The sequence below is a fragment of the Mesorhizobium sp. genome, from assembly GCF_024509055.1.
Classification (GTDB): Bacteria; Pseudomonadota; Alphaproteobacteria; order Rhizobiales; family Rhizobiaceae; genus Mesorhizobium.
In genome coordinates, this window is sequence record NZ_JANINM010000075.1 from 1 (window position 1) to 54828 (window position 54828).

Genomic DNA, 54828 nt, shown 5'->3' on the forward strand with positions numbered 1-54828 from the left:
CATGATCATCGACAGGATGTCGCGGCCGAAATGGTCGGTGCCGAACCAGTGCGCCAGCGAAGGCGGTTGCGTCTTGTCGGCGATCACCAGTTTGGTGACGTCGTATGGCGTCCAGGCATAGGAGGCGAGTGCGATCGCCGCCACCAGAACGGTGATGACGAAACCGATCAGGAACGAGCGGTTGCGGAAGGCCTTCCGAAGAATGCTCGCCAGGGTCTCGTCGGGCAGGTCGAGGCGCATCGTCATTGCCGGCCTCTCAGCCTCGGATCGACGATGGCATAGGAGAGATCGACGGCGAGGTTGACGACGATCACGGCGGCGACAAGCAGCATGACCACGCTCTCGACGACGATGAGGTCGCGCTGGGTGATGGCCTGGAACACAAGGCGGCCGAGACCTGGCAGGTAGAAGACGTTTTCGATGATGATGGTGCCGGCGAGCAGGAAGGCGAACTGCAGGCCGAGGATGGTCAGCACCGGGATCAGGGCGTTGCGCAAGGCATGGCGCCACAGCACCGCGCGATAGGGCAGGCCCTTGGCACGCGCCGTGCGGATGTAATCCTCGTTGAGCACTTCGATCAGTGCCGAGCGGGCGACGCGCGCCAGGATCGCCGCCTGCGGCAGCGCCAGCGCGACCGCCGGAAGTATGAGCGACTTCAGAGCCGGCCAGACGCCGGCGGCCCAGCCCGGAAAGCCGCCCGCCGGCACCAGCCGTAGCCAGACGCCGAACATGTAAATCAGCATCAGGGCGAACCAGAAATTCGGCACGGCGACGCCGAGCTGGGCCGCGCCCATCGCGACCGCGTCGCCGGCACGACCCTGCCGGCTGGCGGAAAACAGCCCGACGGGAATGGCGATCGCCGTGGAAAGCGCCAGTGCGATCAGCGCCAGCGGCAGCGAGACGACGATGCGCTCGCGCACCAGATCGATGACGGGCACCGAATAGGTATAGGAGCGGCCGAAATCGAGGCTGAGCAGGCCACCGGCCCAGTGCAGATAGCGCGCCACAATCGGCGCATTCAGCCCCATTTGCTCGCGCAGCAGCTCGACCTGGTCGGCGCTGGCATTGAAGCCGAGCATCAGGCGCGCGGGATCTCCGGGCAGGATTTCCATGACCGCAAACACCACCATCGAGGCCAACACCAGAGTGAGGGCGGCGATGATGAGGCGCTTGAGCAGATAGGTGGTCATGCGAGGGCCGCGGGTGTCGTCTGAGCGACAGCGGGATAAAGGTCGAGTTCGCGCCCACCCCCCTCTGTCCTGCCGGACATCTCCCCCTCAAGGGGGGAGATTGGCAGTTTCCACGTTGTCGACAGTGACCCAGCGTTGGTGATTGGCGAGAGCGTAAATGAGAGCGCAATCTCCCCCCTTGAGGGGGAGATGCCCGGCAGGGCAGAGGGGGGTGCGACGGGACGCAAACTTTGCCTCCGATCAGCAGCCCTTAGTCTGTCCACTTCACCTTGGTCAGATCGTTGGCCGGGATCGGGGCGTTTTCCCACAGGCCCTGGAGCTTGGCGTCCCAGACGCCGACCTTCGGCAGTTCGTAGAGGAAGCCGACCACGGCGTCGTCGGCGAGGATCTTCTGCGCCTCGGCGTACAGTTCCTTGCGCTTGGCTTCGTCCGTGGTCAGCTCCAGATCGGCGATGACCTTGTTGAAGGTCGGGTTGTAGTAATTGAAGTAGTAGTCCTTGCGCGAATAGATATCGATATCGTTCGGCTCGGTGTGGGAGACGATGGTCAGGTCATAGTCCTTCTTGGTGAAAACCTGGTCTAGCCACTGCGCCCATTCGACAGGGATGATCTGCAGGTCGATGCCGACATCACGCAATTGCGATGCGATGATCTCGCCGCCGAGCCGCGCATAGGAAGGCGGCGGCAGCTTCAGCGTGGCCTTAAAGCCGTTCTCGAGTCCTGCCTCCTTGAGCAGTTGCTTGGCCTTGGCAACGTCGTGCGGATAGCGGCCGGTGAGGTCGACATAATATTTGTTGGTCGGCGCCATATGCGAGCCGATCGGCAGGCCGAGCCCGGCCGAAGCGCCGTCGATGATGGCCTTGCGGTCGAGCGCGTAGGAGATCGCTTGCCGGACCTGCAACTTGTCGAAGGGCGGCTTCTTGTTGTTGATCGATAGGATGGTCTCGCCTTCGGTCGCGCCGACCACGACCTTGAAGCGAGGATCGTCCTTGACCTGGGAGACACTGTCCGGGTCGAAGAAGGGGAAGGCCTGGATATCGCCCGAGAGCAGCGCGGGCACCGCGGCGGCGGCGTCGGGAACGATGCGGAACTCGACCTTGTCGAGGAACACGGGGGCACCCCAATAGTGGTCGGACTTCACCAGTTTGATCGACGAGCCCTTGGCCCAGCTCTCGAACTTGAAGGGGCCGGTGCCGATCGGCTTTTCCTTGTTGGTGTCGGCTGATTTCGGTGACACGATCACCGCGTCGCCCCAGCCCATATTGTAGAGGAACGAGCCCTGCGGGTGGCTAAGAGTGATCCTTACGGTCGCCGGGTCGACGACCTCGACCTTGTCGATGGCCGCAAACAGTTGCTTCTGCGCGTTGAGGGAGTTCGCCGCGCGGGCGCGGTCCAGCGAGAACTTCACGTCGTCGGCGCTGAAATCCGCACCGTCGTGGAATTTCACGCCGGTGTGCAGCTTGAACGTATAGACCTTGCCGTCATCCGAGACGGTCCAGCTTTCTGCAAGGTCAGGCAGGACCTCGCTCTTCGGACCGATACGGGTCAGGCCCTCGAATACGTTAGCGTAGGTCACCTCCCTGATTGCCGCGGCAGCGCCGGCCGTCGGATCGAGATGCGGAGGTTCGAGCGGAATGCCGATGACGAGGTCGGTGCGCGCGGCGAGCGCCGACGTGGCGGTCACGAACGCCAGCACGGCAGCGGCCAGAATGGTCTTCCACAGTTTCATCGCCGAACTCCCATCTGCTCGAGCTCCTCCATCCCGATAGAAATCGGGATGGAGCTCGATTTCTGATTGCGCATGATCTTCCCGAAAACCGGTTCCCACTTTTCGGGATCATGCTGCGTGCGCAAACCGGCCGGGATAGAAGCGTGATTTTGCGAACTAGTAAATTGCGTTTCGTGCTGCCGTGCCGCTCGAAGGGAAATGTTTTTGCGCTTCGGCGCGATCATGCGGTCGTGCCGCGCAGCAGCACATTGAGGCCGATCGCCATGACCTTAGCCGACTCCACCATGTCGGCGATGCCCACCCATTCGTCTGGCCGGTGGGCGAGGTCGAGGATGCCCGGACCATAGGCAATGCAGTCAAAGAGATGGCCGATGCGTGCGACATGCTTCTGGTCATAGGTACCCGGCGAGATCACGTAGTCCGGCTCGCGATCGAAAATCGCCATGATGCCTTCGGCGACAGCTTTGACCACCGGCGCATCGCGCTCCGTCATCAGCGGCAGCACCTCCATCAGGTCGCGGATCTCATAGTCGAACTTGCTCCGCTCGCGCTTCAACCGTTCGAGGATGCCGGTGACCTCACCTTTGACCGTATCGAGATCCTCCTCCAGCAGGAAACGTCGATCGATGGTCAACCGGCACCAGTCGGGGACGTTGGGCGAGGGCAGGCCAGGGCGGAAATCCTCGGTTTGGCCGCCATGGATGGAGTTGATGTTCATGGTCGAGCGCCTGGCGCCCTCGGGCACCACGGGCATGCGCGTCACCTTGCGGTCGAGCGCCGGAAACAAGTCATCTTCGAAGGCCTGGAGAACGGCGCCCATATGGCGCACCGCATTGTCGCCCAGGAAGGGCATCGAGCCGTGCGCGATCTCGCCCTTGGTCTCGATCTCGGCCCACCAGACGCCGCGATGGCCGAGGCAGATGCGGTCCTTGTTCAGCGGCTCCGGAATGATGACGTGGTCGACCTTGGGCTTGGAAAAGTATCCGAGCCTGGCCAGATGCGCGACGCCGCCAAAGCCGCCGGACTCTTCGTCGACCGTGCCCGATATTTCAATTGCGCCCGGAAAATCGGGATAGACCTGCATGAAGGCTTCAACCGCAATGATCGAGGCGGCAAGGCCACCTTTCATATCACAGGCGCCGCGGCCATAGACCCTACCGTCCTTCACCACGCCGGCAAACGGGTCGACCGTCCAACCGTCGCCGGCCTCGACCACGTCGATATGCGAATTGAAATGCACGCAAGGGCCTGGCGAGCGGCCTTCGAAGCGGGCAACGACGTTGACGCGCGGATAGCGGTCCGTGTCGCCAGGCGTTCCTTCGGCGCGGATGAATTCGGTTTCGAAACCAAGCTTTCTAAGACGCGCGCCAAGATATTCGGCGCATGGCCGATAAGCTTCGCCGGGCGGATTGACGGTCGGGAAGCGGATCAGATCGGCGGTCAGCGCGACCAGGTCTTCGACCCGGTCATCGACTGCTTCCAGGAGTCGTTCATTCATACGCGGGATTGAAAGAGGAACGCAGCATTTTTGCAAGCAGCCTTGTCGCCATTGTCATCGGGCAACGCGCGCATGGCCCAACGCCATTCTAAACTATCGCGGGTGCGTGTTGCACTGGCAACCATGGCGGGAAATCATTCAAATTAGCCGTATCGGATTGGCGGATTCGTCAAGGAGTGTGTGGTATTTAACGCTCCTGCCGGCAAAATGATGGAAAAAACCACGTGATGGCAGGGGCAATCAAAGGGGTTTGATCGCATGAAAAAGTTCGTTCTCATGGCAGCCGTGCTGGCAACGGCGCTCTTTGGCGCTACGCTGGCGAGTTCCGCGGCGACGCTGGTCGCCAACATTGATGTCTCGACGCAGACGATGACCGTCAGCAAATACGGTCAGGTGCTGTACCGATGGAGCGTCTCCACCGCGCGCAAGGGTTACTTCACGCCGCGCGGCAACTATCGACCGCTGCGGACTGCCCGGATGTGGTATTCGCGCAAATACGATAACTCACCGATGCCATATTCGGTGTTCTTTCACGGCGGCTACGCCATCCATGGCACCGGCGCGGTGAAGTATCTCGGCCGCCCGGCTTCGCATGGCTGCGTGCGTCTCCACACGGCCAATGCCGCGACCTTCTATGCGATGGTGCGCGAAGCCGGTTTCGGCAACACGCGGATCGTCGTGACGAACTGAAATAAGGCAGAGCGATTATCCGTGCGCCGGCGACAGCGATTGCCGCCGGTTAACGATTCCTTACCCCGGGAACGTTGCAGCAAAGCCGCACATGCGCGGGAAACAATGGCTTATCCTGCGGCCGGTATCGCGGAAGCTGGTTTGCATTGCCGTCGCAATGCTAGGGTTCGGGCGTTAATTCTGAAGGCTTGGGGACAACAATGCATCGACTTCTACTTGGCGCCGCAATCGCTGCAACCGCGACTTCGGCTTATGCCGCCGACGCGCCGGTCGTCCTGGATCAGGAACTCGCTCAGCCGCATATCTCCGGCTACGGGGAACTTTATCTAGGCGGTCTCTATGTCTCGGTGCCCGGCGACCACGCGACCGCCACCACAGCGGGCGGAACGGCCCGTGTCAATTTTCCCATCGATGCCCGCTGGAACATCCAGACCGACGCGGTCATCGATTCGGCTTGGGCGCAGGGGCAAAATCTCTACAGCTATGGCGGCGCGATCCATGGCTACTGGCGTGATCCGAGTTCCTATGCACTTGGCGGGTTTGCCACGATCAACGGATTTGGCGGCCAGGACTTCAGCGGTGCTCACTTCTATACCTTCTCGGTCGGCCCTGAAGCCCAGGCCTATTTCGGCAACGTGACGCTTTACGGTCAGGCTTATTATGGCCAGTTGCGCGCGACTGGTGAATCCGACCATCTGGACAATTGGGGCGGTCGGGCCGTGGTTCGCTATTTCGCCCAGGACAATCTCCGCTTTGACGGCGAACTCGGTTTCTCCAGATACTCATTCAGTGGAGACCACCTCGACACCGTCACGGTGGCGCTGCAGGCCATGTATAGGTTTTCGGGAACGCCTTTGTCGGTGTTCGGGCGTTACCAACTGGACCACGAGACCTTCTCCTTCGTTTCGGGTAGCGAGAACGTCCACAAATACGTCATCGGTCTGAGGGCAAGCTTCGGCTCGGATACGTTGCTTGCGGAAGATCGCAATGGAGCGACCATGGACACCTACAGGCCGAATGTCCCGACGCCGGCCATCTTCTAGGGGCGCTCGCTGGCCTAGGCTACCTGGATAACAACGAAGCCGCGAAGGCATGCCTTCGCGGCTTTTGATTTTGGGCCGTCAATCGGTCGATCAGCGGAGCGGCGCCGGCCCTCGGATGCATTTGGGCAAGTATCAACTTTGGGCGATTTTGCTCTCTTTGGCCGGTGCGCGCTTGCGGCGCTGTCCGCCCAGGTCCCAGCGCTTATGGAACCACATCCACTGTCCCGGATCCTCGCGCACCCAGCGCTCGACCACGTCGGCCAGAAGCTGGGTGGTGGCGCGAACGTCGATGCTGCCGTTTCCCGCGCGCGGCAGGTCGAGTTTGTCCTCGATCTCCAGACGGAAGCGGTTGCCCGGCAGCCGAATGCAGCGGGCAGGGTAGACGTCGCAATCGTAGTGGCGGGCAAGCATGCCGAGCACCGGGTTGCTGTGGCACGGCCTTCCGAAGAAGGTCGTCTCGACGCCGCCGGTGAATTTCTGATCAACGAGCACGCCGATGTTGCCGCCCTTTTCGAGGATGGCGGCAAGGGCGAAGGACGCGCCGGTCGAAGAGGGCAGCAGGCCCCCCATGGATGAGCGACGCGTCGAGTGGATGTAGTCGGCTAAATAAGGGTTGTTTGGCGGCCGAAACAGCGCGGTTATGTTCATGCCAAAAGTGGCGGCCGCTACCGGCAGCAGTTCAAAATTGCCGAGATGCCCGGTGAACAGGATATGCGGCTTCTTCTCGCCGGCGATTTCGATGAAATGGTCGATGCCGCGAACCTCGATCCGGCCCCGCTTCGTCGCGTTCGGATCGAAATCGAAGAGGGCATCGAGGAAGATATACTCGGCCGCCAGCCGGGCCATGTTGCCCCACATGTCGGACGCGATTGCCTCGATCTCGGCGTCGCTCTTTTCCGGATAGGCAAGGCGCAGGTTATTCAACGCAACCTTGTGGCGTCCGACCAGCGGGCCGATGCGGCGCGCCACGCGATCGGCGAAATTGAGAGCGGCGTCTGGCGGCAACAGGCGCAGCAGCGAGATCATTGCCATGGCGAGCCGCGCGACAAGCCAATGCTCCATCTGGCGCAGTCGCCGGCCGTAGCGGAACATGAAGTCCCGGCGCGCTTTCTTGAGCACCTTGCCGACCATCCGCCTTAGGAAACGCGCAGGATGATCTTGCCGAACACGTCGCGGCCTTCCATGCGCTTCAGCGCGGTATCGATGTCGTTGAAACCGACTTCGGTATCGATCACCGGAGCGACGAGGCCGGCGGCCATCTTCTGCATGGCATTGGTCATGTTCTCCATGCGGCAGCCGAAAGAGCCGAGCAGCTTCAGCTGCTGTTGGAAGAGCTGCATCAGATTGATCTGCGTCGACACGCCCGAGGTCGAGCCGCAGGTGACGAGGCGGCCGCCGCGCTTCAGGCACAGCATCGAGCCGGCAAAGGTGTCGGCGCCGACATGCTCGAACACGACGTCGACGCCCTTCTTCCTGGTAAGCTTGCGCACGACGCCCTCAAAACGATCCTCGCGGTAGTTGATGACATGGTCGGCACCGAGCGCCTTGGCCTTGTCGATCTTGTCGTTGGAGCCGACCGTGGTGATCACCGCGCAGCCCATGCGCTTGGCCAACTGGATCGCCGCAGTGCCGATGCCCGAGCCGCCGGCATGGACGAGAATGGTCTCACCCGGTTCCAGCTTCGCATTGTCGAACAGCATGTGCTCGACCGTACCGAAGGTGACGGGCGCTACCGCTGCGCCGATTTCGGAGACGCCGGGTGGTGCTGGCACCAGGAGGCGGGCCGGCAGGTTGATCTTCTCCTGCGCGAAGCCGTCGAGGTGGAAACCATGGACACCGGAGACATGCTCGCAGAGATTGTCACGGCCTTCACGGCAGGCGCGGCAAAGGCCGCACGTGCGGGCTCCATAGATCGACACCAACTGACCCGGCAACAGGTTGGAAACGCCGGGGCCAACCGCCTCGACTTCGCCGGAGGCTTCCGCCCCGACGACCAAAGGCAGCTTGCGCTTGGCGAAGGCCATGCCGCGCCAGCCCCAGACATCGATGTGGTTGAGCGCCACGGCCCTGATGCGAAGCGTCACTTCGCCAAGCGAGGGCGGCGGGGGAGGCGGCAGGTCCACCGTTTCAAGACGGCGGTCCTCTATAAGTTGCAAAGCGCGCATTGGGCCTGTCGGATTTGTCTAAGCGGAAAAACGTCCGCTTAGACCGGTTCCCGCGCCATGACAAGGCAGGTGTTCTGGCCGCCGAAGCCGAAGGAGTTCGACAGAACCGTGCCGACTTCGGCGTTGCGCTTCTTGTTCGGCACGACGTCGAGGACGATAGCCGGATCGGGATTGTCGTAATTGATGGTCGGCGGAATGACGCTTTCGCGCATCGTCAGCAGCGAGAACGCGGCTTCAACCGCGCCGGCGGCCGACAGCGTGTGGCCGATCATGGACTTGTTGGACGAGATCGGCATCGAGCCGATGCGCTCGCCGAACACGGTCGACAGCGACAGGTGCTCCATCTTGTCGTTTTCTGGCGTCGAGGTGCCATGCGCGTTGACGTAGTCGATCTCGTCTTCACCTAAGCCCGCGTCGGCGAGAGCGGCGCGCACGGCTGCGATCGCCGGCGAGCCGTCAGGCTTGGAGCGGGTGCGGTGGAAATCGTCGGCCTTTTCCCCGCAGCCTCGCATGATACCGAGGATCGTCGCGCCACGGGCGAGGGCGGCTTCCAGCGATTCCAGCACCAGCGCGCCTGAACCTTCGGCCAGAACGAAGCCATCGCGATCCTTGGAGAAGGGTTTTGAGGCTTTCTCGGGGATGTCGTTGTGGGTGGAAAGCGCGGAAAGCAGTGAGAAGCGGATCAAAGCTTCGGCGGTGGCCGAGCCGTCGGCGCCGATCGACAGCGCTTTGTCGCATTCGCCGCGCCGGATCGCCTCGACGCCAAGCTGGATGGCGGTGGCGCCGGAGGCGCAGGCGGTCGACAGCGTGATCGGCAGGCCGCGGGTGCCGAACCGGTCGGCCAAACGATCGGCGATGCTGCCGAACTGGGTGGTGTCGAAAATGTCGAGTTCCTTCAGACCGCGCGCGACCCTGAGCAGCCTTTCGGCGCCGGCGTCCTGCTTGTCGGAATTGTAGAGCGAGAAGCGGTCGGCCCAGTCGAGCTCGACCGGCGGCGAGGCTAGGAACAGCGGTCCGCCGAAATCGCCGGAATCGAGACCAGCTTCCGAGACGGCTTCCTGCGCCGCCGTTTCGGCAAGCTCATAGGTGAGGGGACTCGCACCCTTGGTGCTCGATGGCAGGAAGTCGACCATACCCGAAATACGGGTGTTGAGTTGGTCGACGGGAAAGCGGGTGATCGGATGGATGCCTGATTTGCCAGAAGTCAGCGCGGCCCAGTTGTCCGCCTTGCCGACGCCGAGCGAGGTGACGACGCCTATGCCGGTGACGGCTACGATCGGCCTGCCCATGTGATCGCGGAGATTGGCCATGCTTACGTCTCTTTCTAAGCGGCTTTAACCAGCCCAAGGCCCTCGAATTGGTGATAGCCGACCGCCGTTGCAAGGACCGAAGTCGGGGCGCCTGCGAATGGGCGCTCCATTGCGGCATCGAAGACAGGGTATGCTGCCTTGCGGTCGACGGCGAGCGCGGCCAGCGCCACGGCAAAGGGGAACTGCGCCTCTTTCATATGGCCCGTCAGCGTGGAGAAGGCACGCGCGGCGAGCGCCGGGTTGGCGTCCAGCGCCTCCTTCTCAGCCGCTGTGGCGGCATGCGCGCCCGACGCGCCGGAAATCGCCAGCAAATCACCATTTGGCAATGCCGCCTGTTTCAGCAGCGCACCGATCTCGGCATTCAACTCACCGCGCCGGCGCCGGGCGCGGACGGAAACCACCGACCCTAACTCGGCGTAGATCCTGCGGCCACGGCTTATCGCGTGCTCACGCTGCTCCAGCACCAGGAAGGCGCCGCCCGAGCCCGTCACCACGCCACCGCCTTCCGCGCCTTGGCGCTGCCAGACCGGTTTCCACGGTCCACGATGCAGGTAGCCTGCGAGCTCATAGCCCAAAAGCATGTCGGAATGCTCAGTCTGGAAGGCGCCGCCGACCAGGACATGCGTCGACTGACCCGAGCGAATGCGCGCGGCGGCCGTCTCGACGGCCGAGACGCCTGCGCCTTCCTCGCCCATGAAGGTGCGGGAGGAGCCGGTGACCTTGTGCACAATCGAGATGTTGCCGGCGAGCAGGTTGGAAAGCTGGGCAAGGAACAGCGTCGGCCGCAGCTCCGTCGTAAGCTTTTCGTTCAGCAGTACGTCACGGTCGTTGCGGCTCTCGGAAGCGGCGAGGATCGCGGCATCGACCGCCTCATCGCGCTCGCCGCCGCCGGCGGCCACCACCATGTCCATGGTGGCGCAAAGCTCGTCATTGCCCTTGATGCCGGCATCGTCCAGCGCAAGCCCGGCGACATAGGTGCCTAGCCGCTGCCACGTCTCCATCTGGCGCTGGTCGCCGCGCTTGGCGATTTGCAGGTTCCAGTCGATCTCGGGCAGAGGGTGAATGGTGTAAGGGGCAAAGCGCGCGGCGTCGAGCACAGGCTCGAGGCCCGGCTGGCTGAGTTTTTGCCAATGCGCATCAGGACCTTCTCCCAGAGAGGAGACAAGGCCGATGCCGGTGATGACGACGTCGTGCGGGCTGCTCATGAGCGGCTTTGTGGGTCAGGTGGGAGAGCGCGTCAAGCTCACGCCCCCAACGTCAGGCCGTCTTGGCCGCGACCAGCGCATCAATCTTCGCGCAGAGGTTCTTCATGACGAAGTAGTCGTCGGTCGAGGCCTTGCCGTCATTGACCTCCTGCGTCCACTTCTCCAGCGGCACCTTGATGCCGAATTCCTTGTCGATGGCGAAGACGATGTCGAGGAAATCGAGGCTGTCGATGCCAAGATCGTCGATGGTGTGGCTTTCAGGCGTGATCGTGTCGATATCGATCTCGCTGGTGTCGGCAATGATCTTGGCGACTTTCTCGAACGTGGTGGACAAGGGCTCTTCCTTCGGTTGCGGGCGGAATCTGTCCGCATCTTGTTTGGGCGCTGTCTAATCGGTTTTTCCGGGCAGGAAAAGGCCGAATGCGCCGGCCGCAGATGGGATGCCGGCTTTGGAACAGCAAGAAGGGCCGCCGGTTGACCCCGGCGGCCCTTCCCGTTGACGCTATCCGCTCAGCCTTCGCGGAGCTTGACCAGGTCGTTGAGCAGCCCGACCGTTCCGTTGTGAACGGTGAGCCGCTCGACCTTGCCGGCGATGGCCTCAAGAGCCTCGAGCTCCTTCAGCCGCAGCATCACCGGGTTCTCGGCCATCACCTTGGCCGTGTTGAGCAGTGAACGCGTGGCGTTCGTCTCCTCGCGGCGCCGGATGACGTTGGCCTCGGCCTGCTTCTCGGCCGAAACCACCTGGTTGAGGATTTCGCGCATCTCGCCCGGCAGGATGACATCCTTGAGGGCGATATCGCTGACCTCGAGACCGATCGCGGCCATGTCGTCACGCACCTTGGCAGCCGCCTCCTCGTCGACCGTCACCTTCTTCTCGAGGATCTGGTCCAGCGTGAGCGCGCCAAGCGTCTTGCGGAAGGCGTACTGCAGGGCGCGGTAGAGGGCTTCCGAGAAGTCTTCACCGTGCTCACCGCCTTGACCGGATCGACGACCCGGTATTCGGCGGCGATGTTGACGCGGATCGTCACGCGATCCTTGGTCAGCACCTCCTGCCCGGCGACATCGAGCGACTGGCGCTTGAGGTCGACGACCTTCACCTGCACCAGGCGCCCGACGTTCCAGAAGGCGTGCACGCCCGCTGCGAGCGTGCGAGCGAAGACGCCATCAATGAACAGCAGGCCGACCTGGCCGTCCACGACCGGATGCAGGAACATGTGTTCCGTCTTCCGGGCCTGGCCGAGCCGGCGCATGACAGCCGCGTCGATCGCGAGATCGGCCGAGGTGTCGATCACCGTCACCTTCCACGGGCCGGCATCCGTCCACAGCACGAGCTTACGATCCGGCGCCAGCACAGCGTGCAGGCCACCGTCCCGCTCGACAACGGCAATGTCGGCGCGCCCGGTGCGGACGACGGTGAAGTGACGCGCGGCCACGTCCGGGAGCTTATCGAACAATGCCTTCTCGTAAGCCGAAACGAATTCCGGGTTCTTCAGGTCGTGCCTGGAGATCTCCAGGTTTCCGCGCCGGTTGGCGAGCCAATGTTCGCCCGGCATTAGGACAGCCTGGATCTCGCCCTTGTAGAGGGCGACGGCACGCTCATTTTCCTTCACGAGGACGCGCTGGCGTCCAAGAACATTTTCGAGAATGGTCTTCATTGTCTTCACTCCTGTCGGGCATGGCCCCATGCGAGGCGTCACGTCATGCGTCGATCGTCCTTTCGTTTCTCGTTTCACGTCGTCTTCCGGGCACGAATGATCCGGAGACCGGTGGCATCCGCGCGAAGCGGGCCTTCGGGAGCGGATCGCGGGGCGGCGAAGCGGGCGCCGGAAGCCGAAGCTTCCCTTGCCGGCCGCGCGGCGCCTTGATCGTCACCGCGGGACGGCCGCAAGCCGATGGCGCAAGACATCGCGACCGGCGAAGCCGAAGCCGTGCCGTCCTCGAAGTCCTCGCATTCCGGTCCCCGGACCGTTTTTCAGATGGCTTAACAGGCCAGTGGAGAAGGAATCGAACCTTCGACAATCAGATTCGTGGTCTGACGCTCTACCAAACTGAGCTATCCGTGGTGCAGAAGGCAGGACTCGAACCTGCGACCTCCGGACCGAAATCCGGCGCTCTACCCCTGAGCTAGATCCGCGTTCCCAACACCCGAAACGGCGCCGTACACAGCGCGGCAAAGCCGTCTGCGCGGGCGGAGACGAAAGCTCCAACCGTTGTGCTCGCTTCGGTTTTCGTGACCGGGAGCGCGCCTATAGACCCTGCGACGGGTTGTCGCAAGCGGCATTGTTGCGGCAAATCCGCGGCTTCTTCCGGTTGTGGTATTTCGGCAACAATAACGTGGGTGCTCAGGCCGAGTTAGAAAGTGACTCGGCCGAGCACCTTGAGGCCGTCGCCCTGAGGCTCGACGACCACCGCTTCGCCTTCGCGCGGCGAGATGCCGGTGAGGGCCACGATGTTCTCCAGATGCGTGACCATGACCAGATTGTCGGAGCCGGAATAGTCACGGATCTCCTTCATCACCGCTGCGATTTGCGCGGCCTTCTCCTGCGGATCGGTCTTGAGCAGGTCGAGCGGTGCGAAGAGTTGCGGCTCGGCCTCGAAGGCGATGCGGGCGGTGTCGAGGCAACGGCAATAGCGGCTGGAGAGCACGCGATCGACGGGCGCCGCACGCGCCGCGAACAAGGCGCCGATCCGGCTCGCCTGCTGCTTGCCGCGCGCCGACAGATTGACCTGGCTGGAGCAGTTGTCGATGTCGAAATTCGCCGGGTCGGTCGTCCCCGTGACGAAGGCGTGGCGCAGCAGCACGACATGGCCGCCCCCGCGCAACAGCGCCCAGCCCGCATCGGTTGCGTGGGCCAGGTTCGGAGCGACAAGAAGGAAAAGGGCCAGGGCAAGTCGTAGCATCACATGTCCTTTGACGGCCCCGGAAAGCCCTGGGTCGTGTTCGGCATATAGGGACCGCAAAGCTGCCTGGAAAACAAGCGGAGCGTCACCGGTGGGCTCGGCGGGCAGATTGCGCGGCAACAAGGGCTCGCCTATCACGAAAAAATGTCGCCGCTTGTCGAAACCGTCCTCTTCGTCTTCAGCCTCGTCGCCCTCGGCTATCTCGCCGGGTTCTCGGGCTATCTGAAGCCGGCGAGCGGCGAGGGCATATCGGAGTTCGCCGTCAACGTGGCGATGCCGCTGCTTCTGTTCCAGACCATGGTGAAGTCGGACTTTCATGGCGTGGCGCCATGGTCCTTGTGGGGGGCCTATTTCACGGCCGTCGCCATCACCTGGGCGGCGGGCCACCTGGTCACGACGCGTATTTTCGGCAGGGACGCCCGAGCAGGGATCGTTGGTGGCGTATCCTCCGCCTATTCCAACGTGGTGTTGCTTGGCGCGCCCTTCATCCTCGGCATATTTGGCCCGAGCGGCTTCGAGGTTTTGTCGCTGCTCGTCTCGGTCCATCTGCCGATCATGATGATGGCCTCGATCGTGCTCTTCGAGATGTTCGGGCGGGGCAGCGGGCAAGCGGTGCATCCGTTGCGCGTGATCAGGAGCTTCCTCAAGCGGTTGCTCGTCAATCCGCTGATCATCGGCATCCTGGCCGGGCTCGCTTGGCGCCTCGCCGGCACGCCGTTGCCTGGGCTTATCGAGCGCCTGGTCGACGCCCTGGCCGATACCGCCGGACCTGTGGCGCTGTTCGCCATGGGGCTCAGCCTGCGTCGCTTCGGCATCTCCGGCAATGTCCGGCCAGCGCTGGCGCTGTCGGCATTGAAACTGTTCCTGATGCCGGCGCTGGTGCTGGTTTTCGTCTGGCTGCTTGGCCTGCCGCCGCTGACGGCAAAGGTCGCGGTGGTCGTCGCCGCGCTGCCGTCCGGCATCAATTCCTATCTGATCGCCGTGCAGTTCAACACCGGGCAAGCGCTGGCGTCGAACCAGATGACCATCGCCACCGCGAGCGCGGTGCTGACGACCTCGTTCTGGCTGACCGTGGTCGTCCACATCTTTGGCTAGACGCGCGGCCGGCAGGCGCTCGCTTTTTCTGGCCCAACCCCTATATGCCATCTTGTGATTGCCTGCCCGCATTTCCCTAGGTAAGAGCAATGCGCCAGCGTGTGGCCACCTGCACGCTCCCACGGACATCCAGAGAAACGGCCGATCAACGCGCCGAACGGAGGCCAGACCATGCTTCAGAAAACCAGTCATTTCATGCGCCAGGCCAATCTCATCAATGGCGAGTGGGTGCAGGCCGACAGCGGCCAGACCGTCGACGTCAATAACCCGGCCACCGGCCTCAAGATCGGCACCGTGCCGAAGGCCGGCAAGGCGGAAACCCGCCGCGCCATCGAGGCCGCCGACGAGGCCTTCAAGAGCTGGCGCAAGACCTCCGCCCTCGAGCGCTCGAAGCTCTTGCGCAAGCTGCACGACGCGATCATGGACAATCAGGACGTGCTGGCCGAACTGCTCACCATCGAGCAGGGCAAGTCGCTGTTCGAATCCAAGGGCGAGATCGGCTCGGCCGCGGCCTACATCCTGTGGTTCGCCGAAGAGGGTCGTCGCACCTATGGCGACATCGTGCCATCGCCCTGGGCCGACCGACGCATCCTGGTGACCAAGGAGCCCGTGGGCGTCATCGCCGCCATCACGCCGTGGAACTTCCCGTCCTCTATGCTGGCCCGCAAGCTTGGACCGGCGCTGGCGGCGGGCTGCACCGCGGTGGTCAAGCCTGCCTCGCAGACGCCTTATTCCGGGCTCGCCTGGGGCGCGCTTGCCGAGGAAGTCGGGTTCCCCAAGGGCGTCGTCAACATCCTGACCGGCTCGGCCGGCGAGATCGGCGACGAGATCTGCGCCAATCCGCTGGTCAAGAAGATCACCTTCACCGGCTCGACCGAGGTCGGCAAGATCCTGATCCAGAAGTCGTCGACGACGGTCAAGAAGGTGTCGATGGAGCTCGGCGGCAACGCGCCGTTCCTGGTCTTCGACGACGCCGACATCGATCGCGCGGTCACCGGAGCCATCACCGCCAAGTACCGCAATTCCGGCCAGACCTGCGTGTGCACCAACCGCTTCCTCGTCCAGGCGGGCGTCTATGACAAGTTCGTCGAGAAGCTCGCTGCCGCCAGCAACAGCCTGAAGGTCGGCTCGGGCCTCGAAGAGGGCGTGCAGCAGGGACCGCTGATCGACGAGAAGGCGGTCGAGAAGGTCGAGGAATTCATCGCCGACGCGACGTCGAAGGGCGGCAAGGTCGTCGCCGGCGGCAAGCGCCATGCGCTCGGCGGTTCGTTCTTCCAGCCGACGGTCATCGCCGACGCGACGCCGAAGATGCGCTTCATGAAGGAAGAGATCTTCGGACCGATCGCGCCCGTCTTCAAGTTCGAGACCGAGGAAGAGGCGGTCGCCTTGGCCAACGATACCGAGTTCGGGCTTGCATGTTATTTCTACACGGGCGACCTCGGCCGTGCCTTCCGCGTGATGGAAGCGCTGAAATACGGCATGGTCGGCGTCAACGAGGGCCTGATCACCACACCAGAGGCGCCGTTCGGCGGCGTCAAGGAATCGGGCCTCGGCAAAGAAGGCGGCCATCAGGGCATCGAGGATTATCTCGACACCAAATATGTCTGCATCGGCGGCCTCGGCCTCTGACAGCCATCCACGGAACAGGGGCAGGCGCCGCGCCTGCCCTTGCCGGACGATAGCAAGCCGGCCTAAATCCATGGATCGATGAACTGTTTTCGGGCAAGGCGATGAAGGACGGCGAGGTCTTCGGCACAACGCAGGCTGGCGAGGCCGTGCGCCGTTTCACCATCCGCGGCGGAGGCTTGACCGCCAATATCATCGGCCTCGGCGCCATCGTCCAGGATCTCAGGCTGACCGGCCACGACGCGCCGCTGGTGCTGGGCTACGACCGCTTCGATCCCTACGAAACCGACCGCGCCTATTTCGGCGCCGTGGTCGGCCGCTTCGCCAATCGCATTCGTGACGGGCGCTTCACCATCGCCGGCAACCGCTACCAGACCGAACGCAATTTCCTGGGCAAGCATACGCTGCATGGCGGCTCGGAAGGCTACTTCCACCGACCGTGGGCCGTTTCACTGCATGGCCGCGATTTCGTGACGCTGACCCTGCACGATCCGGACGGCACGATGGGCTTTCCCGGCGCGCTGGAGGTGACCTGTACCTACAGGCTGAAGATCCCGGGCACGCTCAGCATGGAACTGACCGCCACCTGCGAGGAGCCGACGGTCTGCAACCTGGCGCAGCATTCCTACTTCAACCTTGACGATGGCGGGGCCGGCGACATCCTCGATCATCGGCTGATGCTCAATGCCGCCGCGTATACGCCGACCGACGACGAGATGATCCCGACCGGCGCGGTGAAGCCTGTCGACGGCACGCCCTATGACTTCCGCCAGGCGCGGCCGTTGCGCATGGAGACGGAAGGCGAGCAGCTTCGCTACGACCTGAACTACTGCCTGGCCTCCACGCGTGGACCGCTGCATCAGGCGGCCTGGGCGCAGGGCGCCAATTCCGGCGTCGAGATGGAGGTCTGGACCACTGAGCCCGGCCTGCAGCTCTACATCGGCCAGTATGTCGCGCCCTCGTCGCCCGGGCTCGATGGGCGGCGTTACAAGGCGTTTTCAGGCTTCTGCCTCGAGGCGCAGACGTGGCCCGACGCGCCGAACCGGCCCTATTTCCCACAGGCCACGCTGTGGCCGGGCCAGATTTACCATCAGGTCACCGAGTATCGGTTCAGGCTACCCTAAATCTAAACCCCGAATGCGGCCCTCAGTGTCTCGAACGGCGCCAGTGCGCCGCGCACCTGCACGACAGCGGCGGCCACCTGATGCGCGCGCCGGGCCGCGTCGGCCGGCGGATGGCCGGCGAGCCGGGCGGCGAGGTAGCCGCCATTGAAAGAATCGCCGGCGCCTGTGGTGTCGACGGGCGTGGCGACGTGTACCGCTTCGACGTTCTGCGAGGCGCCGTTGGCGGCAATCAACGCCGGCTGCTCGCCATTCTTGACGACGATCTCGCCGACGAGCTTTCCGAAACGTTCTGCTGTCGCCTCCGGCGTCTCGTCCTCGAACAGCATCTGTTCGTCGGGAAAGGTCGGCAACGCCATGTCGGTGACGGCAAGCGCTTCGACGATCGCTGCCTGCGCGGTCTCACGGTTTTGCCAGAGCCGGGGACGATAGTTTGGGTCGAAAGCGACGAGCGAACCGGCGGCGCGGGCTGTCTCGACGGCTGAAAGCAAGGTTTTCCGAGCGGCGGTGTCCAGGATTGCCAGGGTGATTCCGGAAAAATAGACAAGCGCCTGGTTTGAAAGGCTCTTCGCCAATGCTGCGGGGTCCGAAGCCAATTGGCGCGCCGCCGCGTCCGCGCGCCAGTATGTGAAGGCACGTTCCGCGCCGGTCAGCGTGATGGCGTAAAGGCCGGGCCTTGCGCCCGAAATGAGCGGACTGCCGCCGATGCCGATTCCGTTCTGCGAAAAGAAATCGATCTGGTCGCGCGAAAAAGGGTCGTCGCCGAAGGCCGAGACATAAGTCGCCGGACGGTCAGGAGTCAGCGCATGCAAGGCCCAAAGCGTGTTGAAGGTGTCGCCGGCAAAGCCCATGCGCCAGTTGGAGCCCGCCTGGCCCGACAGTTCGAGCATGCATTCGCCGATCGACGCGACACCATTTGCAGCCATGCAGTTCCGCCTCCTGAGATTTTGCTGCTGTAGCTTTTTGCAGCCGGCGGCGCCATGCTTGGCTAAGGTCGATTTTTGCGCCAGAAGCGATTTCCCACAGGCAGGGGCGGGATGCGACACGCGACCCGTGACGTTAGCAGCCGAAGAGGAACCGGTTTGGCATCGATATGGCGTTACATTCTTGCGGGACTTGGTTTGGCTGCCTTGCTGGTCGGCATCCTGGCCGTAGTCTATCTGACGGCGCCGCGGCCGGCGCAGGTCGCCGGGCCGGATACGTCGCGCTCGAAGACGACGGCGAACGGCTTGTTCGTCGCCAGTTTCGAACCGGAACACGGCGTCGTTCGGGAGGGCGAACTGCAATCCTGGCTGCTGACGCTGAAGACCACCGCGGGCGCGCCGGTCGAGGGCGCGGCAATCACCGTTTCGGGTGGGATGCCGCAGCACAATCACGGCCTGCCGACCAGTCCCCAGGCGACCGACTATCTGGGCGACGGGCGTTACCGTATCGACGGCATAAAGTTCACCATGAGTGGCTGGTGGCAGTTGAGCTTTGCTATCTCGGCGGCGGCCGGCTCGGATTCCGTCGTCTTCAACATCGTCATATGAGCCGGCAATGAGGCGTCTAGCCGGTGTCGCCAGCCTGCTTGCGTTCGCCGCGCTTGTCCTGCTTGGCGGCTGCGGCAAGCCGCAGTTCAGCGATGCCGAGAAGAAGACGATCGCCTCCTTGGCGTTGAACACGCTGCCATCGCTGAAAACAGACACCACGAACCAGTATGCCGACATACCGGCTGCGGCGGCGCTGGGCTCGACGCTGTTCTTCGATACAGGCATGAGCCGTGACGGAACCGTGTCCTGCTCGACCTGCCACAAGATCGACCGCCAGTTCCAGGATGACCTGCCGCAAGCCGTTGGCGTTGGCCGCACCAACCGGCGCACCATGCCGCTGGCCGGCGTGGCCCGCGATCCCTGGTTCTTCTGGGACGGACGTCGCGACAGCCTGTGGGCGCAGGCGCTGACGCCGCTCGAAAATCCCTTGGAGCAGGCCGGCAACCGTGCCGCCTTCGCGCATTACATCAAGAAGCGCTTCGGCGAACGCTATGAGCGCATATTCGGACCGCTACCCGATCTTTCAACCGTGCCGGCCAATGCAAGCCCGCTCGGAACCGACGCCGAGAAGGCTGCGTGGAACGGCATGTCAGCCGGCCAGCAAGATGACGTCAATCGCGTCTTTGCCAATATCGGCAAGTCGATTGCCGCCTTCGAGCGGTCGATCGAGCCGCAGGAGACGCGCTTCGACCGTTTCGCCATTGACCTCGCAACAGGCACCGAGCCGCAGGGGGATGCCGACTTCTCACCTCGGGAGATTCTCGGGCTGAAGCTCTTCATCGGCAAAGCCAATTGTGTGACCTGCCACAACGGGCCGCGCTTCACTGACAACAGTTTCCACAACACCGGCGTCCCGCCGGTCGCCGACCTGCCGCTGGATCGTGGACGGGTCGATGCGGTGGCGCAGGTCGAGGCTGATCCATTCAACTGCTTCGGCAAGTTCCGCGATGGCGACGAAAGCGCATGCCGCGAGCTGCGCTTCATGGTGAAGGACGGCGTGCAGCTGGTCCGCGCCTACAAGACGCCGTCGCTCAGGGGAGTAGCCGAGCGCCCACCCTACATGCATGCCGGCCAGTTTTCATCGCTCGACGAGGTCGCGGCGCATTATTCGAAAGCGCCGCTTGCGGTCGAGGGCGTGTCGGAGGTCCATCCGCTCGATCTGTCGGACCGCGAACGGGAATCGCTGGTGGCGTTCCTCAAGACGCTGTCGGAGTAGATTATCTGTCCTTGACGGTCTCCATCGCCACGAAGGTCGATGTCTGGGCCACGTGGGGCAGGGCTGAAATGCGCTCGCCCAGCACACGGCGATAGGCGGCGATGTCGGTGGTGCGGACCTTGAGCAGATAGTCGAAGCTCGACGCCATCATATGGCACTGCTCGATCTCCGGCACCGACTGGACGGCGCGGTTGAAGGCATCGAGCGCGGCGGAGCGGGTGTCGGAAAGCTTCACCTGGACAAAGGCGACATGGCCTTCGCCCATTCGCTCGCGATCGATGATGGCCCGGTAGCCCCTGATATAGCCATCCTTCTCCAGGCGTTTCACGCGCGCCTGCACCGGCGTCTTCGACAGCCCGACCTTCAAAGCCAGTTCGGACATGGAAAGCCTGCCGTCGCGCCCCAGCGCGGACAGGATGTTGCGGTCTATGCGGTCCAATTGGTCTTCGGTCATCGATTTGGCGGTCTAAATGATTTGAGTGGTCCTTACATGATAGTTTGAAGGGACTGCATTGTCGATTTCTTTGGACCGATAGCTGCTCCTGGCTGTGCTAGCTTGCGCCATTCGGTCCGGCGACCGCCAGACCGCGCCTCAACGCTCGCTTTCATGGACCCGACATGCCGCTCGACGCCATCCGCCAGCAGATCCGCGCCAACTACCTGCCCGACGAAGACGAGGCGATGAAGCGACTGTCCGCAGCGGCCGGACTTTCGACGGAGGGGCGCAAGGCGATCTCGGCCAGGGCCGCCGATCTGGTGCGCGCGGTGCGCGGCTCGACCGATCCCCGTCTGATGGAAGTGTTCCTCTCGGCCTACGGCCTTTCGACCAAGGAAGGCGTGGCACTGATGTGCCTTGCCGAGGCGCTGCTGCGTGTGCCCGACACCGAGACGATGGATGATCTCATCGCCGACAAGATCGCGCCGCACGATTGGTCCGCGCATTCCGGCGGCTCGAGCTCCATTTTCGTCAACGCCTCGACCTGGGCGCTCATGCTGACCGGCCGCGTCCTCGACGAAGGCGAGGGAGGCATCGAGGGCACGCTGCGCTCGATGGTGCGCAGGCTGGGTGAGCCGGTCATCCGCAAGGCGGTGGCGGCGGCGATGCGTGAGATGGGCGAGCAGTTCGTGCTCGGCCGGACCATCGCCGAGGCGATCAAGCGCGGCCGGCCGATGACGCAGAAGGGCTATCTCTACTCCTTCGACATGCTGGGCGAGGCGGCTCGCACAGAGGCCGACGCGCTGCGCTACCACAAAGCCTATGCGGATGCGATTTCCTCGCTCGACTCCGGGTCGAACGGTCCGGACATCCGTTACAATCACGGTATCTCGGTCAAGCTGTCGGCGCTGCATCCGCGCTACGAGGTGGCGCAGAAGGAGAAGATGCTGCCGGTGATGGCCGAGCGGCTGTTGTCGCTGGCGCTTGCCGCGCGGCATTCGCGCATGGGCCTCAACATCGACGCGGAGGAGGCCGATCGCCTCGACCTGTCGCTCGACGTCATCGAGCGGGTGCTGGCCGATCCGGAACTTGCCGGTTGGGATGGTTTCGGCGTCGTCGTCCAAGCTTACGGTCCGCGGGCGGCCTTCGCCATCGACTGGCTTTACGCGCTGGCGAAGAAATACGACCGCAACATCATGGTGCGACTGGTCAAGGGCGCCTATTGGGATACCGAGATCAAGCGGGCGCAGACGCTTGGACTTACCGGCTATCCGGTCTTCACCCGCAAGGCCAACACCGATGTGTCTTACCTCGCCTGCGCGAAAAAGCTGCTGTCGATGACCGATCGCATCTATCCGCAGTTCGCCACGCACAACGCGCATACGGTCGCCGCCATCCTGTCGATGGCCAAGGACCGCGATACCTTCGAGTTCCAGCGCCTGCACGGCATGGGCGAGGCGCTGCATGAGACCGTGCGCCAGGCAGAAGGCACGCACTGCCGCATCTACGCCCCGGTCGGCGCGCATTCCGACCTGCTCGCCTATCTGGTGCGGCGCCTGCTGGAGAACGGCGCCAACTCCTCCTTCGTCCATCAACTGACCGACGAGGACGTCGCGCCCGAGGAGATCGCTCGCGATCCGCTGGAGACGGTGGAGAGCCAGGGTCCCGCGGCCAATCCGGCGATCGCCCGCCCGGCGGCGATCTTCGGCGCCGGGAGGCGCAATTCGAAGGGCTTCGACATCACCGACATCGTGACGCTTGCGGCCATCGACAAGGCCCGGGCCGAATTCGCCGGAGCGGACCGCTGGCACGCCAAGCCGATCACGCGCGCCGCCGGCTACGGCAAGGCCCGTCCAGTGGTCAATCCGGCGAAGCCCGAAGAGGTCGTCGGCACGGTGCATGAAGCGGCGGCCAAGCAGGTGTCGACCGCAGTACGCATCGCAGTCGAGGCGCAGCCGGCCTGGGCGAAGCGTCCGGTCGCCGAGCGCGCCGCGATCCTCAACCGCGCCGCCGATCTCTACGAGGCCAATGCGGCCGAGTTCTTCGCACTAGCCACCCGCGAGGCCGGCAAGTCGCTGGCCGACGGCGTCGCCGAGGTGCGCGAGGCGGTCGACTTCCTGCGCTACTACGCCGCCGAGGCAGCGAATGCCGAAGCGGGCACCGAAGCCCGTGGCGCGATCGTCTGCATCTCGCCGTGGAACTTTCCGCTCGCCATCTTCACCGGCCAGATCGCGGCGGCGCTGGTCACCGGCAATTCGGTGATCGCCAAACCGGCCGAGCAGACGCCGCTGATCGCCTTCCGCGCCGTCGAGATGCTGCGCGAGGCGGGCGTGCCGGAGGATGTCATCCAACTGCTGCCGGGCGACGGCCCGTCGGTCGGCGGACCGCTCACGGCCGACCCGCGTATCGCAGGTGTCTGCTTCACCGGCTCGACCGAGGTCGCCAAGTTGATCGAAAAGCAACTCGCCGAGACGGCGGCTCCCGACGCCATGCTGATCGCCGAGACCGGCGGGCTCAACGCAATGATCGTCGATTCCACCGCACTGCCCGAACAGGCGGTGCGCGACATCCTGGCATCCGCCTTCCAGAGCGCGGGACAGCGCTGCTCGGCGCTGCGGGTGCTCTACGTTCAGAAGGATGTGGAGAAGAAGATGCTGGAGATGCTGAAGGGGGCGATGGAGGCGCTCAACGTCGGCAATCCCTGGTTGATCTCCACCGATGTCGGGCCGGTCATCGACGACGAAGCGCAAGCCTCGATCAGTGACTATTGCACCAGGAAGGGGCAGGAAGGCCGCCTGATTGCCAAGCTGGAAGCGCCGGCCAGCGGCCGCTTCGTTGCGCCGCATGTCTTCCGCGTCAAAGGCATCGAGGAGATGGAGCGCGAGGTGTTCGGCCCGGTGCTGCACGTCGCGACCTTCGACGCCGACGAGATCGACGCGGTCATCGGCGCCGTCAACCGCAAGGGCTACGGGCTGACTTTCGGCCTGCACACCCGCATCGAGGGCCGCGTCCAGCATTTCGTCGACGGCATCCATGCCGGCAACATCTATGTCAACCGCAACCAGATCGGCGCCGTCGTCGGTTCGCAGCCTTTCGGCGGTGAGGGATTGTCTGGCACCGGGCCGAAGGCCGGTGGGCCGCATTATCTGCGCCGCTTCCGTAAGGGGCCGGAAGCCGGCACCGAGGTGGGGGAAGGCCACAAGGTCACCGCCACGGAGCTTGCCGACAATCTGCCGGACCCGGCGCTGGGTGGCTGGTCGACACGGGCTGATCGCGTCGCCATCCTGCGCAAACATCTACGCGGCAAGGGCGCCGCGGCGATCGCAGCGGCCGCGAGCCTCGATTTCGGCCAGGTCGACCTGCCTGGACCGACAGGCGAGGCGAACACGCTGTCGCTGTCGCCGCGCGGTCGGGTGCTGTGCCTCGGGCCAGACGCCGAGACGCTGCTTGCGCAGACCATCCAGGCGCTTGCCGCCGGCAACGCTGTGCTGGCGGTGGCGCCGGGTGCTCCGGCGGCGCTCTCGGCGCTGACGGGCAAAGGCCTGCCGCTCGCGGCCATCGACGGACGGCCCGATCCGGTCGAGGCGCGCTCGCTGCGCGTCGATGTGGTGGCTTTCTCAGGCACGCCGGAAGCGGCGCGGATCGTGCGCAAGGTGATCGCAGAGCGCACCGGTCCGATCGTGCCGCTGGTGAGCGAAGTGCTCAACCCGGCGGCTTATGCGCATGAGCGGGCTGTGTGCGTCGACACGACAGCAGCAGGGGGCAACGCCAGCCTGCTTGCTGCCGCATGAGGTAAGCTGCCTCATATCTCCTCCGGCGCGCAGCCGAACTTGAGCAGATTGCCGTGCGGGTCCTGGACATAGAACTCCTTCATGTTCCAGGGGCGCACGGTGAATGGGCTGAGCCCTTTGACGCGACGCGCCGAAAACTCGGCATGCAGAGCCGGCACTTCGCCGCCCCTGATGTAGCAGGACGAGACTTCCGGCAGCTTGCGGTCTTCGCTCCTCCAGAAATGGATTTCGATCTCGCCGCGCCGCATGATCAGATAGTCGTCCATCTCCGGTCCGACGACATCGAAGCCAAGGGCGTCGCGATAGAAATCGCGTGTCGCCAAGATGTCGGGTGAGGGCAGGATCGGGATCGAGCGCGCGGGATCCTCGGCCGGCATTGACATCCTCAAGCGCCTTCCACGACGGAGAAGCCCTCGAATTGCGGATGGCCGAGGTAATGCACCTTCGAGCCGCCTGCGTTGCGATGGGCGGCGCGAAAATTCTCCGACTTCGTCCAGGCGACGAAATCCTCCTGGCTTGCCCAGACTGTGTGCGAGGCAAACAGCGTATAGCCCTCGGTCTCGTTGACCGGGCCGCGCAGCAGGTGGAACTCCTTGAAACCCTTCATTTCGGCTAGGCTGGAATCGCGATTCTTCCACACATCCTCGAAGGCTTCCTCGGAGCCGTTCTGGACCTTGAAGCGGTTCATGGCGATGTACATGGCGTTCCTTTCATGTCGCGGTCGGATTGATGGTTTGAAGGCGGAGGCTCTCAAAACGGGCCGATCGCGCCGGTGAATTCGAGGTGGTTTCCGACGTTCGCCGGAATGGGAGGGAAGGGGGCAGCCTTGCGCACAAAGCCAAGCACGATCTGATCGAAAGTGTCCGAACCCGAGCTTTCAACGACACGCAACTCGTCGATCGCGCCCTGTTTGCCTATGACAAAGGTAACGACGGTGTTGCTGCGCGCCGCCGCCTGCAGCGAAGGCGGGACGGCCCGATACACGCGGCCAAGTTTCCGGATCACATTGCTGCGATAATTGTCTTCCGCCTTGGTGCCCGCCTCGTTCTGCCTTTTACCTTTGCTGACCGCGGGCTCGGACCGGGTTTGACCATCCGCGGCGCCACTTTTTTCGGCAACGATCGGATTGGCGGTCGCTGGCCTGGCTGAAGGAACCGGCGGCTGCGCCGGCGTTGGCGGATGGCTGACGTTTTCCTGCTGTCGAGCGGGCGTGGGCATGGGAGGTTTCGCGTCCGGCGCTACGCTATCGGAGTCGTTCCGGGGCGCGCCGGCAACGAGTATGTCTGGGTCGACCGGTGGCTTGTTGATCTTGGGCTGTGTTTTTGCAGCTTCGACCGGCGGCGTCTTTGCAGCCGACGGTGCCGTCTCGGCTGGCGGCACCGGTTTCGCCGGTGGCCGGGGAGGCGGCACCAAGGCGACATTGATCGACTGTTGTTCAGGATTGAGCGCACTGCCGGCAACGTGGGCGCCGGATCTATCGCTGCCTTCTGCCTGTGTCGGATCCTGGAGGTCCGGCTTTCCCGACGGCGACACAAGCAAGGCCGCCGCCACCGCGCCGTGAATCAGGCACGAGGCCGCGATCGCCACCGTCCACTTGCCGTGCTCACCGCGCGGGCGTGGTCCGGCCAACGCCTCGCCTGGAGCGGCCGTCAAAACGCTTTCGGTGCCGGGAATGTCGCTGGTGTCCTGCATGGCGCGGGCCGGAAGCTGCCGCGACAAGCGTGAAATTGTCAAATCAAGATCGGTTGCCGCAAGCGGTGCGACGCCTATCCCTGGCGAGGGCCAGAGAACGGCGCTGCGCGCGAGTGCCGGTTCCATGCCCATGGCCGGTTCAGACGCCGAAAGCGATGGCGGTCTTGGTCGACGTCTTGAGTGCGCGCATGCAGGCTGCCGGCTCGAGACCGGCGCCCGCGCAATCCGTCGCGCTGTCGATCAGCACCCGGCTGAGCTTGCCGCAGGCGGCGCCCGCGAGATCGAAGCGCGTGACTTTCGTCTTGCCGGCCGGCAGGTCCTTGAAGTCGAGCACGGTGAGCCGGTCGACGACGCCCGCCTCGTTGAACAAGGCAATCTCGAAAGCGGCCTTCGACAGCTCGGTGCCGAGGCCGTTGTTGACGACGAAGGTCAGCCGGCAGCCCTTGTCGGAGGGCTGCGCTGCATTGAGCTCGAGGCTCAGGGCAGGGGCCGGCGCGGACTGTGTCCACGCCGGCGTGGCCGCAAGCGACATCGCCAGCGCCGAGGTCAGGAGACGAAGCGATGTCGCCGAACGTGCCATTGGCGATCAGCCTCCGAAGCGCATCGTCGCCGCCAGCTTCAGCGTCACGCCGGGCTCGTAGATGGTCGAGGTGGTCGTGGCGTTCAGCGGGTTGGCGTATTTGACATCGAAGATGTTGTCGGCGCGGAAATCGACCTTGAGATTCTCGGTCGCCTGGTAGCTCGCGAAGGCGTTGACCAGCGTGTAGTCCTTCGCCACCGCGTTGCCCTGCGGCTTGCCGTTATACTGCACCTCGCCGCCGACAGTCAGCTTGTCCTGGAGGAAGCGCAGGCCGAGCTGGGCCGTGACCTGGGAAGACGGGAGGGTGGCGAGATCGGCACGCACGCCCTTGTAGGAGATGGTGTACCCGTTCGTGACGGACGCCGACAGGCCGGCATAGCCCCAGCCGGCGTCATAGGTGCTTTCCAGCTCGACGCCGTGGATCTTGGCCTTGGCGAAGTTCTGGTACTGGAAGCAGATCGGGATGCCTGGACCGAACGGGCAGCCACTGGTCGGGTTGAAGGGTGAGAGCGTCACGCCGTCGATGTAATCCTCGACATTGTTGTGGAAATAAGCGGCCTTGAGCCGCAGCGCGTCGTTGCCCTCGACAATGCCGTTGGCGCTGTAGTTGACACCGAACTCGACAGTCTTGCCGGTCTCGGGCCTGAGGTTCGGGTTGGGCAGGAACGGGAAGGTGACGCCTGCCGGGTGATTGCCGCTGATCAGCGTCTCGGTCAGCGAAGGCGAGCGATAACCCTCGGCATAGGTGCCGTAGAACTGTAGGCCGGCGAGCGTCGGGCCGTCGAACGGCGAGACGCCGACGGTTATGCGCGGCGACAGCCGGTCGCCCGAGGTTTCGGGGCTCGAATCCTTCAGGCTGTAGCTGTCGTAGCGAAGACCTGTAATCACTTCGAGCCAATCCCAGGTCAGCTTGTCCTGGATATAGGCGCCCGAGATATTGCGCTTGCCCGATGGCGTATAGAAGCTGTCGCCGCCGGCGGTGCCGCCGGTCTTGACATTGTCGCCGACCCAGTCGCCGCCATAGGTCAGTTCGTGATCGATGCCGGCGGTCTGGAAGCGCGACGTGTTCCAGATGTCGATGCCGGAAGTGCCGACATCGAAGGTCGATGTCGAGCCGGCCGGCAGCACCACCGGCAGGCCGGTCGTCGGATTGAACCGGTTCTGCGGGATGAGCGTGGTCAGGCCGAGATTGGTCTTGTTGTAGGAGGCATTGATGTGGAGGTCGAGCCAGCTCTTGGCATCATCGGTGATGTTGTAGCGGGCTGTGAAAGTGTTCGACTTCAGGTCGGCGTCATTGGCCGGAACGCCGCCGCTGATCTCGTTCCAGCTGTCGCTCGAGCCGACCCAGCCGAGCTTCAGCTCGCTGTTGTCGCTTGGGCGGATCGTGGTCTTGAGCAGGCCGCTCAAGACGTCGAAGCCGCTCCCCTTCACGTTATCGCCGCCGCCATCCTTGTAGTCGCCGTAGTCGCGATAGACGATGTTGCCCAGCGCATCCCAGTTCTCGTTGATGCGGTAGGCGCCCGTGGCGCTTGTCGTCCAGCCCTTGCCGTTGCTCTCGTAGCGGCCGGTCACGGAACCCGCCCAGGTCTCTTCCGGCTTCAGGAAGTCAACGGCGTCCTTGGTGTCGAAGAAGACAACGCCGCCGATGGCGCCCGAGCCGTAGGTGTTGGCAACCGGGCCGCGGATCACATCGACGGATTTGATGAGCTCGGGGTCGATGTAGAAGGTCGACTGCGTGCCGTGGTCGGAGCGCTGGAAATCCTGCCTGGCGCCGTCGACGATGACGGCGACGCGGCCAAAATCCTGCAGGCCACGAATGTTGATGCTGGAGCTGACACGCCTGGCGTCGGCCTGCACCGCGACACCCGGGACGCCGAGCAGCATCTCGTTCGGCGTTGTCGCCATGCGGCGTTCGAGCTGCTCCTTGTCGACATGGCTTGCCGAAGCCAGCGACTTGATCGCCGATTCGCCGGTGCGGCTGACCACCAGGATCTTGTCGAGCAGCGTTTCGTCCTTGGCGGCATTCCCCTCCGCTTTCTTGGGCTGGTCGGTCTGCTGCCCGGCCGCCGGTTGTGCTGCCTGCTGTGCTTTCGCCGCAGGCATGTAGAGCGCGATTGCCGCCGCGCCGGCCATCAGCATGGCCATGTCCCTTGCTATCGATCGGAAGCCCGGACCCGCGTTATCGCCCGCCAGGCCCGTCCGTCTCCAGTTCACCAACCCCATGCCCCAACTCCAGTTTCCAGGCTCGATGCTGGCTGGCGCGAGGCTCGCTGGCATTTTTCATTTCGTCCGGCGTCTTAAATGTTGACTCATTTAGTCCGGTATTGCACTGACTAGTAAACATGATTATTCTAGTCAAGAATTGAATCGGCATTTTACGCAGGTGCCCGGCCGGCTGGCCGGCACAGGAAAGGACCGAACCAGATGAACACGCACAATCCCCACGATTTCCGCTATCGCGTCCGCCGTCCGGATGATGCGACCGAGCGTTTCGAGCGGGTGCCGATGGCCGTGAGGACGCTCTCAAGCAACACGCTTTTCCAGGGCGAGCACGAGATCGGGATCGAGCACCATGGCGCGCTCTACCGCTTGAAGATCACCCGTCAGGGCAAGCTGATCCTCAACAAGTAGGCGCCGCCGGGCAGGCGCAAGACAGGCATAAATAAGCAGGCAGGTGGACGACATGGACCAGCGCGTGAAACCTTCGTCGGTTGAAATCCGTCGGGCGCGGGAAGACAATCCGAAAATGCGCGAGCGCGATCTCGCGGCCCAACTCGGAATTTCGGAAGCGGAACTGGTCGCGGCCCATTGCGGCCTTGGTGTGGTGCGCATCGAACCGCGCGTCAACGATCTACTGACCGGCCTGGAAGCGGTCGGCGAGGTGATGGCGCTGACCCGCAATGAAAGCGCCGTGCACGAGAAGATCGGCGTCTACGACAAGGTCGTCACCGGCAACCACAATGCCATGGTGCTCGGCGAGAACATCGACCTGCGCATCTTCCTGAAGGTCTGGGCGCATGGCTTCGCTGTCGAAAAGCGCGACGGCGGCGAGATCCGGCGCAGCCTGCAGTTCTTCGACGCCGCGGGCGAGGCGGTGCACAAGGTGCATCTCCGGCCCGCCTCCAATCTCTACGCCTACCAGAAGCTGGTGGCGGAGCTCGAATCGTCCAATCAGGAGCCGTCGGTTCCGGTCGCCTCGGGAGCGCTGGAGGGCGAGACGGAATCTCACAACGCCGACGCAGATATCCACGACCTGCGCGATCGCTGGAGCCGGCTGACCGACGTGCATCAGTTCTTCGGCATGCTGAAGACACTGAAGCTCAGCCGCCGCCAGGCGGTACGGATGGTCGGCCAGGACTATGCCTGGCTGCTCGACAATGAAGCCGTCGGCGCCATGTTCCACCATGCCGCCGAAGGCGAGATGCCCATCATGTGCTTCGTGGGGAACCGTGGCTGCATCCAGATCCATTCCGGTCCGATCAAGTCGATCAAGCCGATAGGGCCCTGGATCAACGTGCTGGACGAGACCTTTCACCTGCATTTGCGGACCGACCACATCAGTGAGGTCTGGGCGGTTCGCAAGCCGACCAAGGACGGTCACGTGACTTCGCTCGAAGTCTATGACGCCAACGGCAACATGATCATCCAGTTCTTCGGCAAGCGCCACGAAGGCGAGGGCGAACGGGAAGACTGGCGCTTCCTCGCCGAGAACCTGCCCCGCACCACCAGCCCGACCGCTGCCTAAGGTAAGACCCAATGCGTATTTCTCTCAGCCTCCGCGCGGCGCTTGCGCCGACGCTCGGCATTTTGCTCTCTGTCGCCGCGCCGTCCGCCCGGGCCGAGGAAGGAAAGACAGTCTTCTCCGATACCTCGCGGATCGCCTCGATTGGCGGCTCGATCACCGAAATCGTCTACGCCCTCGGCGAAGGGGGTCGCCTCATCGCTCGCGATTCGACCAGCAATTTCCCCGAGGAGGCGGCAAAGCTGGCGGATGTCGGCTATATGCGTGCGCTCTCGCCGGAGGGGGTGATGTCGGTCAATCCGACCGGGATCCTGGCGCTGCACGGCAGCGGCCCGAAGGAAGCGGTCGATGTGCTGAAGAAATCCAGCGTTCCGTTCATCGAGGTGCCGGACCACTTCGACCATGCCGGCATCCTCGAAAAGATCCGCGTCGTTGGCAAGGCGCTTGGCGTCGACGCCAAGGCGGAGAGGCTGGCCGCCGAAACTGACGCGAAGCTCAAGGCGGCGGAAAGACAGACGGCGTCGATCAAAGAGCGCAAGCGCGTGCTGTTCGTGCTGTCGACGCAAGGCGGCAAGATCCTCGCCGCTGGCAGCGACACCGCGGCCGACGGCATCATCAAGCTCGCCGGCGCGGTCAACGCGGTCGAAGGCTTCTCCGGCTACAAAGGCATGACCGATGAGGCGATCGTCACCGCAAGGCCGGACGTGGTCCTGACCATGAAGGGCGGCGGACCGCCGATCTCGGAAGACGAGCTGTTTGCCAATCCCGCCATTGCCTCGACCCCGGCAGGCACCGGGCGCAAGATGATCAGCATGTGGGGCGGCTACCTGCTCGGCTTCGGCCCGCGCACGGCGGACGCCATCCACGACCTGGCCATCTCGCTATACGGCAACCAGGTCACGGACTGACCGGAGATGGCCGAACAGTCGATCGCCGGCGCGGCGGGCAGGACGATGGCGGCCGAAGGCGACCGCTCCGCGCGAGCAAGGTTCGTCATCCTGCTGCTCGGCCTGGCGCTGGCGCTTTCCGTGTTCCTGTCGCTGACGTCGGGCGCTTCGGATGCATCCGCCGTTCGCGTCATACGCGACTGGTTCACAGGCGCCGCGCCAGTCGATGCCGCGCTTGCCACGCGCGACCAATTGATAGTCTACGACATCCGCATGCCGCGCGTCCTGCTCGGCGTGCTGATCGGCGCGGCGCTTGCGGTCTGCGGCGCCGTCATGCAGGGCCTGTTCCGCAACCCGTTGGCCGATCCCGGCCTGATCGGCGTTTCCGCCGGATCAAGCCTTGGAGCCGTTGCGATCATCGTGCTCGGCACGACCTGGCTGGCGCCCGTCACCCTGGCATTCGGAACGCTCGCTTTGCCGTTGGCGGCGTTTCTCGGCGGTCTTTCGGTAACGTTCCTGCTCTACGGCATCGCGACAAGGCAGGGCAGGACCTCGGTCGCCACCATGCTGCTTGCCGGCATCGCCATCAGCGCTCTTGCCATGGCGCTGACCGGCGTCCTGATCTTCATGGCCGACGACCGGCAGCTGCGCGACCTGACCTTCTGGCAGCTCGGCTCCCTCGCCGGCGCGACATGGCCGAAGATCGGCACCGTCGGACCGGTGATCGTGCTGGCGCTGTCGGCCATGCCGTTCCTGTCGCGCGGCCTCAACGCGCTGGCGCTGGGCGAGGCGACGGCTGGTCATCTGGGCATTCCGGTGCAGCGGCTGAAATACGTCGCCATCATCGGTGTGTCGGCTGCGGTTGGCGCCTCGGTCGCCGTCAGCGGCGGCATCGGCTTCATCGGCATCGTCGTGCCGCATCTGCTTCGCCTGATGATCGGCCCTGACAACCGATACCTGCTGCCTGCATCGGCCCTGCTCGGCGCGTCGCTGCTCTTGCTGGCGGACTCGGTCGCCCGCACCATCGTCGCGCCGGCCGAACTGCCGATCGGCATCGTCACGGCGGTCGCCGGCGCGCCGTTCTTCCTGTGGATCCTGCTGCGCAAGCGCGGCGTCGTCGATTTGTGAGTCTGCGATGATCGAAGCACGCGACATTTCCGTGGCGATCGGCGGCAAGCGCATCGTGTCGCATGTCGATCTGATGGCGCGGCTGGGAGAGATCTCGGCCATTGTCGGGCCGAACGGCTCAGGCAAGACGACTTTGCTGAGGGCGCTGACCGGCGAGCTGCCATACATCGGAACGATCAGGCTCAACGGCCGTGATCTTGCCGCGATGAAGCCGGTGGAGGTGGCGACGCATCGCGCCGTGCTGCCGCAGTCGACGTCGCTGTCCTTTCCGTTCACGGTGCGAGAGATCGTGCGCCTCGGCCTGGTCGGCGGCCGTTCCGGCGTGCTGCCAGGCGAGGACGCGCGCCTGCCGGAGCGGGCGCTGGCGCGCGTCGATCTCGACGGCTTTGCCGGCCGTTTCTACCAGGAACTTTCCGGCGGCGAGCAGCAACGTGTGCAACTGGCCCGCGTGCTCTGCCAGGTCTGGGCGCCGGTGCTCGAAGGCAGGCCGCGCTACCTGCTCCTCGACGAGCCGGTGTCCAGCCTCGACGTCAAGCACCAGCTCATCATCATGAACATCGCCCGCGACTTCGCCCGGCGCGGCGGCGGCGTGGTGGCGATCCTGCACGACCTCAACCTGACGGCAATGTATGCCGACCGCATTTTTGTGCTGCATCGCGGCCAACTGGCGGCCGACGGTCCGCCGCGAGACGTGCTGAATGACGAACTGATCGAGAAGGTGTTCGACTGCCGCCTCAAGGTCGGCGCGCTGCCTTCGGCCAATATGCCATTCGTTCTGCCGCAGTCGGCGGCTTAGGTCACGCCGCCGGAGCGCGCTGCTCCAGAAGGTCGATGCCCAGCAGGGTGCGGACATTCGGCCGTGCTGCGATAAGATCGGCGATCGTGTAGCGGGACAGCACTGCGAAGAACGCGTTGAGCGCCTCGCGCAGCGCCGAATTCAAGGCGCAGCTGTCGACCAGGGGACATTCGGCGGCGTCGTTCTCGAAGCATTCGGCCATGGCGAAGCTTTCCTCGGTCACGCGCACAACGTCGAACAGGTTGATCTGCTCGGCCGGGCGTCCGAGCCGCACGCCGCCATTCCGACCGCGCACCGTCTCGACAAGGCCGGCCTCGACCAGCGGCTGCAGGATCTTGAACAGGAATAGCTCCGACACCGAATAGGCGGCGGCGATCTCAGGGATGCGGCTCAACCGGTCGGTGTTCGCGGCGCAATACATCAGGATGCGCATGGCATAGTTGGTCTGGCGCGTGAGCCGCATTTTATCCTCATTAAGCAATCGCTTGAGCTGGAATATGGCCCATAGTTTGGAATAATTCCAGACAAGCGCGGCACAATAGATGAATTGGCTCGTCAACTTTATGTGCATGACGGCGCAAATCGTGAGCCATTGGGCATTTGCCGCCAAAGATCCTAGATATGGCGTCAAACCGTCAGGAGCGGCTTCGATCATGTCACAATCGGTTCAGGCCATGGCCCCCGTTCGTTTCGGCGCGGATGCGGAGGCCAAGCTGGCGGCGCTGAGGCGCACGAAATTCCTGGCGACGGCGGCGCTCGCGCTCTGCGTGCTGGTCTTTGCCCTGGCGAAGTCTTTCGAGGGGAGGTATCCGTGGCTCGGTTTCGTCGCCGCCTTCGCCGAAGCCGCGACCATCGGCGGGTTGGCTGACTGGTACGCGGTTGTTGCGCTGTTCAGACGGCCGCTCGGCCTGCCGATCCCTCATACGGCGATCATCCCCGAGAATCAGCATCGCATCGCGGACAATCTCGGCCGTTTCATAGAGACCAATTTCCTGGCGCCGGAGCCGGTGCGCGAGAAGCTCGCCGAGGTCGACTTCGCCGCTTTGGTCGCCGACTGGTTGGCAGATGCCGAGCGCGCGGCCGGGCTGTCGCGATTCGTCGCCCGGCTGGTGCCGCAGACGCTGACGGCGGTGGAGCAGTCCGGCCTGCGCGACTTCGTCACCAGCCGCATGCTGGAGCAGATCGAGAAGGTGCCACTGGCGCCGCTCGCGGCGGACCTTTTGTCGGCGCTGACCGACGACCGTCGCCACCAGAAGCTGTTCGACGAGTTCACCCGGGTGGTCGGGCGCTTCCTCAATGACGAGAAGGCCCTTGAGACCATGCGCGAAAAGATCCGCGAGGAATTGCCCTCGCTGTTCAACCTATTTCGCGCCGACGCCTATCTTTTGAAGAAGATCGTCGCCTCGGCCGGGTCGCTGCTGGAGGAGGTGCGGGCCGATCCCGACCACCCCATGCGCGGCGAGTTCGACCGTTTCGCGCTCGGCTTCATCGAGAGGCTGCGGACATCCAAGCAATATGCAAGGCGCGCCGAAAAGCTGAAGCGCGATTTCCTGGCGAGGCCGGAAGTGAAGGCGTTGGCCGGCGATGCATGGGCGAGCCTGCGCCTGTTCATCGAGCAGGATGCCAACGCGCCGAATTCGATGATCCGCCAGCACCTTGCGAACATGTTCGTCGAGGTCGGCCGGCATCTGGCCGACGACGCCCAGATCAGGGCCGATATGAACCAGGGGTTCGTTGTGGCGCTGGCGTCCTTCGTCGAGAGCCAGAAGAGCGGCGTGTCGAAATTCATCGCCGATCAGGTCAAGCGCTGGGACCTCGCCCAACTGACGCGGCTGATCGAGATGAACATCGGCAAGGACCTGCAATATATCCGTTTCAACGGCATGATCATCGGCGGCCTTGCCGGCCTTGCGCTCTATACGGCGCAGCGGTTGCTTCTCCTCAATTGACGCGGGCCCGGCACGCACTATTCTCCTTTGAGGGCGCCGCAGCCGCGGCAGATCGGGAGGCACGACATGGCAAAGCAACCGGAGTCAGATTCTTTCCTGGATATGTTCAGCAGGTTCGGCCGCGACCTGAAGCTGCCGAGCGTCGACGTCCAGTCGATCCTCGACCATCATCGCAAGAACCTCGAAGCCCTGGAGAAATCCGCCCGGGCAAGCGCCGCCGGCGCATCCTCCGTGCTGGCGAGGCAGCATGAAATGGTCCAGGAGGCGATGGGTGAGATCACCCGCATGGCGCAGAACTACCAGGCTCACGGCAATCCGCAGGATCTGATGGCCAAGCAGGCCGACTTCGCCCGGAAGTCCTTCGAGACAACGCTGAAGAACGCCAGCGAAGTGGCCGATCTTGTGCGGAAATCCAGCACCGAATCGGTCGAAATCCTACGCGACCGGATCAAGGACGCGATGGCCGAAATCCGCACCGGCTACGAAAAAAGATAACGGACCGGTCCCGGTATTTTCAACGCGGGCGCGGGTCTTTCACGCAACCAGCGCCGCGGCTGGAGCGTTCCTTGCTCGCTGCAAATCCGTCAACCCTACGGGCGAAATCGCAGCACCGCGAATTGACATTAGCCGCCGGTTCGTGGTCGGGAGACGGTCAGGAGTCACCGGGAAAGCAGGAATGACGGAAACACGGCCGAAAAAGCCGCCGACTTTCGAGCAGTTGAGGACAATGTCCGGGCAGGAGCTTGGCGTGTCGGACTGGACGACGGTCGACCAGCGGCGCATCGACCAGTTCGCCGAATGCACCGGCGATCACCAGTGGATCCATGTCGATACGGAGCGCGCCAGAAGGCAGAGCCCGTTCCGCACGACGATCGCGCATGGCTATCTGACCCTGTCGATCATCGGAGCGCTGGCGCTCGAAATGGGCATCGTGCCGGAAAACACGCAAGCCGCCTTCAACTTCGGCTTCGACAAGGTGCGCTTCCTTTCGCCAGTAAAGGCCGGCGCGCGAATCAGGTTGCGCACGACCCTGCTGTCGATGGAGGACCGCGGCCCCGGCCAGTATCTGATGAAGGCCGCGAACACCGTCGAGATCGAGGGCGAGCAGAAGCCGGCGCTTACGGCCGAGACGCTGGTGATGATGTATGAGCGCCGTAAACGGGCAGGCGCTTAGGGTCCGCCGATATTCAGGTGAGGCCTTCCTGCAAACGATGGCTTCCTGCGCTTCCGGTGCTCACGTACCAGAAGTACGCTCCGCTCCGGTTCTCGGAAACCACCGTCTTCGACTCGGCCTGACCTGAATCTCGACAGACCCAAACGCTGTTATCCAGCCTTGCCGGGAGAGGCGACCATCGCTCTTTCCAGCACCCTGAAGATGCGCTCGTCCGCGCATTGGGCGACGTTGAAGCGCATGAAACGGCCGGCGGTGAGCGACAGGCTGAAGGCATTGCCGGGGGCGAGCACGACATTGTCCGCCAGGGCGCGGCGCGCGACATCGGCGGCCTCGATGCCATCCGGCAGGCGGCACCACAGGAACATGCCCGTGGGCTGGTCGATCCAGGGGGCGATATCCAGCGATTTCAGCCGGTCAGCGGTTTCGGCCATTGCACGCGACAGCCGCGCGCGCAGTTGCTCGACATGCTTGCGGTAGCTGCCGTCCTTGAGCAGGGATAGCACCAACTCGGATGAGAGATGGCCGCCGCCGAATGAGGTGGCGATCTTGAGATCGGTCAGTCCTTCCATCCAGTCGCGAGGCGCGGCGATGAAACCGCAACGCACCGAAGCCGACAGCGTCTTGGAGAAGGAGCCGATCTGGACGACGCGGCCGAGACCGTCGAAAGCGGCCAGCCTGGGCGCGGGCGAATGCTCGAAATCGGCGAAGATGTCATCCTCGATGATGGCGAGGTCCGATTGATCGGCGAGCTTCAGCAGCCGGTGAGCTACGACGGGCGAGAGCACCGCGCCTGTCGGATTGTGGAGTGCGGAGTTGGTGATGTAGAGGCGCGGCCGGTGCTCGGCCAGCGCCTGCGCGAACAGGTCGACATCGGGTCCTGATGGCGTGACGGGCACGCCGACCACCTTTGCCTGATGCGCGCGCAAAAGCGCATGGAAGTTGAAGTAGCAGGGGTCGTCGACCAGCACAGTGTCGCCAGGTTCGAGCAGGAAGCGGCAGAGAAGGTCGATCGCCTGCGTACCGGATTCGGTGAGCATGATCTGGTCCGGCGAGGCCTCGACGCCATGTGCCGACAGGCGGCGGGCAAGCAGTTGCCGCAGCGCCGGCAAACCCAGCGGCGTGCCGTAGTCGGCGAGCGCCTCGTCGGTCGCGCGCGCAGCGCTGCGCAAGGCGCGGCGCAGGGCCGCCTGCGGCATCCAGGACGCGGGCAGCCAGCCACAGCCGGGCTTCAGCATGTCGCTGCCGGCCTCGAGCGACTGCCGCGAGACCCAGAGCGGATCGACGGCGCGATCCAACTGCGGCCCGATCTCCGCCAGCGACAGCGGCGCGAGCGGCCCGGCGGCGTAGAAACCGGAACCCGGTCGCGAGCGGATAGTGCCTTCCGCCGCGAGGCGCTCGTAGGCTTCTACCACCGTCGACTTCGACACCTGCATTGTTGCGGCGAAGGCGCGGATCGAGGGCAGGCGTGCGCCGGGCGTCAGGGCGCGGGCGGCGATCCGCTGCCGGATGGCTGACATGACGGCCTCGACGAGCGTCCCGCTGCCGGTATTTGGGTCGGGATTGTCCATCTGTACTTCCCTGTTGACCATTACAGTTTTGCGCAATTGTACCGCATTGTCTCTAGCAATGTCACGCACCGTGCGGGTACGGAAGAGCAAACGGAGCGGAAGATGGACAAGAGTTTGAACGGCTGGCTGAACGGCTTTATTGGCGTGCTGATCTTCAGCGGCTCCCTGCCGGCGACGCGCGTGGCGGTCATGGATTTCAACCCGACCTTCCTTACCTCGGCCCGCGCGGCGATCGCTGGACTGCTCGGGATTGCGATGCTGCTGCTCTTTCGCGAAAAGCGACCGGACCGAGGCGACCTGATATCGCTGGTCATCGTCGCGCTTGGCGTCGTGGTCGGCTTCCCCCTGCTGACGGCGCTGGCGCTCAAGCATGTCACCTCGGCGCATTCCATCATCTTCGTCGGATTGCTGCCGCTGGCGACGGCGATCTTCGGCGTGCTGCGTGGCGGTGATCGTCCGCGCCTGGCCTTCTGGCTGTTCTCCTGCCTGGGCAGCGCCCTGGTGGCGGGCTTCGCGCTGATGCAGGGCGTGACGGCGTCACCAGTCGGCGACGGCCTGATGCTCGCCGCCATCATCGTCTGCGGGCTGGGCTATGCCGAAGGAGCCAAGCTGTCGCGCAAGCTCGGCGGCTGGCAGGTGATCTGTTGGGCACTGGCGCTGTCACTGCCGATCATGCTGGCACTCAGCGTTGCCACGTTGCCGGCTTCCTTTGCCGGTATAGGCTCCGGCGCCTGGCTCGGTCTCGCTTACGTCTCGCTGTTCAGCATGCTGATCGGTTTCGTGTTCTGGTATCGCGGCCTCGCCGAAGGCGGCATCGCCGCCGTCGGCCAGTTGCAGTTGCTGCAGCCCTTCTTCGGCCTGGCGCTGGCAGCGACGCTGCTGCACGAACAGGTCAGCCCGCTGATGGTAGTGGTGACGCTGGGTGTGGTGGCGTGCGTGTTCGGGGCGAAGAAGTTTGCAAGGTAGGTCTAATGCTGTTGCGGTTTGCTCACTGATGCGGCGGCTTGCCCAAATACACTAAACGGGAGCAATCGGATGTGTCTGCGGCTTTCTCGCGATCCTCGTAGCGCATGACAAATTTGTGCCCGGTCCACTCAAAATCTTGACGTACGCATACCGGGTTTTCGGAAGGCTCTGCCCAGGAAACCCTCATTAAGCGGCTGTCTAGATAGTATTCCAAATCAAGCTGGTAGCCCCCCGGAATCCAAAAGAGTTGACCGGTGCGCAAGTCAATCATCCGAGCGGCAATGCAGGCGTTGCCGCAATTGACTAGGACGACCGCGAAGTGTCCGGCAAAACCAGCGCCGCGCTTCATGGCTTCGCGAATGTCCGGTTTTACGGCGCGCGCCCAGGAATCGTTGGGATGAATCTGGATGTTCCTTGCGGGCTTCCTTTGGAAAACCTTGGCGGGAAAGTCCTCGAAACGCAGATTGGATTCTTTTGTCGCTATCGGCTGATCTGACGTAGAGGCGCCTTGGCTGGGCGTCTTAGGTCCGCTGGGAATGGCACTATCTTCCGCGCGCGCCACCAACGCAGGCCAAAGCAAAAGAAGGCAGGCCAAAAGAGTCTCATCGTTGTCCTTGACAATCGATGCATATATTCAATCTAAGATTGAATTATCGCGTCATGGTTGTAAAGATATTTTTTCGATAACGCCTACTAAAACTTCGTCACCACCCCGATGCCAATGCCCTCAAACCCGCCCATGGCCATCAGCGCGGCCGGCGCCTCCTCGAGGCTGATCTTCTTACCGACCAGCAGTTCGGGTTTGAGCTTGCCGGTGCGGATCATCTCCATCATGGCGGTATAGCGATAGGCCTGCATGCCGTGGCTGCCTAGGATTTCGAGCTCGAAGGCGATCACCTTGTCCATCGGCACCTGCGGGCGGGCATGCTCGCCGAGCATCAGCCCCACCTGAACGTGGCGGCCGCGGCGGCGCAGATTGGAAATCGAGTTGAAGCTGGTGGTCGGGTGGCCGAGCGCGTCCATCGACATATGCGCGCCGCCGTTGGTGATCTGCTTGACCGCCTTGACGACGTTCGACGTTGTCGAGGCGTTGATAGTCGCCACGGCGCCGATCTTCCTGGCGAATTCCAGCTTCTCGTCGGTCAAGTCGATGGCAATGACATTGGCGCCCATGGCGCTGGCGATCATGATGGCCGACAGGCCGACACCGCCGCAGCCATGCACCGCCACCCATTCGCCCGGCGTGACCCGGCCCTGGTCAACGATGGCGCGGAAGGAGGTGACGAAGCGGCAGCCGAGGCTGGCGGCGGTGGCGTATTCCATTTCCTCCGGCAGGCGCACCAGATTGGTGTCGGCATGCTCGATGCCGACATATTCCGCGAAGGAGCCCCAGCCGGTGAAGCCCGGCTGCGTCTGGTGCTCGCAGACCTGATGGTTGCCCGAGGTGCATTCAAAGCAGCGGCCGCAACCGACCGCGAACGGCACGGTGACGCGGTCGCCGGCTTTCCAGCGGCTCACCTGCTTGCCGGCGGCGACGACGACGCCGGCCAGCTCATGGCCCGGGACATGGGGCAGGGTGATGCCGTCATCGTGACCCATCCAGCCGTGCCAGTCACTACGGCAGAGGCCGGTCGCCTCGACCTTGATCACCACGCCATCCGCCGCCGGCTTCGGATCGGGCACGGTCTGGATCTTCGGTGCCTCGCCGAATTTTTCGAACACAACAGCTTTCATCGGCACGCTCCCAACGGTGGTCCATTTTTGGCCGACGATAGCCGATTCCGCCGTCGGTTGACCGGAAATCGATTCTGCCAGTGCAGGCAACAGCCAGGCCGTTCAGCTATTCCGGCTGCTGGCGGAAATCGGCCAGCCGCGTTTCGCCGGGCGCAAGCAGGCGTCCGTCCTCCGCATGCACTTCCAATCGCCTTATCGGTTTGCCGCTCCGTGTGTCGACCATGAAGGTGTACGGCTCGCCCGGCCCGGAGAAATAGGTTTCGCCCCATTGGCGAAGGGCCACAAGGACATAGAACAGACCACGCCCTTTGTCGGTCAGCACATATTCATGATGCGCGCTGCCGTCCGGCGCCGGAACGGTTTCGAGAATGCCGTGCGCGACGAGATTGCGCAGCCGCGCCGACAGGATGTTCTTCGCCACGCCGAGGCTTTTCTGGAATTCGCCGAAACGCCGCATGCCGTCGAAGGCGTCACGCACGATGAGCAGCGACCACCAGTCGCCGATCGCGTCCAGCGGTCGGGCGATGAGGCAATCCGCGCTCTGATGGCTCGTCCGTTTAACCATGCAATTCGTCCAGACTTCCGATTTCTGGTTGCAAGATAAAACTCACCGCTCTATTTCGCAATGGTTTCAATTTGAAACCGAATGGAGGGCAAGATGAACCTGCAACTGCGAGGCAGCGACCTGCGGCGTGTCGCGGAAGATCTGGCGGACAAGGGCAGGAAGGGACTGCCGCGCCTCACCGCGCTCATCTTTGCGGTTGCCTGCGGCTTGAGCGTCGCCAATGTCTATTTCGCGCATCCGCTGCTCGATGCCATCGCGCGCGACTTTGCCATTGACCCGGCCTCGGTGGGCATCGTGGTGACGGTAACCCAGATCGGCTATGCGCTCGGCCTGTTCTTCATCGTGCCGCTCGGCGACCTTTTCGACCGTCGCAAGCTGGTTGCAACCCAGGCGGCGCTTTCGGCCCTGGCGCTTGTCGTTGTCGGCCTTTCGCCCGGTGCCGCCGTGCTGCTCGCCAGCCTCGCGGCAGTTGGCCTGCTCGCGGTGGTCGTGCAGGTGCTGGTTGCCTATGCCGCGGACCTGGCGCCGCCGGCGGAGCGGGGACGGGCGGTCGGCACCGTCACCAGCGGCGTCATCCTCGGCGTCCTGCTTGCGCGTTTCGTTTCGGGGCTGGTCGCCGATTTCGCCGGCTGGCGCTCCGTCTATCTCGTCTCTGCGGGGCTGACGCTGGTGATGGCGGCGATCCTGTTGCGGGTGCTACCGCCTCACGAGGCAGCGCGGCCGCGGACATCCTATGTGCGTCTTCTGGGTTCGGTGCTGCGTCTGTTTGTAGATGAACCGCTGCTCCGGGTGCGCGCGGTGCTTGCCATGTTGATCTTCGCCAGTTTCAACGTGCTCTGGGCGCCGCTGGTTCTGCCGTTGGCAGCGCCGCCCTTTTCGCTCTCGCATACCGAGATCGGGCTGTTCGGCCTGGCCGGCGTCGTCGGCGCGCTTGGCGCACGTCCGGCCGGCATGCTCGCCGATCGCGGTCGCGGCCAATTGGTGACCGGTCTCAGCCTTCTACTGATGGCTGCTGCCTGGCTGCCGGTCGCCTTCATGGGCACGTCGCTTTGGCTGCTGGTGCTTGGCATCGTTATGCTCGATCTTGCCATCCAGGCCGTGCATGTCACCAATCAAAGCCTGATCTTCGCGCGCCGGCCGGACGCGCGTAGCCGGCTCGTCGGCGGCTACATGGTGTTCTATTCGCTGGGCAGCGCGCTGGGCTCGATCGCCTCGACCATGATCTATGGCGCCTGGGGCTGGACCGGCGTGTGCCTGCTTGGCGCCGGCATCGGCCTGGCGGCGCTGGCGTTCTGGGCGGCGACGGTGCGAGTAGGGCGCTAGATGCTATTCCGCATCGATCTGATTCTGAGGGGCTGCCTTCTGGAAGGCGGGCAGCGCCATGCAGGCGGCGTGGATTCGCGAGATCAACGGGTAAGGCGCCATGTCGACGCCGAAGCGGGCGTTGTTGGTGACCTGGGCGGCAAGGCAGATGTCGGCCAGCCCCGGCGTGTCACCGTGGCAGAAGGCACCGGTGTCGGGCGACGAAGCCAGAATCTTCTCAAGCGGTTTGAAACCCTCGTTCACCCAGTGCCGGAACCAGTTGGCTACATCCTCGTCGCTGGCGCCGAACAAGGTGCGAAGCGAGGTCAGCACTCGCAGGTTGTTCACGGGGTGGATGTCGCAGGCGATCATCTGCGCCAGCATGCGGACACGGGCACGTCCAAGCGGATCGTTCGGCAGCAGCGGCGGTTCAGGCTGGATCTCGTCGAGATATTCGACGATCGCCAGCGACTGGGTCAAAAGCGTGCCGTCGTCCAGCACGAGGGCCGGCACAAGACCTTGCGGGTTGACCGCGAGATAGGCGGGCTCGAGATGCTCGCCGTGGCGCAGGTGGTGCGGCACATAGGTGTAGTCCAGCCCCTTCATCGCCAGCGCGATCCGCACCCGATAGGAGGTGGAGGAGCGATAGTAGTTGTGGAGAACGAGATCGCTCATGCCCTTGGCTGCCCGATGGTCACTTCGATCGTACCGATGCCGTCGACGCCGCCGGTGATCCTGTCGCCGGCCTGGACCGCGCCGACACCCGCGGGCGTGCCGGTGAAGATCAGGTCGCCGGGCTGAAGCTCGACCGCCTCGCTGCAGATCGCGACGATGTCGGCGACCGGCCAGATCAGCTCGGCGAGGTCGCCCTCCTGCCTGGTCTCGCCGTTGACGGCGAGCCAGATACGGCCCTTGCCGGGATGGCCCGACTTTGCGGCAGGCAGCAATGGCCCGCAGGGCGCCGAGAGGTCGAACGCCTTCGACCAGTCCCAGGGGCGGGCCGCCTTCTTCGCCTGATCCTGCAAGTCGCGGCGGGTAAGGTCGATGCCGACGCCATAGCCCCAGACATGGGACAGCGCGTGTTCGCGCGGTATCCGGAAGCCGGCTTTGCCGATGGCGACGACGAGTTCGATCTCGTGATGCAGGTTCGAAGTCAAAGGCGGGTAGGGGATTTCCGAACCGGTATCGACCACGGCGTCGGCCGGCTTGGTGAAGAAGAAAGGCGGGTCGCGCTCGTCATTGCCAAGCTCACGCGCATGCGCGGCATAATTGCGCCCGACGCAAAAGATGCGGCGCACAGCAAAGCGTTCCGTCGAGCCGGCGATGGCTACCGAGGCGATCGCCGGCGGCGCAAGGACGAATTCTGTCATCGATGGTCTCTGCGTGGGTATGGATCGGTTGCACATTCGGCCGATTTCGCCAGGCGGGCAAGGCATTAAGCCCGCGAAACCTTGGGCCTTCCTTTTTGACGACGAGCCGGCCTCCGGGCGATGTACTATTTGGCAATAATCTGGACATCTTCAGGAGACTATCCTCTGGTCACCGAAACCGAACCGATGCCCGAACCTCAGCAATGACCTCAGCCAGCGACCGCGCCCGCTTCCTGATCATCGACGACCACCCGCTGTTCCGCGAGGCGCTGCACAGCGCCGTGCAGATGGCCTATCCGGATGTCGACACCGTCGAGGCACGCTCGATCGCGGAGGCGATCGAGCTTCTCGCCGGCGCGAAGCCGTTCGACCTGGCGCTGCTCGATCTGAGCATGCCCGACGTGCACGGTTTCGAGGGGCTGCTGCAGCTCAGGACCCGCTATCCGCGCCTGCCCGTGGTAATCGTATCGGGCTATGAGGAGCCGAAGATCATTTCCGAGGCGCTGTCCTACGGCGCGGCAGGCTTCATTCCGAAATCGGCGCGGAAAAGCGATCTGGCCGCCGCCATCCGCTCGGTGATGGACGGCGCCGTTTACGTCCCGGAAAACTACGAAGGCCAGCCGCCGGACCCCGACAGTACCGACCGCGCCGACATGGTGCAGCGCCTCGCGAGGCTGACACCGCAGCAGTTAAGGGTCCTGCAGATGCTGCGACAGGGCATGCTCAACAAGCAGATCGCCTATGAGCTGCAGGTGGGCGAGACGACGGTGAAGGCACATGTCTCGGAGATTTTGCGCAAGCTCAATGTGTATAGCCGCACGCAGGCTGTGATCGAGGTGTCGAAGCTGGACAATGCGGAGCTGTTTCGCGATCAGGCGGGGTTTTGAGGGAACTTGCTCGCTCGGCGACCAGACTATATTCCACCGTAATTCTGCTGTCTTTGTGGTCCTGATTAGGTGATAACAATTTCAGCCGGCAGCTTTACAAACAGCTTTCTACCGATAACATCCTTGATATGGTTATGATCTAGCGGCAGGTCGCCAGTCTCATAACCGCCTTTTATAACTTTTAATCCATCGGTGCCAACTGTAACTAGGAAGATGGAAAAAGCATTAAGTAAAACCCCCGCTTTGTCCCGAAACAGCTCCTTCCCCAATATCGGGACTAGCGAGTAGAATTCGTCATAGGATATGTGGCCGTCGTCCGTTTGAAGCCAATCTAATTCTGATGATATTTTCCACCAGCCATTGATTCTTTCAATTGAAATAGCAAGGGATCCGAAAATCATCAAATCGCTCGCTAGCCTTGCAATTAGATTTTCCGGAACATACTTTTCTCCGATATATATCCTTGGATTGCTGGCTATATGCCCTAACGCGTCCGTTAATATTTTCAAATCAGATTCTGCATACGATTCGTTCACCGAACGGCTCCGCTTCCTAAGCCAGCAAATGCGCCAGCAGCGCTCTTAGCTGCGCCGGTTTCAGCGGTTTGCGCATCAATTCGATGCCAGCGGCGCGGGCCGCTTTGGCGACGGGTTCCGAGCCGTCGGCGGTGACGATCAGGGCAGGGACCGGCCGGCCGAGATAGTCGCGCACTTCGGCGATCGTGGCGGTGCCTAGGTCGCCGCCGTCGAGATGCTGGTCGGCGATGACGATGTCGGGCACCCAGTCGGTGTCGCCGAGCAGGTCGAGGGCGTCGTCGGTCGAGGTCGCGGCGCGGACCAGGCACTGCCAGCGCTCAAGCAGCGAGGTCATGGCGCCGAGCACGTCGACATCGTTCTCGACCAGCAGCACCTTGGTGCCGAACAGGCCGTAGCCGCGCGGCCGCTCCATGTCGGCGGCGCCTGCCGTCGGCTCGGCCGCCGCGCTCATGCCGACAGGCACATCGATGTGGAAGATGGTGCCGCGCCCGACCCTGGAGGAAAAGGTGACGGGATGCCCGAGCGCCGCCGCCATGCGGCGCACGATCGCCAGGCCGAGGCCCAGCCCACCCGCCAGCCTGCCCTCGGCAAGGGTAGAGGTGCCGCGATGGAACTCCTCGAACACCGCTTCGCGCTGGTCGTCGGGGATGCCGCAGCCGGTGTCGGCGACATCGATGCGGATGGTGTCGCCGCGATGCCTGGTGCCGACCAGCACGCCACCCGAGCGTGTGTAGCGCAGTGCGTTGGAGAGGATGTTCTGCAGGATGCGGCGCAACAGCGTGCGGTCGGAGCGCACGACGACGTTGACCGGCCGGAATTTCAGCGACAGCCCTTTCTTCTGCGCCTCGGGCAGGAAGTCGGAGCGCAGCGAGGAAAACAGTGCCTCCAGGCTGACGTCGCCAATCTCGGGCTGCACCACGCCGGCGTCGAGCTTGGAGATGTCGAGCAGCGTGCGCAGCAGGTCTTCCATCGTCTCCAGCGAGCGCTCGACCTGGCGGACAAGTTTCTTGCCTTCCTCGCTGGTCTGCACCTCGGCCAGCGCCGAGACCGACAGATGCGCGGCATTCAGTGGCTGCAGCACGTCGTGGCTGGCGGCGGCGAGGAATCTGGTCTTGGAGAGGTTCGCCTGCTCCGCCGTTTCCTTGGCCGCGACGAGATCGATGTTCGACTGCTCGAGCCGGCGCAAGGTGGCATGCAGTTCCTCGGTGCGCGTGCGCACCCGGTTCTCCAGCGAAATCGCCGTCTGGAACAGCGAGAAGGCATTGCCCTGCTGGTCCATCGAGCGCTCGACACGGCTGACGAGGGCGGCGTTGATCTTCTTCAGTTTGTTGAGGTCGTCGATGTCGCGAAGCGGCATGGCCGTCCTCACTCCGCCGCTTGCCGCTCGCCGAAGGCGATGCCGGTAAAGGTCTGATTGAGGTGCATCGAGCGGTACTGCTCGCCATAGGTGCCGAAGCCGATGACGTTGTTGGTCCGGTAGAGCTCGGAGATGTCGCGGAAGACCTGGCGGTTGCGCGCGTCGAGCCGGCGCAGCACGCAGTCGAAGCCGAGCACCATGTCGATGCCGCCGAGCTTGCGCTCGACATCCTGCAGCGCCGTACGCGTCGCCTCCACCATGTTCTTGGGCTGGGCGATCGAGAGAACGACGCCGTCGTCTATGGCGCAGAAGAATGACAGCGAGCCGTCGGGGTGCATGCGCTGGATCGAGCGGCAGTAATATTCGCCACCGACCTTCACCACCACGGGGTGCGAAGCGAAGCTCAGCGGCGTCAGCGTCTGCGGCACGATGCCGACGGAAGCGGCATATTCTTCCGCTGCGTTGGTGGCGTTGAATTCGCGCACGATACGATGATCAGGATCCGACGCTGTGACGACGAGTTTCTCGTCGGTGGGGATGAAATTGTCGGTCTTGAAGACATGGAAGGGAATTTCTGTCGCGATGAGCACGATGATGGCGCTGTCGGAAGCGACCCGGCCGTTGGAGATCAGCCTGGTGGTCTCGAATTTCAGGTCGTCGCCAGCCGAGCCGCCGATTAGCGGAATGTCGTCCAGTCCCCAATGGATGGCCGAGGTGACCGCTTCCTCGGCATAGGAGAGGCCGTCGATGAAACAGAGCGCAAAGGTGCTTGTGGACCGTCCGGCACGGCCGCGCAGCAGGCGCCGCAGCGCCGCGACCTCACCGGTGATCCTGTCCATGCCAGAAGAGGACAGGTTTTCGACCATGGTGCTTACGGTCGAAAACGACGCCGACGGCAAAAGCAGGGCGAGGATATGCCCCTCCTCAAGTCCCTGCGGGGTGATCTCGCCGGCCGTCGAGCATCCGGCATAGCCGAGCGAAGGCGCGTGCGTTTTCAGCGCCAGCGAAAGTGCTGCCGCGTCGACGAGGCTTTGAGAAAAGAAGAGCAATGCGAAGCCGGCGTCGATGGCGGCTGCTTCCGTGGCGATGGCGCGGGCAAAGCCATTCGGGTCGGCCTCGTCGGTCGTAAGCGCCGAGAGGCCGCATGCGTAGCGCGTGCTCGAACTGGCCAGGTACCCGTCTCCCGCATTTCCTCCAACGCTGTTCTTATGCGTGTCGGGCACGCTCGCGTTGCCGGCATCTTTGCCCTCAATCCGTGATTTGGCAATGGGCCCGACCGGAGCCCGTAAAGCACATTGCCCATGACCGAAAGTACAATGGAAGCGGCGCTGGCCGCACTGTTTTGCCCGTTGTACGGTGTGAGAATAACGCACTGCCGAAGCATCAGCACGGCATCGGCAAAGCGATGACCAAGGTTCCACCCAGGGAGGTTGCATGTCGGAAGTGTCGTTGACTGTGAATGGCAGGCGGGTCAGCGGGAACGCCGAGGACCGAACGCTGCTGGTGCATTTCCTCAGAGAAAATCTCGGCCTGACAGGGACACATGTCGGTTGCGATACTTCGCAATGCGGCGCCTGCGTCGTCCATGTCGACGGCAGGGCGGTGAAATCCTGTTCGATGCTGGCCGTACAGGCCTCGGGATCCACGGTCGTCACCATCGAAGGCCTGGCGAACGGCGCCGACCTGCATCCGGTGCAGGCAGCGTTCAAGGAACATCACGGCCTGCAATGCGGCTTCTGCACGCCGGGGATGATCATGACGGCGACCGACATGATCGCACGCCACCCCGAGGGCCTGGACGAGGCGACCGTGCGCGCCGAACTGGACGGCAATATCTGCCGCTGCACCGGCTACCACAACATCGTCAAGGCGATCCTGGCCGCATCGGAAGCGATGAAGGGGTCGAAGGGCAAGGCGAAGCAGGCGGCTTAGGGGAGTAAGCCGGCAAGGGAGTAGGTGAAGAAAACGCCGATCTCCCAGCTGCACTACTCCCTGACTGCCCCACTCCCCTAAATTCCGGAGGAAATCCTATGGGTATCGAAGGTGTCGGCGCTCGTGTGGCGCGCAAGGAAGACAAAAGGTTCATCACCGGCGGCGGCCGCTATGTCGACGACATGGTGGTTCCGGGGATGAAGCATGCGGTGTTCGTGCGCAGCCCGCACGCGCATGCCGAAATCAAGAAGATCGACGTCAAGAAGGCGCAGGCAATGCCAGGCGTCATCGGCGTCCTGAGCGGCAAAGAGCTCAAGGCCGACGGCATCGGCAACCTGATCTGCGGCTGGATGATCCATTCCAAGGACGGCTCGCCGATGAAGATGGGCGCCTGGTCGCCCTTAGCCGTCGACAAGGTTCGCTATGTCGGCGACGCCGTCGTCATCGTGGTCGCCGACACCAAGGGCCAGGCGCGCGACGCGGCGGAAGCGGTCGAGGTCACCTACAAGGAACTCAAAGCGGTGGTCGAGGCCACCAAGGCGCTCGAAAAGGGGGCGCCGCAAGTCCATCCCGAGGCCGAGAACAATCTGATCTTCGACTGGGAGATCGGCGACGGCAAGGCGACCGACGCGGCGATCCAGTCGGCGGCGCATGTCACGCGCATGAAGATCGTCAACAACCGGCTGGTGCCGAACGCGATGGAGCCGCGGGCAGCGCTTGGTCACTACGACAAGGCGGAAGATCACTTCACCTGCTGGACGACGTCGCAGAATCCGCATCTCGCACGACTGGTGATGAGCGCCTTCTACAACGTCGCCCCGGAGAATAAGCTGCGGGTCATCGCGCCCGATGTCGGCGGCGGCTTCGGCTCTAAGATCTACATCTATCCGGAAGAGATCGTCTGCCTGTGGGCGTCGAAGAAGACCGGCGTGCCGGTCAAATGGGTTGCGGACCGGACCGAGAGCTTCCTTTCCGACGCACATGGCCGCGACCATGTCTCGACGGTGGAAATGGCGTTCGACAAGGACAACCGCATCACTGGCCTCAAGGTCGACACGATAGCCAATCTCGGCGCCTATATGTCGCTGTTCTCGTCCTGCGTGCCGACCTATCTCTACGCCACGCTTCTGTCGGGGCAGTACAACATCCCGGCGATCCACGCCAATGTGCGCACCGTCTACACGAATACCGCCCCTGTCGATGCCTATCGCGGGGCAGGGCGACCGGAAGCGACCTACCTTCTGGAACGCACGATGGAGGCGGCCGCGCGCGAGCTTGGCGTATCGCCGGCCGAACTGAGGCGCAGGAACTTCATCACGTCGTTCCCGCACCAGACGCCCGTCATCATGAACTATGACGCGGGCGATTATGGCGCCTCGCTGGACGCGGCGATGAAGGCCGCCGACTATGCCGGGTTCGCCAAGCGCAAGGCCGATGCCGGCAAACAAGGCAAGCTGCGCGGCATTGGTATGAGCTGTTATATCGAGGCTTGCGGCATCGCGCCGTCGGCGGCGGTCGGCTCGCTCGGCGCCGGCGTCGGTCTCTGGGAATCGGCGGAAGTCCGCGTCAATGCCGTCGGCACGATCGAGGTGCTGACCGGCTCGCACAGCCACGGCCAGGGCCATGAGACGACCTTCGCGCAACTGGTCAACCAGCGCTTCGGCGTGCCGATCGACTCGGTCTCGATCGTCCATGGCGACACCGACAAGGTGCAGATGGGCATGGGCACCTACGGGTCGCGCTCGGGCGCCGTCGGCATGTCGGCCGTCGCGAAGGCGCTCGACAAGGTCGAGGCGAAGGCCAAGAAGATCGCCGCGCACCTGCTCGAGGCCGACGAGGGTGACGTCGTCATCGAGAACGGCGAGGTGAAGGTGGCGGGCACGGATAAGAGCCTGCCGTGGTTCCAGGTCGCGCTGGCAGCCTATACCGCCCACAACCTGCCGGCCGGCATGGAGCCCGGCCTGAAGGAAACTGCCTTCTACGATCCTGCCAACTTCACCTTCCCTGCGGGCTGCTACATCTGCGAGGTCGAGATCGATCCCGAGACCGGCGTGACGGAGATCGTCCAGTTCGTCGCGGCGGACGATTTCGGCAACATCATCAATCCGATGATCGTCGAGGGGCAGGTGCATGGCGGCATCGCGCAGGGCATCGGGCAGGCATTGCTCGAAGGCGCCCATTACGACTCGAGCGGCCAGCTGCTGACTGCAAGCTACATGGACTACACCATGCCGCGCGCAGATGACCTGCCGTCGTTCAGGGTCTCGACCTCGAACACGCCTTGCCCAAGCAACCCGCTCGGCATCAAGGGCTGCGGCGAGGCGGGCGCGATCGGCTCGCCCCCGGCGGTGATCAACGCGATCACCGATGCGATCGGCATCGCCGACATCGCCATGCCGGCGTCGCCGTCGACCGTCTGGTCGGCGATCCGCGCCAAGAAGCATTGAGGAGGAGCGAACATGTATTCGGTCAACTATCACCGCGCCGCTTCGATCGCTGACGCCGCCAAGCTGTTGAAGAACGGCGACGCCAAGCTGCTTTCCGGCGGCATGACGCTGATCCCCGCCATGAAGACGCGGCTGGCCGCGCCTTCGGACGTTGTCGACATCTCACGCCTGAAGGATCTGCAGGGCGTCAAGGTGTCGGGCAATACGGTCACCATCGGCGCGGCGACGACGCATTACGACGTCTCGGTCGACGAGAAGCTGAGGAAAGTCTGTCCGGCGCTTGCCCACATGGCGTCGCTGATCGGCGATCCGGCGGTGCGCCACAAGGGCACGATCGGCGGCTCGGTGGCCAACAACGACCCGGCGGCTGATTATCCCGCGGCTCTGCTGGCGCTGGACGCCACGATCGTCACCAACAAGCGCGAGATTGCCGCCGCTAAATTCTTCAAGGGCCTGTTCGAGACGGCGCTCAAGGATGGCGAGATCATCACGGCGGTGACCTTTACTGCACCTGCCAAGGCGGCTTACGAGAAGTTCCGCAACCCTGCATCGCGCTACGCCATCGTCGGCGTGTTCGTGACCAAGGGCAAGGATGGGGTCAGGGCAGCGGTGACCGGCGCCGGCGACGAAGGCGTCTTCCGCTCGAAGGAGGTCGAGGCAGCACTCACCAAGAACTTCGATGCCTCTGCGCTCGACGGCATCAAAGTGTCGGCGAAGGGCCTGATGAGCGACATGCATGCCTCGGCAGACTACCGCGCCAATCTGATCGCCGTGATGGCCAAGCGCGCGGTGGCCGCAGCCAACGCCTGAACGCTGTTTTGGCGCAAGGGAAGGGGCCGTGTCGGCCCCTTTTTCCTTGCGAGACAACGGTTTGGCGTGCGAGCCACGCTTCGATTTTTGTTTCGCACTTGCACAACTTTATTTCGCACTGCAATATAGCGCCGGGTGGGAATGCGAGCCGGGTTCGGTGCGCGTGTCGCTATCCGTGCCCTTTCGCATCTCATGCGAAAGGATCGGCATGTCCGAGATTTCCGCCACCCAATTGGCCCTTCCCAGGGCCGCCGTCGAAAGCGCATCGCGGGCGAGGCTCGCCTATCTCGACGGCTGGCGCGGCCTGTCGATCGCGCTGGTGTTGATCGGCCATTTCTTTCCGATTCCCGGCATCAATCTCGGGGTCCTGGGCGTCGAATTCTTCTTCGTGCTCAGCGGCCGGTTGATGGGCGAGATCCTGTTCATCGAGCGCTTTCCGCTGAAGAAGTTCTTCAAGCGCCGCTTCTCGCGGATCTATCCGGCGCTGCTGGTATTCGTCGTTGCGGCCATGATTGGGCTTGCCGGCACCTTCATCGCCTTCAAATGGAAAGCGGCGCTTACGGCGCTGACATTCACCTACAACTATGCGGGCGCCCTAGTCACCCGCGCCGGCGCGCTCGACCACATCTGGTCGCTTTGCGTGGAGGAACATTCATACATCCTCTTGGCGCTGATCAGCGTGGTGGTTTCCGGGCGCGCGAATGTGGTGCGCCTGCTGCTTGCCCTGTCGCTGCTCGCGATGGCTAACGGCGCCATCTCCTACTCAGTGCTCGGCATGGGCTACGAAACCAGTTACTGGCGCACCGACGTGCACATAGCCTCGATCCTGGTGTCGACCTCGATCTGCCTGCTCAAGGCCGATGGCAGGCTGCCGGACTTCCTGAAAAGCCCGCATTTCGCACTTGCGGCCGCCGCGGGCGGGGTGCTGCTGTTCCTCGATCCGGTGCCGACCCCGTTGCACTATATACTGGGCGTGCCGTTGCTGGCGCTTGCCGTCAACACGCTTGATTTCGCCGGCGGGTACCTGATCGGGGTCTTGTCAACGAGACCGATGGTGATCCTGGGGCTCTGGTCCTACTCGCTCTATCTCTGGCAGCAGCCCTTCTACAAATTCGTCGACGAGAAGGGCAGCGCGGCGGTGCCGATGCTGGCCGCGGTCTTCGCCTGCGCCTTGGCGAGCTACTACATCGTCGAGAAGCCGGCGCGCGGCTGGCTGAACCGCAACTGGTGAATTCAGGCGTTGCCGCGTCGTTGCGCGGCGAGATAGCGGCGAAGCCCGGCTTCGCCGCGCGGCGTGGTCCAGCGATGGAAGGCAGGCCTCAGCAGCGGCGCCAGGAATTTGAGGATCGGTCTCTCCACGATCACCTGCCAGGTGAGCGCCACATGCGTGCCGGTGCCGGATGGCGACAGCTCTGCCCGCCACAGTCCGTCGAAATCGCCAAAAGTCTTCACCACCACAAGTCTGCCGGGTTCCAGTTCGGCGGCCTCGATGATGAAGTTCAGCTCATAGGGCAGGGCGCCGCGCGCCCGCGCTCTCGCCCGCGAACCGACGACGCCCTTGCCTTTCCTGTCGAGCGGTTCGACTTCCTTGTAGGCGTCGCCCCACCAGAGCGGCAGCAGCTCGGCATCGGACAACACGTCCCACACTTCCTGCGGCGTCCCTTCCGGGATGTCCCAGCTTTCGTCGAAGCGGAAGACGTTGCTAGGCATGCTGCTCCCCCAGCCAGCGGAACAGATATATTAGCTTCAGCTTGTTTTTGTGGCCAGCAGCGGCGAAGGCGGCTTAGTCGACGATCGGCCTCGCATAATAGCGGACCGCTTTCTCGCCGCCATGGATCACGGCATCGCCGACCTCGGCGAAGCCCAGCGCAGCATGGAACGCGTCCGAGGCTGGGTTGGGCGGATCGGCGTTCACCTCGCAGGTCACTATTGTGTAGCCAGCCTGCAGGACCTGCGCGAACAGATCCTCATAAAGTCGGCGAGCATGGCCGCGGCCGCGCGCCGCGGCTGAGACCACCACCCGGTCGACATAGACGAATCGCGGATAGCGCTGACGGAACCAGAGGAAGTTGGGGCTGTCGTAGCGGGCGTCCTGATCGAAGCACATGATGAACGCCTCGATCTGGCCGATACGGCGCGTGTAGAACGCTTCGCGGATCAGAAATGACAGCCGCTCCGGCTCCAGCCATGACAATTCGGCCGCATGCTCGTTGTTGAGAACGAGAATGGCAGCCTCGTCGGTGGGCGAGACGCGTTCGATAGGCAGCAACTCCCGCATCAGGCCCTCGCAGCCGCAATGGTAGCCGCCACCAGGGATTCGTCCGTCACCGTGTTGCGGTACTCCCGGTCGAGATCGGTGCCGCCCATGCCGACATTCGGGTTGCGGTAGCGCATGGCGCTCGGGACGTCGGCAAGCGCGGCGAAATGCATTTCGGTCAGGCCGGTGCGCCTGCGCACTTCGCCGATGTTATCGGGCGCCAGCCCGCCGCAACCCAGGATGATGATGCGCTCGCCGGCCTGGCGAATGAGCTGCGCCAGAAGCTCGACGCCTTCAACGGCGGTGTCGCGCTGGCCGCTGGTCAGCACGCGGCCCACCTTGCAGCGGATCAGCGCTTCGAGCGCCTCGGTGGGGTCGCGCGTCATGTCGAAGGCGCGGTGGCAAGTGACATTGAGCGGGCCGGCCGCTTGCACCAGCGCGCTCATCCGCTCCTCGTCGATGGCGCCGTCGGTCGTCAGGCAGCCGACGACGACGCCGGCCACGCCGAGTTCGCGAAGGGCTTCGACATCGGCGAGCATCGAGCGATACTCGGGCTCGCTGTAGAGGAAGTCGCCGCCGCGCGGGCGTACGATGACATGGA

Annotated in this window: 53 protein-coding genes, 2 tRNA genes and 2 pseudogenes (1 of these 57 only partly in view); 23 read left to right on the forward strand and 34 right to left on the reverse strand. The window is 63.7% G+C overall.

Annotation, left to right across the window (positions count from 1 at the left end; all coding sequences use genetic code 11):
- The 5 genes and pseudogenes from Q0L57_RS04510 to Q0L57_RS04530 all read right to left on the reverse strand — a co-directional run.
- Positions 1 to 246: pseudogene (locus Q0L57_RS04510) on the reverse strand (ABC transporter permease); the annotation flags it as partial.
- Positions 243 to 1190 carry an ABC transporter permease gene (locus Q0L57_RS04515; protein ID WP_296738704.1) on the reverse strand — a complete coding sequence of 316 codons (948 nt, stop codon included), beginning with the start codon at positions 1188 to 1190 and terminating at the stop codon, positions 243 to 245. The gene Q0L57_RS04515 and the pseudogene Q0L57_RS04510, both read right to left, overlap by 4 nt.
- 250 nt (positions 1191 to 1440) lie before the next feature.
- Positions 1441 to 2919, reverse strand: coding sequence for an ABC transporter substrate-binding protein (locus tag Q0L57_RS04520; RefSeq protein WP_296738706.1), 1479 nt, complete (start codon positions 2917 to 2919; stop codon positions 1441 to 1443).
- A complete protein-coding gene (locus tag Q0L57_RS04525; protein WP_296738707.1) occupies positions 2916 to 3143 on the reverse strand; it encodes a hypothetical protein in 228 nt (75 codons plus the stop codon). The genes Q0L57_RS04520 and Q0L57_RS04525 overlap by 4 nt, the downstream gene beginning before the upstream one ends.
- Positions 3140 to 4417 (reverse strand): acetylornithine deacetylase/succinyl-diaminopimelate desuccinylase family protein, encoded by a 1278-nt coding sequence (locus Q0L57_RS04530; RefSeq protein ID WP_296738709.1) that lies wholly within the window; start codon positions 4415 to 4417, stop codon positions 3140 to 3142. Before Q0L57_RS04530 ends, Q0L57_RS04525 begins: the two co-directional genes overlap by 4 nt.
- 258 nt (positions 4418 to 4675) lie before the next feature.
- On the opposite strand from Q0L57_RS04530, the gene Q0L57_RS04535 reads away from it, so the two are divergent.
- A complete protein-coding gene (locus tag Q0L57_RS04535) occupies positions 4676 to 5107 on the forward strand; it encodes a L,D-transpeptidase (RefSeq protein WP_296738711.1) in 432 nt (143 codons plus the stop codon).
- Positions 5108 to 5307: 200 nt separating this feature from the next.
- Positions 5308 to 6150 (forward strand): hypothetical protein, encoded by an 843-nt coding sequence (locus Q0L57_RS04540; protein WP_296738714.1) that lies wholly within the window; start codon positions 5308 to 5310, stop codon positions 6148 to 6150.
- 132 nt (positions 6151 to 6282) lie between these two features.
- Here the strand turns inward: Q0L57_RS04540 and Q0L57_RS04545 are convergent, their stop codons facing one another.
- From Q0L57_RS04545 to Q0L57_RS04590, 9 genes and pseudogenes are all read right to left on the reverse strand, one after another.
- The gene (locus Q0L57_RS04545; RefSeq protein WP_296738715.1) at positions 6283 to 7281 is read right to left on the reverse strand and encodes a lipid A biosynthesis lauroyl acyltransferase; all 999 of its coding nucleotides are present in this window, start codon (positions 7279 to 7281) and stop codon (positions 6283 to 6285) included.
- A gap of 5 nt (positions 7282 to 7286) precedes the next feature.
- Positions 7287 to 8315, reverse strand: coding sequence for a zinc-binding dehydrogenase (locus Q0L57_RS04550; protein ID WP_296738717.1), 1029 nt, complete (start codon positions 8313 to 8315; stop codon positions 7287 to 7289).
- A 38-nt stretch (positions 8316 to 8353) separates the two neighbouring features.
- Positions 8354 to 9625 carry a beta-ketoacyl-ACP synthase gene (locus Q0L57_RS04555; RefSeq protein WP_296738719.1) on the reverse strand — a complete coding sequence of 424 codons (1272 nt, stop codon included), beginning with the start codon at positions 9623 to 9625 and terminating at the stop codon, positions 8354 to 8356.
- A gap of 14 nt (positions 9626 to 9639) precedes the next feature.
- Complete coding sequence (locus Q0L57_RS04560; RefSeq protein ID WP_296738722.1) at positions 9640 to 10830, reverse strand: beta-ketoacyl-ACP synthase; 1191 nt, start codon at positions 10828 to 10830, stop codon at positions 9640 to 9642.
- A gap of 52 nt (positions 10831 to 10882) precedes the next feature.
- Positions 10883 to 11164 carry an acyl carrier protein gene (locus tag Q0L57_RS04565; protein WP_181056006.1) on the reverse strand — a complete coding sequence of 94 codons (282 nt, stop codon included), beginning with the start codon at positions 11162 to 11164 and terminating at the stop codon, positions 10883 to 10885.
- Between the two features lie 176 nt (positions 11165 to 11340).
- A pseudogene (locus Q0L57_RS34210) lies at positions 11341 to 12485 on the reverse strand (slipin family protein).
- A 334-nt stretch (positions 12486 to 12819) separates the two neighbouring features.
- Positions 12820 to 12888, reverse strand: a tRNA-Arg gene (locus Q0L57_RS04580).
- Positions 12889 to 12890: 2 nt separating this feature from the next.
- A tRNA-OTHER gene (locus Q0L57_RS04585) sits at positions 12891 to 12964 on the reverse strand.
- 218 nt (positions 12965 to 13182) lie between these two features.
- Positions 13183 to 13731 (reverse strand): histidine phosphatase family protein, encoded by a 549-nt coding sequence (locus Q0L57_RS04590; protein WP_296738729.1) that lies wholly within the window; start codon positions 13729 to 13731, stop codon positions 13183 to 13185.
- 144 nt (positions 13732 to 13875) lie between these two features.
- On the opposite strand from Q0L57_RS04590, the gene Q0L57_RS04595 reads away from it, so the two are divergent.
- The 3 genes from Q0L57_RS04595 to Q0L57_RS04605 all read left to right on the forward strand — a co-directional run bounded on the left by Q0L57_RS04595 (position 13876) and on the right by Q0L57_RS04605 (position 17576).
- On the forward strand, positions 13876 to 14826 hold the full coding sequence (locus Q0L57_RS04595; protein WP_296738732.1) for an AEC family transporter: 951 nt from the start codon (positions 13876 to 13878) through the stop codon (positions 14824 to 14826).
- A 171-nt stretch (positions 14827 to 14997) separates the two neighbouring features.
- The gene (locus Q0L57_RS04600) at positions 14998 to 16455 is read left to right on the forward strand and encodes an NAD-dependent succinate-semialdehyde dehydrogenase (RefSeq protein WP_296738735.1); all 1458 of its coding nucleotides are present in this window, start codon (positions 14998 to 15000) and stop codon (positions 16453 to 16455) included.
- A 101-nt stretch (positions 16456 to 16556) separates the two neighbouring features.
- Positions 16557 to 17576 (forward strand): aldose epimerase family protein, encoded by a 1020-nt coding sequence (locus Q0L57_RS04605; RefSeq protein WP_296738737.1) that lies wholly within the window; start codon positions 16557 to 16559, stop codon positions 17574 to 17576.
- Positions 17577 to 17578: 2 nt separating this feature from the next.
- On the opposite strand, the gene Q0L57_RS04610 is transcribed toward Q0L57_RS04605, so the two are convergent.
- Complete coding sequence (locus Q0L57_RS04610; protein WP_296738740.1) at positions 17579 to 18499, reverse strand: sugar kinase; 921 nt, start codon at positions 18497 to 18499, stop codon at positions 17579 to 17581.
- Positions 18500 to 18655: 156 nt separating this feature from the next.
- On the opposite strand from Q0L57_RS04610, the gene Q0L57_RS04615 reads away from it, so the two are divergent.
- Positions 18656 to 19105, forward strand: a complete 450-nt coding sequence (locus Q0L57_RS04615) for a FixH family protein (protein ID WP_296738744.1) — start codon at positions 18656 to 18658, stop codon at positions 19103 to 19105.
- Positions 19106 to 19112: 7 nt separating this feature from the next.
- A complete protein-coding gene (locus tag Q0L57_RS04620) occupies positions 19113 to 20321 on the forward strand; it encodes a cytochrome c peroxidase (RefSeq protein WP_296738746.1) in 1209 nt (402 codons plus the stop codon).
- 1 nt (position 20322) lies between these two features.
- Here the strand turns inward: Q0L57_RS04620 and Q0L57_RS04625 are convergent, their stop codons facing one another.
- Positions 20323 to 20775, reverse strand: coding sequence for an Lrp/AsnC ligand binding domain-containing protein (locus Q0L57_RS04625; protein WP_127859989.1), 453 nt, complete (start codon positions 20773 to 20775; stop codon positions 20323 to 20325).
- Between the two features lie 164 nt (positions 20776 to 20939).
- On the opposite strand from Q0L57_RS04625, the gene putA reads away from it, so the two are divergent.
- Positions 20940 to 24548, forward strand: a complete 3609-nt coding sequence (gene putA, locus Q0L57_RS04630) for a bifunctional proline dehydrogenase/L-glutamate gamma-semialdehyde dehydrogenase PutA (RefSeq protein ID WP_296738752.1) — start codon at positions 20940 to 20942, stop codon at positions 24546 to 24548.
- 11 nt (positions 24549 to 24559) lie between these two features.
- Here the strand turns inward: putA and Q0L57_RS04635 are convergent, their stop codons facing one another.
- The 5 genes from Q0L57_RS04635 to Q0L57_RS04655 are packed head-to-tail and all read right to left on the reverse strand — an operon-like array spanning position 24560 to position 28965.
- Positions 24560 to 24931, reverse strand: coding sequence for a VOC family protein (locus tag Q0L57_RS04635; RefSeq protein ID WP_296738755.1), 372 nt, complete (start codon positions 24929 to 24931; stop codon positions 24560 to 24562).
- A 2-nt stretch (positions 24932 to 24933) separates the two neighbouring features.
- Positions 24934 to 25248 carry an antibiotic biosynthesis monooxygenase gene (locus tag Q0L57_RS04640; protein WP_296738758.1) on the reverse strand — a complete coding sequence of 105 codons (315 nt, stop codon included), beginning with the start codon at positions 25246 to 25248 and terminating at the stop codon, positions 24934 to 24936.
- 50 nt (positions 25249 to 25298) lie between these two features.
- Positions 25299 to 26372, reverse strand: a complete 1074-nt coding sequence (locus Q0L57_RS04645) for an energy transducer TonB (protein ID WP_296738760.1) — start codon at positions 26370 to 26372, stop codon at positions 25299 to 25301.
- A 7-nt stretch (positions 26373 to 26379) separates the two neighbouring features.
- Complete coding sequence (locus Q0L57_RS04650; RefSeq protein WP_296738762.1) at positions 26380 to 26820, reverse strand: hypothetical protein; 441 nt, start codon at positions 26818 to 26820, stop codon at positions 26380 to 26382.
- Positions 26821 to 26826: 6 nt separating this feature from the next.
- A complete protein-coding gene (locus Q0L57_RS04655; RefSeq protein WP_296738765.1) occupies positions 26827 to 28965 on the reverse strand; it encodes a TonB-dependent hemoglobin/transferrin/lactoferrin family receptor in 2139 nt (712 codons plus the stop codon).
- A gap of 279 nt (positions 28966 to 29244) precedes the next feature.
- On the opposite strand from Q0L57_RS04655, the gene hemP reads away from it, so the two are divergent.
- Genes hemP through Q0L57_RS04680 form a run of 5 tightly spaced genes read left to right on the forward strand, consistent with a single transcriptional unit; the run spans position 29245 to position 33373 of the window.
- A complete protein-coding gene (gene hemP, locus Q0L57_RS04660; RefSeq protein ID WP_296738767.1) occupies positions 29245 to 29451 on the forward strand; it encodes a hemin uptake protein HemP in 207 nt (68 codons plus the stop codon).
- A gap of 52 nt (positions 29452 to 29503) precedes the next feature.
- Positions 29504 to 30565: a hemin-degrading factor gene (locus Q0L57_RS04665; RefSeq protein ID WP_296738770.1), complete on the forward strand. Its 1062-nt coding sequence runs from the start codon at positions 29504 to 29506 to the stop codon at positions 30563 to 30565.
- Positions 30566 to 30576: 11 nt separating this feature from the next.
- The gene (locus Q0L57_RS04670; RefSeq protein ID WP_296738772.1) at positions 30577 to 31470 is read left to right on the forward strand and encodes a hemin ABC transporter substrate-binding protein; all 894 of its coding nucleotides are present in this window, start codon (positions 30577 to 30579) and stop codon (positions 31468 to 31470) included.
- Positions 31471 to 31476: 6 nt separating this feature from the next.
- Positions 31477 to 32577: an iron ABC transporter permease gene (locus tag Q0L57_RS04675; protein WP_296738775.1), complete on the forward strand. Its 1101-nt coding sequence runs from the start codon at positions 31477 to 31479 to the stop codon at positions 32575 to 32577.
- 7 nt (positions 32578 to 32584) lie between these two features.
- The gene (locus Q0L57_RS04680) at positions 32585 to 33373 is read left to right on the forward strand and encodes a heme ABC transporter ATP-binding protein (protein WP_296738779.1); all 789 of its coding nucleotides are present in this window, start codon (positions 32585 to 32587) and stop codon (positions 33371 to 33373) included.
- A gap of 1 nt (position 33374) precedes the next feature.
- Here the strand turns inward: Q0L57_RS04680 and rirA are convergent, their stop codons facing one another.
- Positions 33375 to 33836, reverse strand: a complete 462-nt coding sequence (gene rirA, locus Q0L57_RS04685) for an iron-responsive transcriptional regulator RirA (protein WP_296738782.1) — start codon at positions 33834 to 33836, stop codon at positions 33375 to 33377.
- Between the two features lie 190 nt (positions 33837 to 34026).
- Between rirA and Q0L57_RS04690 the strand changes: the two genes are divergently transcribed.
- The 3 genes from Q0L57_RS04690 (at position 34027) to Q0L57_RS04700 (ending at position 36496) form a co-directional block, all read left to right on the forward strand.
- Positions 34027 to 35322 (forward strand): DUF445 domain-containing protein, encoded by a 1296-nt coding sequence (locus Q0L57_RS04690; protein ID WP_296738784.1) that lies wholly within the window; start codon positions 34027 to 34029, stop codon positions 35320 to 35322.
- Positions 35323 to 35388: 66 nt separating this feature from the next.
- Positions 35389 to 35817, forward strand: a complete 429-nt coding sequence (gene phaP, locus Q0L57_RS04695) for a phasin family protein (RefSeq protein WP_296738787.1) — start codon at positions 35389 to 35391, stop codon at positions 35815 to 35817.
- Between the two features lie 181 nt (positions 35818 to 35998).
- Complete coding sequence (locus Q0L57_RS04700; RefSeq protein ID WP_296738790.1) at positions 35999 to 36496, forward strand: MaoC family dehydratase; 498 nt, start codon at positions 35999 to 36001, stop codon at positions 36494 to 36496.
- Between the two features lie 149 nt (positions 36497 to 36645).
- Here the strand turns inward: Q0L57_RS04700 and Q0L57_RS04705 are convergent, their stop codons facing one another.
- Positions 36646 to 38064: a PLP-dependent aminotransferase family protein gene (locus Q0L57_RS04705; RefSeq protein WP_296738792.1), complete on the reverse strand. Its 1419-nt coding sequence runs from the start codon at positions 38062 to 38064 to the stop codon at positions 36646 to 36648.
- A gap of 102 nt (positions 38065 to 38166) precedes the next feature.
- On the opposite strand from Q0L57_RS04705, the gene Q0L57_RS04710 reads away from it, so the two are divergent.
- On the forward strand, positions 38167 to 39030 hold the full coding sequence (locus tag Q0L57_RS04710; protein ID WP_296738795.1) for a DMT family transporter: 864 nt from the start codon (positions 38167 to 38169) through the stop codon (positions 39028 to 39030).
- A 22-nt stretch (positions 39031 to 39052) separates the two neighbouring features.
- On the opposite strand, the gene Q0L57_RS04715 is transcribed toward Q0L57_RS04710, so the two are convergent.
- The 3 genes from Q0L57_RS04715 to Q0L57_RS04725 all read right to left on the reverse strand — a co-directional run bounded on the left by Q0L57_RS04715 (position 39053) and on the right by Q0L57_RS04725 (position 41329).
- Positions 39053 to 39625: a hypothetical protein gene (locus Q0L57_RS04715; protein WP_296738797.1), complete on the reverse strand. Its 573-nt coding sequence runs from the start codon at positions 39623 to 39625 to the stop codon at positions 39053 to 39055.
- Between the two features lie 98 nt (positions 39626 to 39723).
- Positions 39724 to 40764: a zinc-dependent alcohol dehydrogenase family protein gene (locus tag Q0L57_RS04720; RefSeq protein ID WP_296738799.1), complete on the reverse strand. Its 1041-nt coding sequence runs from the start codon at positions 40762 to 40764 to the stop codon at positions 39724 to 39726.
- A 106-nt stretch (positions 40765 to 40870) separates the two neighbouring features.
- Entirely contained in the window at positions 40871 to 41329 is a 459-nt protein-coding gene (locus Q0L57_RS04725) for a helix-turn-helix domain-containing protein (RefSeq protein WP_296738802.1), read from the reverse strand.
- 93 nt (positions 41330 to 41422) lie between these two features.
- On the opposite strand from Q0L57_RS04725, the gene Q0L57_RS04730 reads away from it, so the two are divergent.
- Positions 41423 to 42652 (forward strand): MFS transporter, encoded by a 1230-nt coding sequence (locus Q0L57_RS04730; protein WP_296738805.1) that lies wholly within the window; start codon positions 41423 to 41425, stop codon positions 42650 to 42652.
- Between the two features lie 3 nt (positions 42653 to 42655).
- Here Q0L57_RS04730 and maiA read toward each other — a convergent pair whose 3' ends face one another.
- Positions 42656 to 43306, reverse strand: a complete 651-nt coding sequence (gene maiA / locus Q0L57_RS04735) for a maleylacetoacetate isomerase (protein ID WP_296738808.1) — start codon at positions 43304 to 43306, stop codon at positions 42656 to 42658.
- On the reverse strand, positions 43303 to 44001 hold the full coding sequence (locus tag Q0L57_RS04740) for a fumarylacetoacetate hydrolase family protein (RefSeq protein WP_296738810.1): 699 nt from the start codon (positions 43999 to 44001) through the stop codon (positions 43303 to 43305). The genes maiA and Q0L57_RS04740 overlap by 4 nt, the downstream gene beginning before the upstream one ends.
- 203 nt (positions 44002 to 44204) lie before the next feature.
- Between Q0L57_RS04740 and Q0L57_RS04745 the strand changes: the two genes are divergently transcribed.
- The gene (locus Q0L57_RS04745) at positions 44205 to 44888 is read left to right on the forward strand and encodes a response regulator transcription factor (RefSeq protein ID WP_296738813.1); all 684 of its coding nucleotides are present in this window, start codon (positions 44205 to 44207) and stop codon (positions 44886 to 44888) included.
- Between the two features lie 65 nt (positions 44889 to 44953).
- Here the strand turns inward: Q0L57_RS04745 and Q0L57_RS04750 are convergent, their stop codons facing one another.
- Genes Q0L57_RS04750 through Q0L57_RS04760 form a run of 3 tightly spaced genes read right to left on the reverse strand, consistent with a single transcriptional unit; the run spans position 44954 to position 48004 of the window.
- Positions 44954 to 45424, reverse strand: coding sequence for a hypothetical protein (locus Q0L57_RS04750; RefSeq protein WP_296738815.1), 471 nt, complete (start codon positions 45422 to 45424; stop codon positions 44954 to 44956).
- Positions 45425 to 45440: 16 nt separating this feature from the next.
- The gene (locus tag Q0L57_RS04755; RefSeq protein ID WP_296738817.1) at positions 45441 to 46781 is read right to left on the reverse strand and encodes a hybrid sensor histidine kinase/response regulator; all 1341 of its coding nucleotides are present in this window, start codon (positions 46779 to 46781) and stop codon (positions 45441 to 45443) included.
- Between the two features lie 8 nt (positions 46782 to 46789).
- Positions 46790 to 48004, reverse strand: a complete 1215-nt coding sequence (locus tag Q0L57_RS04760) for an FIST signal transduction protein (RefSeq protein WP_296738820.1) — start codon at positions 48002 to 48004, stop codon at positions 46790 to 46792.
- Between the two features lie 211 nt (positions 48005 to 48215).
- On the opposite strand from Q0L57_RS04760, the gene Q0L57_RS04765 reads away from it, so the two are divergent.
- From Q0L57_RS04765 to Q0L57_RS04780, 4 genes are all read left to right on the forward strand, one after another.
- A complete protein-coding gene (locus Q0L57_RS04765; RefSeq protein WP_296738823.1) occupies positions 48216 to 48713 on the forward strand; it encodes a (2Fe-2S)-binding protein in 498 nt (165 codons plus the stop codon).
- A 98-nt stretch (positions 48714 to 48811) separates the two neighbouring features.
- On the forward strand, positions 48812 to 51160 hold the full coding sequence (locus Q0L57_RS04770; RefSeq protein ID WP_296738826.1) for a xanthine dehydrogenase family protein molybdopterin-binding subunit: 2349 nt from the start codon (positions 48812 to 48814) through the stop codon (positions 51158 to 51160).
- Positions 51161 to 51172: 12 nt separating this feature from the next.
- Positions 51173 to 51970: a xanthine dehydrogenase family protein subunit M gene (locus tag Q0L57_RS04775; RefSeq protein ID WP_296738829.1), complete on the forward strand. Its 798-nt coding sequence runs from the start codon at positions 51173 to 51175 to the stop codon at positions 51968 to 51970.
- Between the two features lie 208 nt (positions 51971 to 52178).
- Positions 52179 to 53201 (forward strand): acyltransferase, encoded by a 1023-nt coding sequence (locus Q0L57_RS04780; protein ID WP_296738832.1) that lies wholly within the window; start codon positions 52179 to 52181, stop codon positions 53199 to 53201.
- Positions 53202 to 53203: 2 nt separating this feature from the next.
- On the opposite strand, the gene Q0L57_RS04785 is transcribed toward Q0L57_RS04780, so the two are convergent.
- The 3 genes from Q0L57_RS04785 to Q0L57_RS04795 form a co-directional block, all read right to left on the reverse strand.
- Entirely contained in the window at positions 53204 to 53680 is a 477-nt protein-coding gene (locus Q0L57_RS04785) for an SRPBCC family protein (protein WP_296738835.1), read from the reverse strand.
- 73 nt (positions 53681 to 53753) lie between these two features.
- Positions 53754 to 54248, reverse strand: coding sequence for a GNAT family N-acetyltransferase (locus tag Q0L57_RS04790; RefSeq protein WP_296738838.1), 495 nt, complete (start codon positions 54246 to 54248; stop codon positions 53754 to 53756).
- Positions 54248 to 54828, reverse strand: partial view of a copper homeostasis protein CutC gene (locus Q0L57_RS04795; protein ID WP_296738841.1) — the 3' portion only. Its footprint extends 175 nt past the window's final position; 581 of the gene's 756 nt are visible here — the last part of the coding sequence; the start codon falls outside the window, past its right edge; its stop codon occupies positions 54248 to 54250. The genes Q0L57_RS04790 and Q0L57_RS04795 overlap by 1 nt, the downstream gene beginning before the upstream one ends.

What these genes read in the sequence shown, in the direction of transcription:
- Q0L57_RS04515 (WP_296738704.1), bottom strand. Translation starts at nt 1,190, where the DNA reads ATGACCACCTATCTGCTCAAGCGCCTCATCATCGCCGCCCTCACTCTG.
- Q0L57_RS04520 (WP_296738706.1), bottom strand. Translation starts at nt 2,919, where the DNA reads ATGAAACTGTGGAAGACCATTCTGGCCGCTGCCGTGCTGGCGTTCGTG.
- Q0L57_RS04525 (WP_296738707.1), bottom strand. Translation starts at nt 3,143, where the DNA reads ATGATCGCGCCGAAGCGCAAAAACATTTCCCTTCGAGCGGCACGGCAG.
- Q0L57_RS04530 (WP_296738709.1), bottom strand. Translation starts at nt 4,417, where the DNA reads ATGAATGAACGACTCCTGGAAGCAGTCGATGACCGGGTCGAAGACCTG.
- Q0L57_RS04535 (WP_296738711.1), top strand. Translation starts at nt 4,676, where the DNA reads ATGAAAAAGTTCGTTCTCATGGCAGCCGTGCTGGCAACGGCGCTCTTT.
- Q0L57_RS04540 (WP_296738714.1), top strand. Translation starts at nt 5,308, where the DNA reads ATGCATCGACTTCTACTTGGCGCCGCAATCGCTGCAACCGCGACTTCG.
- Q0L57_RS04545 (WP_296738715.1), bottom strand. Translation starts at nt 7,281, where the DNA reads ATGGTCGGCAAGGTGCTCAAGAAAGCGCGCCGGGACTTCATGTTCCGC.
- Q0L57_RS04550 (WP_296738717.1), bottom strand. Translation starts at nt 8,315, where the DNA reads ATGCGCGCTTTGCAACTTATAGAGGACCGCCGTCTTGAAACGGTGGAC.
- Q0L57_RS04555 (WP_296738719.1), bottom strand. Translation starts at nt 9,625, where the DNA reads ATGGCCAATCTCCGCGATCACATGGGCAGGCCGATCGTAGCCGTCACC.
- Q0L57_RS04560 (WP_296738722.1), bottom strand. Translation starts at nt 10,830, where the DNA reads ATGAGCAGCCCGCACGACGTCGTCATCACCGGCATCGGCCTTGTCTCC.
- Q0L57_RS04590 (WP_296738729.1), bottom strand. Translation starts at nt 13,731, where the DNA reads ATGCTACGACTTGCCCTGGCCCTTTTCCTTCTTGTCGCTCCGAACCTG.
- Q0L57_RS04595 (WP_296738732.1), top strand. Translation starts at nt 13,876, where the DNA reads ATGTCGCCGCTTGTCGAAACCGTCCTCTTCGTCTTCAGCCTCGTCGCC.
- Q0L57_RS04600 (WP_296738735.1), top strand. Translation starts at nt 14,998, where the DNA reads ATGCTTCAGAAAACCAGTCATTTCATGCGCCAGGCCAATCTCATCAAT.
- Q0L57_RS04605 (WP_296738737.1), top strand. Translation starts at nt 16,557, where the DNA reads ATGAAGGACGGCGAGGTCTTCGGCACAACGCAGGCTGGCGAGGCCGTG.
- Q0L57_RS04610 (WP_296738740.1), bottom strand. Translation starts at nt 18,499, where the DNA reads ATGGCTGCAAATGGTGTCGCGTCGATCGGCGAATGCATGCTCGAACTG.
- Q0L57_RS04620 (WP_296738746.1), top strand. Translation starts at nt 19,113, where the DNA reads ATGAGGCGTCTAGCCGGTGTCGCCAGCCTGCTTGCGTTCGCCGCGCTT.
- Q0L57_RS04625 (WP_127859989.1), bottom strand. Translation starts at nt 20,775, where the DNA reads ATGACCGAAGACCAATTGGACCGCATAGACCGCAACATCCTGTCCGCG.
- putA (WP_296738752.1), top strand. Translation starts at nt 20,940, where the DNA reads ATGCCGCTCGACGCCATCCGCCAGCAGATCCGCGCCAACTACCTGCCC.
- Q0L57_RS04635 (WP_296738755.1), bottom strand. Translation starts at nt 24,931, where the DNA reads ATGTCAATGCCGGCCGAGGATCCCGCGCGCTCGATCCCGATCCTGCCC.
- Q0L57_RS04640 (WP_296738758.1), bottom strand. Translation starts at nt 25,248, where the DNA reads ATGTACATCGCCATGAACCGCTTCAAGGTCCAGAACGGCTCCGAGGAA.
- Q0L57_RS04645 (WP_296738760.1), bottom strand. Translation starts at nt 26,372, where the DNA reads ATGGGCATGGAACCGGCACTCGCGCGCAGCGCCGTTCTCTGGCCCTCG.
- Q0L57_RS04650 (WP_296738762.1), bottom strand. Translation starts at nt 26,820, where the DNA reads ATGGCACGTTCGGCGACATCGCTTCGTCTCCTGACCTCGGCGCTGGCG.
- Q0L57_RS04655 (WP_296738765.1), bottom strand. Translation starts at nt 28,965, where the DNA reads ATGGCCATGCTGATGGCCGGCGCGGCGGCAATCGCGCTCTACATGCCT.
- hemP (WP_296738767.1), top strand. Translation starts at nt 29,245, where the DNA reads ATGAACACGCACAATCCCCACGATTTCCGCTATCGCGTCCGCCGTCCG.
- Q0L57_RS04665 (WP_296738770.1), top strand. Translation starts at nt 29,504, where the DNA reads ATGGACCAGCGCGTGAAACCTTCGTCGGTTGAAATCCGTCGGGCGCGG.
- Q0L57_RS04670 (WP_296738772.1), top strand. Translation starts at nt 30,577, where the DNA reads ATGCGTATTTCTCTCAGCCTCCGCGCGGCGCTTGCGCCGACGCTCGGC.
- Q0L57_RS04675 (WP_296738775.1), top strand. Translation starts at nt 31,477, where the DNA reads ATGGCCGAACAGTCGATCGCCGGCGCGGCGGGCAGGACGATGGCGGCC.
- Q0L57_RS04680 (WP_296738779.1), top strand. Translation starts at nt 32,585, where the DNA reads ATGATCGAAGCACGCGACATTTCCGTGGCGATCGGCGGCAAGCGCATC.
- rirA (WP_296738782.1), bottom strand. Translation starts at nt 33,836, where the DNA reads ATGCGGCTCACGCGCCAGACCAACTATGCCATGCGCATCCTGATGTAT.
- Q0L57_RS04690 (WP_296738784.1), top strand. Translation starts at nt 34,027, where the DNA reads ATGTCACAATCGGTTCAGGCCATGGCCCCCGTTCGTTTCGGCGCGGAT.
- phaP (WP_296738787.1), top strand. Translation starts at nt 35,389, where the DNA reads ATGGCAAAGCAACCGGAGTCAGATTCTTTCCTGGATATGTTCAGCAGG.
- Q0L57_RS04700 (WP_296738790.1), top strand. Translation starts at nt 35,999, where the DNA reads ATGACGGAAACACGGCCGAAAAAGCCGCCGACTTTCGAGCAGTTGAGG.
- Q0L57_RS04705 (WP_296738792.1), bottom strand. Translation starts at nt 38,064, where the DNA reads ATGGACAATCCCGACCCAAATACCGGCAGCGGGACGCTCGTCGAGGCC.
- Q0L57_RS04710 (WP_296738795.1), top strand. Translation starts at nt 38,167, where the DNA reads ATGGACAAGAGTTTGAACGGCTGGCTGAACGGCTTTATTGGCGTGCTG.
- Q0L57_RS04720 (WP_296738799.1), bottom strand. Translation starts at nt 40,764, where the DNA reads ATGAAAGCTGTTGTGTTCGAAAAATTCGGCGAGGCACCGAAGATCCAG.
- Q0L57_RS04725 (WP_296738802.1), bottom strand. Translation starts at nt 41,329, where the DNA reads ATGGTTAAACGGACGAGCCATCAGAGCGCGGATTGCCTCATCGCCCGA.
- Q0L57_RS04730 (WP_296738805.1), top strand. Translation starts at nt 41,423, where the DNA reads ATGAACCTGCAACTGCGAGGCAGCGACCTGCGGCGTGTCGCGGAAGAT.
- maiA (WP_296738808.1), bottom strand. Translation starts at nt 43,306, where the DNA reads ATGAGCGATCTCGTTCTCCACAACTACTATCGCTCCTCCACCTCCTAT.
- Q0L57_RS04740 (WP_296738810.1), bottom strand. Translation starts at nt 44,001, where the DNA reads ATGACAGAATTCGTCCTTGCGCCGCCGGCGATCGCCTCGGTAGCCATC.
- Q0L57_RS04745 (WP_296738813.1), top strand. Translation starts at nt 44,205, where the DNA reads ATGACCTCAGCCAGCGACCGCGCCCGCTTCCTGATCATCGACGACCAC.
- Q0L57_RS04755 (WP_296738817.1), bottom strand. Translation starts at nt 46,781, where the DNA reads ATGCCGCTTCGCGACATCGACGACCTCAACAAACTGAAGAAGATCAAC.
- Q0L57_RS04765 (WP_296738823.1), top strand. Translation starts at nt 48,216, where the DNA reads ATGTCGGAAGTGTCGTTGACTGTGAATGGCAGGCGGGTCAGCGGGAAC.
- Q0L57_RS04770 (WP_296738826.1), top strand. Translation starts at nt 48,812, where the DNA reads ATGGGTATCGAAGGTGTCGGCGCTCGTGTGGCGCGCAAGGAAGACAAA.
- Q0L57_RS04775 (WP_296738829.1), top strand. Translation starts at nt 51,173, where the DNA reads ATGTATTCGGTCAACTATCACCGCGCCGCTTCGATCGCTGACGCCGCC.
- Q0L57_RS04780 (WP_296738832.1), top strand. Translation starts at nt 52,179, where the DNA reads ATGTCCGAGATTTCCGCCACCCAATTGGCCCTTCCCAGGGCCGCCGTC.
- Q0L57_RS04785 (WP_296738835.1), bottom strand. Translation starts at nt 53,680, where the DNA reads ATGCCTAGCAACGTCTTCCGCTTCGACGAAAGCTGGGACATCCCGGAA.
- Q0L57_RS04790 (WP_296738838.1), bottom strand. Translation starts at nt 54,248, where the DNA reads ATGCGGGAGTTGCTGCCTATCGAACGCGTCTCGCCCACCGACGAGGCT.